The following is a 56,393-nucleotide window of genomic DNA, read 5'->3' on the forward strand; positions in this document are numbered from 1 at the left end:
GCGGGAGCGTAGCGACCAGAGCGGGGGAAGGTGGCGGCATATGGCGACCGAGCCCGCCTCACTGAGTGAGGGTGCATGAACGCGGTGCAGGGTCAGCTTCCGCTGGAGGGGATGCCGCGGCGGCTCTATTCGTGTACGCCGTCGCGGTTGAACACCTGGCTCGACTGCCGTCGCCGCTACCGGTTCACCTACCTGGACCGGCCGCAGCCGTCCAAGGGGCCCGGCTGGGCGCACAACAGCGTCGGGGCGAGCGTGCACAACGCGCTGGCGGCCTGGTGGCGGGAGCCGTATGAGCGCAGGACCCCGCTGACGGCCTCCATCCTGGTCACCAACGGGTGGATCACCGAGGGGTTCATGGACGAGGAGCAGTCGGGGCGCTGGCTGGGCCGCGCCCGTGACCTCGTGTCCGGATATGTCACCACCTTGGATCCGTCCGACGACCCGGTCGGGGTGGAGCGCACGGTCGCCACCCGTACCAAGGTCATCGCCATGTCCGGCCGCATCGACCGGCTCGACCGGCGCGGCGACGAGCTGGTCGTGGTCGACTACAAGACCGGCCGCCGCCCGCTCACCCAGGACGACGCCCGCTCCTCACTCGCCCTGGCCGTGTACGCCATCGCCGCCTCGACGATGATGCGCACCCCGTGCCGTACGGTCGAGCTCCACCACCTGCCCACCGGCGAGATCATCGAGTGGCGGCACACCGAGGAGTCCCTGGCCCGTCACCTGGGCCGCGCCGAGGAGCTGGCCACGGAGGCGGCGCAGGCCGACGACCGCTACCGGGAGGCCGTTCCCACGTCGGGAGGCAGGCGCCGCGAACCAGGCGAGCGGCAGACGGTCGGGCCCGCGGCGGTGCCTGACGACGTCGACAAGCTGTTCGCGCCCAGCCCCGGCCCCATCTGCTCCTGGTGCGACTTCCGCCGGCACTGCCCGGAGGGCCAGGCGGCGGGCCCTGAGCGTCGCCCTTGGGATGGTCTGGCGGAATAGACGTCAGTCAATGCGCGCCGTACGTGGCGGGGCGCTCCTGTCGCCGGTCGGTCGTGCGCGCCGTGCCGCCCGTCAGGCGGCCCGTGGCCAGCGACGGGGGTCGGTCAGGCCCTTGAGCCCCCTGCCCACGTCGTAGCCCGCGGCGCCGAGGCGTTCCCTGGAGGCCCGCAACATCTGCCGGGTGGCCGGCATGAAGGCGTGGTCGTGCACGGACTCGGGCACCGAGTTCAGGCCCAGCCTGAACGCCTTCAGCGCCGCCGTCACGGTCGCCCTGGGGACCTCGGGCAGCGCGCCGTACATCCGCCTGGCCCAGTCGGGCAGCGTGTAGTAGCAGAGTGCGCCGAAGGGGAAGTAGGCGGGCTTGCCGGGGGACAACATCCGCAAGTCGTGGGGCAGCCGGGGCCACAACAGGAACCGCACGGTGGCCGCCGCCTCCGGGGTCACCCGCAGACGGGCGCGGGCCTGCTTGAAGTAGGCGTCCATCTCCGCGCACGAGCCGGGCACGTCGTCCAGGTGCAGGCCGACGTAGGTGGCGCTCTTGCGCTGCTCGTGCAGGTAGCGGTCGGCCTGCCGCTCGGTGAGCCCCAGCCCGCCGCGCCTGGCCACCTCCAGGTACGACGACACCTCCGCGCAGTGCACCCACAGCAGCAACTCGGGATCGTCCACCCGATGCGTCCTGCCGGTCTCCGGATCGTGGATGCGCAGCGCCTTGTGGATGCCGCGCACCCGCCTGCCGATCTCGTCGGCCTCCTCAGGACTCCCGAACGTCACCCGCCCCACGAAGTCCGCGGTCCTGCGCAGCCGCCCGAACGGGTCCTCCTGGAAGTTGGAGTTCTGCCAGACGCCCAGCATGGCGAGGGGGTGCAGTGCCTGGAGCATGAGGCCGCGCACGCCGCCCAGCCACATCGAGCGGTCGAGGTGCACCTGCCAGGTCGCGCTCTGCGGCGGCTGGGCGACGAGGTCATCGACGGCCGTCATTGCCGCGTGTCCAGATAGTGCTTCTCCGCGGTGTTCCAGAACCGGACCAGGGCCGCCGCGGTCGTCTCCGGCGCCTCGACGGCGGGGGAGTGCGCGGCGCCAGGCACGACGACGCACTCCGCGCCGAGGCCGGCGGCCATCTCCGACTGCGCGTCGGGCGGCCAGCCGTCGTCGTGCTCGCCGTACAGCACCAGCGTGGGCACCTCGATCTCGCGCAGCTCCTCGGTGCGGTCGTGCATGGTCAGCACCTGCCCGGCCATGCACGACAGGGCGGTCGGCGAGTTGGTGAGCAGGCGCTTGTGCAGGAACTCCACGATCTCGTCCGGCACGTCGTTGGCCAGCGCCTCGGGCTCGAACCTGCTGTGCCACACGTGCTCGAGACCGAGCACGGGCACCTCTTCCATGATCTTCCTGCCGTTGCCGGCCCGCCTGCCCTCGATCGCGCCGGGGCCCGAGCTCATCAGCGTGAACGAGGCGAACTTCGTCAGCCCGTCGATCACCGCCTCCCTGGACACCAGCCCGCCGAAGGAGTGGCCCACCAGGTGGACGGGGTCGCCGTCGCCGACGACCTGGGAGAGGGCGTCGACGTCCGCGCCCAGGGCCGGGCACGTGTAGGCGTCGGGGTCGTCGGGGCCGGGGGTCTCGTACTGGCCGCGCAGATCGATCGCCACGACCCGGCGCCCCGACTGGGCCAGGGTCATCAGGACCGCGATGAAGTCCTCTTTGCTGCCCGTCAGGCCGGGGACCAGGAGTGCGGGCCATCGCTCGACCACACCACTGACCGGAAGCGCCTCCAGGGCCGCGAACGTGCCCAGTGGCGTCTCGATCTTCTGGGGTGCAACGCCAGGAGGCAGGTCGAGGAATCGCGGCGTACTCACGTGGGGCAACAATACCCAGAGGTCAGCGCCTCGACACCGGCATGCCGATTACGGTGGTGCGAGTTCTGGGGAGACGCACGGTATGCGCGATCTCCTCGTTCACGTCCCGGACGCCGTACGGAGGGTGCCTCAGAACCTCGTGCGGGGCTCTGAGCCCGCGTCTGAGGTGCCTGGGGCGGCTGGGTGGCCTCCTGGGTGGGGCGGCGCATCGCGGGGCCCCTGGGGGGCGTACACGGCCGCGCCGGCTCGGGCGTGCGAAACGATGAAGGCGCGCACCCTTGTTCGGGTGCGCGCCTCTCGATCTACCTGTGCGGCGTCGTCAGCCGGTGCGACGGCGGTTGCCGCCGCCGCCTCGGGGCTGGCGTCGCTGCTGCTTGCGCTCGGTCGCGGCGGACGGGGCGATGTCGTCGTCGTCCGTGGCCAGGTCCGGCGACTGGAAGATCACCGAGAACGGGCTGGCCGGGATGATCCGCTCCTGCTCCTGGCGCACCGGTGGCGGCGGCGTCGTGAAGCTCGGAGCGGGCACGGACTGCGCGGCGGGCTGAACGACGGGCGGAGCCTGAACTACGGGCGGAGCCTGACGTTCGGTCACCGGCGCCGCCTGGCGCTCCGTCACCGGCGCGGACGCCGGCTCGATGAGCGTCTCGGCACGCTCCGGTTCGGGCGCGGCGGCCCGGCGGGTGCGCGTGCGCTTGACCGGAGCCTCCTCGACCTGCTCGGCAGCGGTCCGGGACTCCATCGGCGACTCCTCGGCGGCCCGGCGCGAGCGGGTGCTCTTCACCGGCGACTCGGGAGCCTCGGCGAGCGCCTGCTCGATGGCCGTGGACGCCGCGCCTCTGCGCGTACGGGTGCGCTTCGGCTCGGCGGCCTCCTGGATCTCGTCCGCCGTGAAGATCGCCGGAGTCTCCTCCGTCTTGGTGCTCACGACTTCGACCTCCGGCTTCTCGGCGGGTGCGTTGTCCGCCAGTTCTCTGCCGCCGCGGGTGCGGCGGCGCTGGCGTGGCGTACGGGTGGGGCGCTCCTCGCGCTCCTCACGGCGCCGTCCGTTCCCGCTCCGTGTGCGGGTCCGGCCGGTCTCACCGAGGTCCTCGATGCGCTCCGCGGACAGCCCCACACGCGACCGGTTGGCGTGCGGCAGGACTCCCTTGGTGCCTTCGGGGATGCTCAGCTCCGAGTAGACGTGCGGCGAGGTGGAGTAGGTCTCCACGGGCTCGGCGAAGTCAAGCCCGAGCATCTGGTTGATCATCTTCCAGCGGGTCAGCTCCTCCCACTCCACGAACGTGACCGAGATGCCCGTGCGCCCGGCCCGGCCGGTACGGCCGATGCGGTGCACGTAGGTCTTGTCGTCGGTGGGGCAGTCGTAGTTGACCACGTGGGTGACGTCGTCGATGTCGATGCCGCGGGCCGCCACGTCGGTGGCCACGAGCACGTCGATCTTGCCGTTGCGGAACGCCCGCAGTGCCTGCTCACGCTGGCCCTGGCCGAGGTCGCCGTGGACGGCCGCGACCGCGAACCCGCGGGTGTCGAGCTGTTCCGCGACCATGTCGCAGGCCCGCTTGGTCTCACAGAAGACCATGGTGAGCCCGCGGCCGTCGGCCTGGAGCAGGCGCCCGACGATCTCGATCTTGTCCATGCGGTGGGTGCGCCAGACGATCTGGCGTACCTGGGGCGGCATGGTCTCGCCGCCCTCACCGGTCTCGTGCTCGGCGCGTACGTGCGTCGGGCGGTTGAGGTATTTGCGCGACAGCGAGACGATCTCGCCCGGCATGGTCGCCGAGAACAACATCGTCTGCCGCTCCGCCGGGATCAGTTTGAAGATCCGCTCGATGTCGGGCAGGAAGCCCAGGTCGAGCATCCGGTCGGCCTCGTCGAGCACGAGGGAGGTGACCTGGCTCAGGTCGAGGTGCTTCTGCTTGACCAGGTCGAGCAGGCGGCCGGGGGTGCCGACGATGACGTCGACCCCGGCCTTGAGCGCCTCGATCTGCGGCTCGTACGCGCGGCCGCCGTACACGGTCAGAACTCGGGAACCGAGTTTGCCCGCGGCGGTCACGAGGTCTTCGCTGACCTGCACGGCCAGCTCACGGGTCGGTACGACGACCAGCCCGCGGGGCTTCTTGCGGTTTTTGCGCGGCTTGCCGATGCTCTGGAGCATCGCGATGCCGAACGCGAGGGTTTTTCCCGTGCCCGTGCGTGCCTGGCCGATAAGGTCCTGGCCGCTCAGTGCGAGCGGGAGTGCCATCTCCTGGATGGGGAACGGTGTCACGATGCCCTCGGTCTCGAGGGCATCGGCGATCTCTGGTGTGACTCCGAGGTCTCGGAAAGTCGTCAGCGTGGCCTGCCTCAGTCTCAAATGAAGGCGGGCCTGCCGGGACCGACGGGCGGAAAACAGCCCCGTGTCGTGGGTCCTCGCGGTAGAGCCAGCCCTCTCGCGTCATCAGCGACCGCGCACCCGGGGAATCGGGGGTATTCGGGGGAATCCCCCGAATTAACACAGTGCGGTCGCACTTTCACAGAGCAGTGTACTCGATAGCACAACGCTGACCGAGCTTGCGTATGTTCCCGAAGTTTCTCCGAAGTACGCTGCCTTTCATGAAGGAGTCTCCTGGAGTCGTCGACCTGCTCGGTGTGCTGGCCTACGCGGAGCTCAGCGCGTACGCGCGCATGACCGAGGACGCGGCCACGCTGGCGCCCTCTCTGGGCGATCGGGCGGCGCTGAGTGAGCTGGCCGTGACCGAGTACGCCCACTTCCGCCTCCTCCGCGACCGGCTGACCGAGCTGGGAGCCGATCCGGACGCGGCGATGTCGCCGTTCGTGGACGCGCTGGAGGCCTGGCACGCCCAGACGCCGCCGGGCGACTGGCTGCAGGCGCTCGTCAAGACGTATGTGGGGGACGGCATCGCGCTCGACTTCTACCGCGAGGCCGCCAGGCACCTCGATCCGTCGATCGCCAAGCTGGTGGACGAGGTGATGGTGGACGAGGGACGCTCGCAGTTCACGGTCGACCGGGTCAGGGCGGGCATCGAGGCCGAGCCGTCGGCGGCCGGGCGGCTGGCGCTGTGGGCGCGGCGGCTCGTCGGGGAGGCGCTGAGCCAGGGCCAGCAGGTGGCCTCGGCGCGTCCCGGCCTGGCGCTGCTGCTGATGGAGTCGCTGGGGGAGGGCCAGACTGATATTTCACGACTTTTCGCCAGGCTGACCGAGGCCCACAACAAGCGCATGGCGGCGATGGGCCTCTGACGGCTCACTGCCGGTTCCGGTCATCGAGCGGCGCGAGGGTACGAAACGGTTGTACCGTGCGAGGCATGAGGGCCTCGCGCCGCTATGGCAGTTCCTTGACGAGATGTGGGCCGAACCGCTGGACTACGCGCGCCGTGCTGCGGAGGGGGAGCGCGGACTGCCCGGCCACCGAGCAGAAGCGGGACGACGTCTCCCGCCGCCGCCGGCCTCCCGGCTGCCAGATGGGCGAACCACCAGCCCGACCCTGACCTCTCACCGGCCCCGCCGATCCGACGGGTGGCGGCGGTGCGCGGCGCGATCGGGCGCACGGGCCCGACGCGCGTGCGCTCCCGACGACCTGCCCTGAGCACCGCGTGAAGGATGCGCGAAGGACGGAGGGGCACGGCGGGTGGAGAGCCGTGCCCCTTGGAGCCCTTAGAGCGTGCCGCCGAACCCCACCGGACGGGACTCATCCTCGCCGAGCTCGATGAACCCGAGCGCGGCCACCGGCACCACGACCCGCCTGCCCTTCACGTCGGTGATCGCGAACACACCGCCGCGATCCGCCGCCAGGGCGTTTCTGATCTCCTCTTCGACCTGCTCTGCGGAGAGGTCGGTCTCGACAACGAGTTCGCGGTGTACAGAGCGTACGCCGATCTTGACTTCCATCAGTGGCTCCCTAGTCGACGGGTTGGCTCACTCCCATCGTGGCGGCTCGGACCCGCGAAAACGCGAATGATCGCGACCAGCGAACGGGGTTATGCCGTACGCGGAACTTATGCCGTGCGCGGGAAGCCGCTGATGCCCCGCCACGCCAGCCGCGCCATGAGCTGTTCTGCCGCGTCCTTGGGGATCGAGCCGTGTGTCGTGACCCAGTAGCGGGCGCTCACCTCGGCCATCCCCACCAGGCCGACCCCGAGCAGGTGCGCCTCGTCGCTGGTGCAGCCCGTGTCCTCCTGGATGAGCTCGCTGACCATCTCCGCGCACTCCTGCAGCGACCGCTCCACCCGCTGCCGCACCGGCGCCACGTTCCGCAGGTCGGACTCGAAGACCAGGCGGAACGCCTCGCCCTGCGTGGAGACGAAGTCGAAGAACGCGCTGAAGGTGGCCTGCACGCGCAACTTGTTCTCGGGCGTGGCGGCCAGCGCCTCCCTGCAGCGGTTGACCATGTCGTCCACGTGCAGGTCGAGCAGCGCCAGGTAGAGCTCCAGCTTGCCGGGGAAGTGCTGGTAGAGCACCGGCTTGCTGACCCCGGCCCGGTCGGCGATCTCGTCCATGGCGGCCGCGTGATAGCCGTTCTCCACGAACACTTCCTGCGCGGCGCTCAGGAGTTGCCTGCGGCGGGCCAGTCGGGGCAGCCGGGTGCCCCGGGGCTTCGCGTCCGGGGTTGCGGTCACGCGGGTCTCCATTTGCTCTCTCAGCGGAACTGTGCGGACATCCTACGTGCGGGTGGCCGCGCCACGGCTGTGGCCGCCCGCGACGGGGGCCCTTTCGCGCAGGTCAGCGATAGTCGTCATCGTCGAGCTCCACGACCCGGTCCTGGTCGGCCGCGTCCGCGGGATCGACGTCCAGAGGCAGCTCACGGCGTAGCCGCCCCACGCTCTGGAGCATCTCGCGGTGCTGCTCGACGGCGTCGGCCTCGGGTGTCTCGATCGACAGCTCCCCCTCTTCCTCGTCGTAGGTGATCTCGTCCCCGCGTATGTCCATCTCCGACATCATGGGTCCCCCTCTAGGTCCGGACGGAACCAGCCTACGCCCGGCCGAAAAGGTCGCCGCGCTTCTCCACTCTGGCGAGTACGTCGGGCGCGGTGAAGACCAGGTCATCAGGGCGTTCGCAGTCCTCGACCTCCTTCCACGTCAAAGGAGTCGAGACCGTCGGCCGCTCCCTGGCCCGCAGCGAGTAAGGGGCGACCGTGGTCTTGGCCGGGTTGTTCTGGCTCCAGTCGATGAACACCTTGCCCGGCCGCGCCTTCTTCGTCATCACGCTGACGACCTGGTCGCGGTGCTCCTTCTCCAGGAGCTGGGCCAGCCTCTTGGCGTACACGGAGGGCTCCTCGCGGCAGTCCCAGTCCGCGTACAGCTGCATGCCCTTGCCCCCGCTGGTCTTCGGCCGGGCGGTCAGCCCGTCGTTCTTCAGCACCTCGCGGAGCAGGAGGGCCACCCTGGTGCACTCGACGATGTTCGCGGGCGCCCCCGGGTCGAGGTCGAACACCAGCGTGTCGGGCGGCAGCGCCTGGCCGTCCTCGTCCACGCGCCACTGGGGCACGTGCAGCTCCAGCGCGGCCAGGTTGGCGTAGTAGACGAGCGTGGGCAGGTCCTCCACGACGGCGAAGTCGATGGTCTCGCGGTTCTTGGTGCTGCCAGGGGCGGGCAGGTTGACGCGCCTGATCCAGTCGGGGGTGTGCTCGGGGGCGTTCTTCTCGAAGAAGGACTGGCCGGTGACCCCGTTCGGGTAACGCTTGACGGTCAGGGGCCGGCCCTGGAGATGGGGCAGCAGTACGGGGGCGATGCGGCTGTAGTAGTCGATGATCTCGGCCTTGGTGAAGCCGTAGTCCGGGTAGAGGACCTTGTCCAGGTTGCTCAGCGTCAGCTCGCGCCCGCCCACCTTGACCGGAACTTTCACAGGATCACCTCCGAGGGGAGCTTGTCGGGGCGCAGCCCACGCCACACCGGGTGCCGCAGTCGCTGGTCGTAGGTCAACATCGTGTAGGCCACCTCCCCGACCAGATCCGGCCTAACCCATCGATTTTTCCAGGGAACCTCATTGCAGAACGGGCTGCGCGAGATCTCCAGGGGACGCAACATCCGGTACAGATCGTCCAGGACGGCGTCGGTGAACCCCGTACCGACATGTCCGACGTATGTCAGCCCCGCGTCCGTGAACATCCCCATGATCAACGACCCGATCCCGCCCGCGCGGCGGCCCTTGCCTGGTTTCCAGCCGCCGATCACGACCTCGCAGGTGGCCAGGTTCTTGACCTTGATCCACGACGGGGAGCGGGTGCCGGCCCGGTAGGGGGAGTCGAGGCGCTTGGCGACCACGCCTTCGAGGCCCTGTTCGTGGGTGGCGGTGAGCAGGTCGGAGTCGCCGGGGAAGTACGGGGGCGCGCCGATGTCCAGCTCGTCGAGCAGCGCGCGGCGGTCGCTGTAGGGCAGGTCGAACAGCGGCGTGCCGCCGAGGTAGAGCAGATCGAAGGGCATGTACGTGATGGGGTACAGCTCCAGCATGGCCGGGTCGGGGTCGGTCAGGTGCATGCGGTGTTGCAGGCGGATGAAGTTGGGCAGGCCACGGGAGTCCAGCGCCACGACCTCGCCGTCGATGATCGCGTTCTTTATCCCAAAGTGCGGAATTTCCGGATAACGACGGGTGTATTCGGCTCCATGCCTCCCCGACACCCGCATGCCCCCGTCAAGATGGATGATGGCGCGGATGCCGTCCCACTTGACCTCCAGTCCGTACCGGTCGCGATCTGAGGGTAGCTCCCCAGGTACGGCCAGCATTGGTTCGATTGGGTATGGCATTGGTTGCCCCATGACGGGTATGTCCCCATTGGTGTGCCGTTGAGATCTTGAGGAGTTGCCCCATGCGCAGCATCTGGAAGGGTGCGATCTCCTTTGGGCTGGTCACGATCCCGGTGAAGCTCTACTCCGCGACCGAGCAGAAGGACGTCTCGTTCCATCAGGTGCACCGCAAGGACGGTGGCAGGATCCGCTATAAGCGGGTCTGTACGCAAGATGGCGAAGAAGTCCCTTACTCCGACATCGCCAAGGGCTACGAACTTCCCAGCGGCGAGATGGTCGTGCTCACCGACGAGGACTTCGAGGACCTGCCGCTGACCACGTCGCGCAGGATCGACGTCCTGCAGTTCACGCCCGCTGAGCAGATCGACCCCATCTACTTCGCCAAGTCGTACTTCCTGGAGCCCGACGCCCAGGGCGCGAAGCCGTACGTGCTGCTGCGCAACGCCCTGGAGAGCTCCGGCCAGGTGGCGGTGGTCAAGGTGGCGCTGCGCCAGCGCGAGTCGCTGGCGACGCTGCGGGTGCGCGACGGCGTCTTCGTCCTGGAGACGATGCTCTGGCCGGACGAGGTCCGCACGCCGGACTTCGGCTTCCTCGAAGAGGACATCGACGTACGCGCCCAAGAGCTCAAGATGGCCGAATCCCTGATCACCACCATGGAGTCGGACTTCGACCCCAGCGAATACCACGACACCTACCGCGAGGCGCTGCAGCAGGTGATCGAGGCCAAGGTGGCGGGCAAGGAGGTCATCGCCGCCCCGGAGGAGGAAGAGGCCGGGCCCGCGGTGGACCTCATGGCGGCGCTGAGGGCGAGCGTGGAGGCGGCCAAGCGGGAGCGCGAGGGCGGCGAGCCCGCCAAGCCGAAGAAGGCGGCCGGCAAGGCCTCCTCCAAGGAAGAGGAGAAGGCCCCGCCCAAGCGCAAGACGCGCAAGTCCGCTTAAAGCGCCACAGAACCTGGGACCGGGCCCCTGCGGCCCGGGCCTGGGGCGGGGAACCAAGCCTGTGACCGGCCCCTGTGACTGGGCCCTGTGACCCGGACCCCCGTGACCCGGACCCCCGTGACCTGGGCCTGGGGCGGGGAGCCGAGCCTGTGACCGGGCCTCTGGGACCCAGCATGTGTGTCCGGGGCCCTGGACCGAGCCTCGGGTCGAGTTGTGGGACGGGTCTTGGAATGAGCCGCTGCGGGCCGGTCGCATCGTCCGTGATCGCGTCCGTGATCGCGTCCGCGGTCGTGAGCGGGATCGGTGTGGACGGGTCAGTTCACGCGAGCGCGCCGGTCTGTCGTAGGAGGCTCACCGCGTCGGCGACGGCCCAGTGTTCGGCCATCTGCCCCTCCCGGTAGCGGACCAGGTCCATCACCCGGAACTCGACCTGGTTGCCCGACGGGGGAACGCCGAACCACGGACCGGTGTGCCTGGCGCGGAACATCTTGTGGGTGGCCACGAGATCGCCGTCACCGACACAGTGCAGGATTTGTACGGTGAGGTCGGAGAAGGCCGCGCGCACGGCCGCCATGGTCGCCCGGACGCCTTCCCGATCGTGGCCCTGCCCCGGTCCGACCGTGTGATCGTGGTAGTCGGCATGAACGAGCTCGTCGATCAGCTCGAACCGCCCGCTCTGTTGCACAGCGTTCGGCTCAGCGCGCCGGGCGGGTGAAGCCGCTGCTGACGGTGGTGACGAAACCAGGCGGGGACGCCGGCCTGCTCGAATCGCTGCTGCCTCGTTTCGCCGCCCACCCCGACGCGGTGGACGTCGAGGTGCTGATCTGTGGCATCGGCGAGGAGAAGGCCTTGCCGCGCGACGGAACCGCGGACGTCGCGCTGATTCGCCTGCCGCAGGACGACCTGGCGGCCTGGCCACCGAGGAACTGCTGACCGAGCGCGAGCCGGTGCTGCCGCCTACCCACCGGACGGCCGGGCGCGCATCCGTGCGCATGGCCGACCTGGCCGGCGAGATCCTTCCCCGCTGGACCGCGGAGTCGCCGGGCGGTGGACCGATCATCAGGGACACCGGACAGGTGGCCGAACTGATCGCTCTCGGCCGCATGGTCGCCGTGCTGCCCGAGTCGGTCGGCTGTCACCTCGGCCGCGACTTGGTCGCCATCCCCGTCGAGGGTCGCCGGACGACCCTGCTCGCGGCCTGGTCCGAGGATCGCCGCGACCGCGCGCTCGCCGGGTTCATCCGTTCGGCGGCCGAGACCGCCGCGATGCGCTCCGCGCACCGGCGACCAGCCTCGTGATCAAGGAGAACAGAACCACCACCCTGCCCTCGGCTGCGCCCTTCTCGCCGCCGCGCGGGGAGCCGTCCGGCGGTGGCCAGCAACGATCATTAAATAGGACATATCGGGATAATTCGTGTTATTTCATTGGATAAATCTTTAATGCAAGCAATAACATTGTTAATGCAGAGCAAAATGGAGTCATAGCTGTTTGTCCGTCCCTCTGTCGGAAATGACACCTTCTGGATGACTCTTCAGCAGCCGTCCAAGACCTGTTTCCGGGACATTCGGAAACGTCGAGAACGGGGCAATCGATCCTTTAGGGGGAAACTCAATGCCCAAGCTCAAGAGTGTTATCGCGGGTCTCGCCATCAGCACCGCGCTGACCGGCGGCGTGGTGAGCGCGGGGGCGGCGACGACCGCCGCCAGCGCCGACGCCGCCACTCAGATCAGCACCGGCACGTCCGTCCTGACCGGGTGCGGTTGGGGCTGGCGCCGCAGTCGCTGCGGCGGCTGGGGCGGTGGCTGGGGCTGGCGCCGTCACCGCCACCAGAGGACTCATGTCAGGGTCAACATCCGCAACCATAACGTCAATCGCAACCACCACCACGACCAGGACCATCACCATCACCCGAGGAATGTGACAACTCGTTGATGGCGGCCGTGTGTTGATAGTGCGGGGATGAGCGCCCGTTCCTTAGTGGGCGGGTTCTCGGGAGCGGTCCGCATTTCTCTCGCGGTTCGTCCTGAGGTTTCATTTTCTCCTCGTCTCCACGGCAACTTGGTGAGGGCTCTCCCGGCTTGGCCGGGGGGCCCTCACTGCGTGTTCTCCGGACAATGTTTGTATTTGGGTAAAAACAGACAATTCCTGTTAGTTGGTCTTTCGGCGGGAAATATGGATGATGCGGATGATTTGCTAGTTGTCATCCGAGGGGGCAATCGATCCTTTAGGGGGAAACGCAATGCCCAAGCTCAAGAGTGTCATCGCAGGTCTCGCCATCAGCACCGCGCTGACCGGCGGCGTGGTCAGCATGGGGGCGGCCACGACCGCTTCCGCCGCCGACGCCGCCACTCAGATCAGCACCGGCACGTCCGTCCTGACCGGGTGCGGTTGGGGCTGGCGCCGCAGCCGTTGCGGCGGCTGGGGCGGGGGCTGGGGGTGGAACCGCGGCAACCGCTGGGGCCGCCGCCACCACGGCCACGGACGCATCCGGATCGTCATCGTCAACCGCAACCACAACCACAACGACAACCACCACCGCGACCACGACCGTGACCGCGGCAGGTGGTAGAAACCCCCGGGCTGAAGAGTTCGCCAAGGAGATGAACTCCGGCCCCACCTAATTAAGTGCCCGTATTCGCCGTGAGTCGAATACGGGCACTTACGCGTTTCCGGGGCGTGCGGAAATGCGGTGATGGCTGGACGCCTGGCGCATTGCGGGGTCGGCGGCCGGCCGGGCAGGCGGACGGCACGAACGGGGCTGGGACACGACATGCGGGCTCGGCCTGGATCGCTCGCGTGACGGGGTGGCGAGCGCCGTCAAGCCTCGCGGTGAGACGTCGCGCGTCCTGGCGTGGCGACAGGGGTGCCGGATGGTGTGCGTGGCGGGTTGGCATGTGTCGGCCGCACGGACCGCAACCGCAGTGCCGCTTACATGTAGCCGCGTACATGTATGCGTGCGGCGGTCGCTGATGCCGGCCCGGCCCTGGTAGGCGCCGGTGAGCAGGGCGGCCGACCTGCTTTCCGCGATGCCGCAGGAACGAGGATCCACGGCCCGGTTCGCCATCCTCGACCGTGCGCGCCGTCGCCGCGCAGTAGGAGGACTGCTGATCACGTGCCAAGGTGGGACGGCGGGATCGTCGGCGACGATGTACGAGGCGGGGCCGCGGAGGACCGCGACGTCGCCGGGGCCGATCGCCACCGCCTCACCGTCGGGCGGGATGATCCAGGCCTGCCCCTCCAGCATGGACAGGAGGGGTCAGTGGTGCGCCACTGGCGAAACGTAGGGACCACGGTGAGGCCATGATCGACCGATGGATGGGGACCGGCGGATCGTGTCCCACCTTCGGCGCGGGAACGCGGCTGGACGATCACCTGTCCGACGGAGTGCAGCGCGCCTTGGGCCGTCCGCCACGCGACTTCGCCCGTTTCGTGAAGGACGCGGCCGCCGCCGGCGCATGGCTGGACCGATGACAGCGTCTGGGCTTCGTGGGGCTGGGCGCGCGGGCTTACCGGGGGAGGGATTCAGCCTTAGGTGGGCAACATGGGCCCGCGTGACGGCGGCTCGCCACTGACGTGTCAGAGGGCGTTTCCTGGAGGGTCGTCGGCCGGAGTGCGGCGGGTGGCGGGCCACGGCAGCGCGTAAAGGATGGTCGGATACCTGAAGTGCCCGTATTCGTCGGAGAATACGGGCCACTCATCTGGTGTCGCCTGAGCTCGTCGCCAGGGACGGACGTGTCAGCCGTGGCGGGCCGCGGGCTCAGGTTGTAACGGGGCTTCTACCACCTGCCGCGGTCACTGTCGCGGCGGTCATCGTCGTGGTTGCGGTTGTGATTGCGGTTGTGGTTGATGATGACGATCCGGATGCGCCCGTAGCCTTGGTGGTGGCCCCAGCGGTTGCCGCCGTTCCACCCCCAGCCTCCGCCGCCGCAGCGGCTACGGCGCCAGCCGCAGCCATACCCAGTGAGGGTGGACGTGCCGGTGCTGATCTGGGTGGCGGCGTCGGCGGCGGAAGCGGTCGTGGCCGCCCCCATGCTGACCACGCCGCCGGTCAGCGCGGTGCTGATGGCGAGACCTGCGATGACACTCTTGAGCTTGGGCATTGCGTTTCCCCCTAAAGGATCGATTGCCCCCTCGGATGACAACTAGTAAATCATCCGCATCATCCATATTTCCCGCCGAAAAGCCAATAAACAGGAATTGTCCACTTTTAGTCAAACATAAAGCATCGTACAGAAAAGACGCAGCGAGGGCCTCCCGGCCAAGCCGGGAGAGCCCTCACCAAGTTGCCGTGGAGACGAGGAGAAATGAAACCTCAGGACGAACCGCGAGAGAAATGCGGACCGCTCCCAAGAACCCGTCTAATAGAAGAACGGGCGCTCATCCCTGCACCATCAACGCACGGTCGTGTCACCAGTTCCCGTTGTTGTCGTTGTTGTTCCTGTGGTGGTGCTCCTGCTCACGGTCCCAGTTGTCGTTGCGGTTGTCGTTGTGGATGACGATGCAGATCTCGCCGCCACCGTGGTGGCGCCGGCCGCCCCAGCCGCCCCAGCCGCCGCCGCCCCAGCCACCGTTGTGACGGTTCCTGCAGCGCTGGTGGTGGCGGTTGTGGTGGTGGTGGTGGCGACGTCCCCAGCCAAAGTCGTCGCCGAAGTCGTCCGACGCGAGGACGGACGTGCCGGTGCTGACCTGCGTGGCGGCGTTGGCCGCGGTGGTCGTCGCGCCCGCGCTGACCATGCCGCCGGTCAGTGCGGTGCTGAAGGCGAGGCCTGCGATAACAGTCTTGAGCTTGGGCATTGCGTGTTCCCCCTAAAGGATCGATTGCCCCGTTCTCGGCGTTTCCGAATTGCCAGGAAACTGATCTTGGACGGCTGCTGAAGGCGCATCCATGGAATGTCATTTCCGGGCCGGTGGACGGGCAAACAGATACGACCCTATTTTGCTCTACATTAACAATCTTATTGCTCGCATTAAACATTTATCAAATGAAAAGAGATGATATGTCCGATTGTTCCGCGAATGGCGTGGCGAGCGCGCGAGGCAATGGACTACTCACCGGCCGCCGGCCGATTCCGGGCGTTCCAGTGGCGATGCGATGCGCAGGCGGTGGCCGCCCGAGGACGCGAAAGTCCGCGGGCTGACAAACCGGCTGCAAGGTACGCGCTTATGCCGCCGGCCGCATTCGCAAAAATGGTGATGCGTACCCGACTGGAATGCGCGTGATTCTCCCTGTGGACTTCCGGACCGCCTCGAAGTTAACGGTGAGTAGGTCAGTCGTCACTCTGGGTATCGTCATGGTTTCCGGCCGTGGGGCACATAAACGGCATGCGGCAGCTTTTGCCACACCTTTGGGGTGCCATGAGATCGATTAGACATGTATGCAGTCAAATATCCCTACATGTCCGAATCCCGGAATCCGGACCCCACCCGCGGACGATGGTTATCGTTGAAGGAACGGGAAGCGAGGAACAAGGAGGGGGAGCCATGCTCGCGGAGCCGACCCCACACTGGCCGGGACGCATGATCGGTTCGGTGCACGTCCGATCCACCCCGGAGGGCCCCGGCGACCAGGCGGTGTTCGTCCACGGGCTGGCCGGGGCGGCCACCAACTGGACCGACCTCATGGACGAGCTCAAGGACACCGTCACCGGCCACGCCATCGACCTGCCCGGCGCCGGCTTCTCGCCCGCGCCGGAGGACGGCGACTACACGGTGGCGGGTCACGCCAACGCCGTGATCGGCCTGCTGGAGCACACCGGCCCGGCCCACCTGTTCGGCAACTCGCTCGGCGGCGCGATCTCCGTCAGGGTCGCCGCCGTCCGTCCCGACCTGGTCCGCTCGCTCACGCTCATCTCGCCCGCCCTGCCCGACCTGCTGCCCCGATACGGTCCCGTCCGCGTGGCCGCCGCCGCGGTGCCCAGAGTGGGAGAACTGGTGGCGTCCTGGATACGCCTGCTCCCGGCCGAGCAGCGCATCACCGCCTCCATGGCCATGGTGTGGGCCGACGCCGACGCCGTGCATCCCGTACGCCTGCGCGACGCCATCGAGGAGCAGCGCAGGCGCGACGACCTGCCCTACGCCGGAGACGCCATGATCGGCTCGGCCCGGGGCATCGTGGCCGAATACTTCCGCCTCGGCAAGGACACTCTTTGGAGCCAGGCGGCTCAGGTCAAGGCCCGGACGCTGATCATTCACGGCCGGCACGACCGGCTGGTGCGACCGGCCATGGCCAGGAAGGCTTACCGTACGTTCCGGCAGGTCAGGCTCGTCCTGCTGCCGACGGCGGGGCATGTGGCGATGATGGAGATGCCGCAGGTGGTGGCGGCGGAGGCACGCCGTCTGATCGGTGAGACGCGATTGGGGAATGCCCCACTGCCCGGCTAGGTTTCACAAGGAGATAAGACCCCTGGAAGCGGGAGTGTAGAAAGTGTCGTTGCCACCGCTGGTCGAGCCGGCCACAGAGCTGACCGTCGACGAAGTGCGCCGCTACTCGCGCCACCTGATCATCCCCGATGTGGGCATGGCGGGGCAGAAGCGGCTGAAGAATGCCAAGGTGCTGTGTGTGGGCGCCGGGGGCCTGGGCTCGCCCGCGCTGATGTACCTCGCGGCGGCGGGCGTCGGCACCCTCGGCGTCATCGACTTCGACGTGGTCGATGAGTCCAACCTGCAGCGCCAGATCATCCACGGCCAGTCCGACGTCGGCAGGCTGAAGGCCGAGAGCGCCGCGGCGTCGGTCCGCGAGATCAATCCGCTGGTCGAGGTCGTGATCCACAACACGGCCCTGACCACCGAGAACGTCATGGAGATCTTCTCCGGCTACGACCTCATCGTCGACGGCACCGACAACTTCGCCACGCGTTACATGGTGAACGACGCGGCGGTGCTGCTCGGCAAGCCGTATGTCTGGGGCTCGATCTACCGCTTCGACGGCCAGGCCAGCGTGTTCTGGGCCGAGCATGGCCCCTGCTACCGCTGCCTCTACCCGGAGCCCCCGCCTCCCGGCATGGTGCCGTCGTGCGCCGAGGGCGGCGTGCTCGGCGTGTTGTGCGCGTCGATCGGCTCCATCCAGGTCAACGAGGCCATCAAGCTCCTCACCGGCATCGGCGACCCGCTGGTCGGGCGGCTGATGATCTATGACGCCCTGGAGATGAAGTACCGCGACGTCAAGGTCCGCAAGGACCCCGAGTGCGTGCTGTGCGGCAAGAACCCGACGGTCACCGAGCTGCTCGAGGACTACGAGGCGTTCTGCGGCGCGATCTCCGACGAGGCCGCCGAGGCCGCGACCGGCTCCACGATCACCGCGCAGGAGCTCAAGGCCATGCAGGACAACGGCGAGAACATCTTCCTCGTCGACGTCCGCGAGATCAACGAGTACGAGATCGTCTCCATCCCCGGCGCCACGCTGATCCCGAAGGGCGAGTTCCTCAACGGCTCGGCCCTGGAGAAGCTGCCGCAGGACAAGAAGATCGTGCTCCACTGCAAGTCGGGCGCCCGCTCCGCCGAGGCTCTCGCGATCGTCAAGAGCGCCGGCTTCTCTGACGCCGTGCACGTCGGCGGCGGCGTGCTGAGCTGGGTCAAGACCGTCGACCCGAGCCTGCCCAGCTACTAGGGGTTTTTGGGGATGTTCACAAGGACGCCCCTATTAAGGTCGATGGAGTGAACTCCGCCCGCCCATGGCCCACTCTCGTGGTGGCCTCCGCGCTGACTCTGATCTGCGCGGTGGCCGCCGGGGTGGCGGGCAGCGCGGCGGGCACGGAGCTCACCCGCGGTCCCAGCACGGCCGAGTTGCACGCGGCGGCGAAACGTGAGGTCGCCGAGCGCTGGCACGCGTGGCCCACAGGCCGCATCTTCCCCGCCACCCTGCCCTACGCGGCCGAGCAGGGCGGGCAGGAACGTGCCAGCAGGATCGGCATCTCCCCGCGGATCGCGTGCGGCGACGCCTCGGTGGACGCCAAGGCGGTCAAGGCCCTGCGCAAGGCGGGCTGCAAGGGTGTGTTGCGGGCCACCTACATCGACGCGCTGCGCGGTGTGCTCGTCACGATCGGCGTGGTGGCGCTGCGCGACGAGCCGGGCGCCGTACGCGCCAAGTCCGCCTTCGCCGACACCGGCAAGCCCTCTCCGGGCCTTCAGCCGCTGGCTTTCCGCGGGACGGTGTCCGACCGGTTCACGTCCGCGGTCCGGCAGACCGGATCGGTACGTCAGGCGGGGCCCTATCTGGTGCTGACCACCGCCGGCCAGGTGGACGGCAGGCCCGCGAAAGCGGCGGGCGAGCCGCGGCCGGCGATCTTCGCCTTCGCCGCCGAGATCTCCGAGCACGTGCTGACCGATCTGAGCACGCCCAAGATGCCCGACTGCGCCGCGAGCGAGTGGCAGTGCTGAGGCGCGCCGCGGTGGCCGCGGTGGCCGGGGCGCTGCTGTTCGCGGGGCCGCCCGCGATGGCCGACGACGTACGCGGCGGGCAGCAGGCGGTGATCAAGACGTTGCGCCTCACCGAGGCGTGGCGGACCAGCAAGGGCGCCGGGGTGCTGGTGGCCGTGCTGGACTCCGGCGTCGATCCGCACCATCGTGACCTGGCCGAGTCCGTACGCGTGGGCAAGGATTTCACCGCGGGAGCGAATCCGCCGGGGGTGAGTCCCAGCAGGTTGCACGGCACGTACATGGCCTCACTGATCGCCGGTCATGGCCATGGGCCCCAGGGAAAACGGGGGATCATCGGCGTCGCGCCAGAAGCGGACGTACTGTCGGTAAGGGTCATCCTTGAGGATGAGGAGCCGGGTTTCCGCGAGTTCAATTCGGCCGAGCGCTTCGAGAACGTGGTGGCCCGTGGCATCCGCTACGCGGTGGACGAGGGGGCGGACGTGATCAACATGTCGATCTCCAAGGAGCTGGCGACCCGGGAGGAGCGCGCGGCCATCCGCTACGCCATCTCCAAGGGCGTCGTGCTCGTCGCCGCCGCGGGCAACGAAGGCGACAGGAAGATCGACGGCGACTTCGCCCCTTACTCCTACCCGGCCGCCTTCCCCGGCGTCGTCTCGGTCGGAGCGACCGATCGCAGGTTGCGGCGGGCCACGTTCTCCAACTGGAACTCCTCGGTGCTGGTGGCAGCCCCCGGCGTGGACATCATGGGCGCGGGCCCCGGCGACGAGTACTGGGTCGGCCGCGGCACCTCACAGGCCACCGCGCTGGTGTCGGGCGTCGCCGCCCTCCTTAAAGCCAAATATCCGGATATGTCGCCGCTGCTGGTCGCCCGCGCCCTCGCCGACAGCGCCGACGACCGGCCCCCGGGCGGCTACGACACCGCGACCGGCTTCGGCGTCGTCAACGCCGCCAACGCCCTGGCGCAGGCGGCCAGGCTGGCCGGGCACACCGAGAGCGCCACGGGCGCCGAGGCCCAGGATCCCGCCGTGCCGCTGGCCGGCGGCCAGGCCGGTCCTGTCAAGGTCATTGTCAGGGACGAACGACGCGTCACGGTGTACACAGCCATCGCCGCCGCGGCCGCCGTCGGAGCACTGGCATCGTTGGCTGTCATATTCATCCTGGTCAGACGCGTACGCCGGGAGCACATCTCACAAGACGCATGATCCGCCCACCAAGGGGGACGAAATAGACAGGAGCGAGAGCGGGAACGAGGCGGTGGTGAAGGCACGTAGGTCAACCTCAGGGCTGCCGCGCGCCGGGGGAGAAGCCACGCAGGGGCAGAGGAACCCGCTTGGCGCCACCACCGGCCGCCGATCACGTGTGCGCGCGTGGCCCGCGGCGGACTCGCGCAGGCGGACGGCCGCCAAGGAACGGGCCGACCTGGCCACGCTCCAATTGGGCGTCCGTTACCGCCGGGTCTTCGTGTTGCTGCTCGGCGTCATCATCTCCGTGTCGGCGGTCGTCGTCCTGATGGGCACGATCGGCCTGTTCGCCGAGACACGTTCGCGCCCGCTGACGCCCTCCGAGCAGAACCAGTACAAGCAGGAGGAGATCGCCCGGCGCTGGCAGGCATGGCCGGCCACGGGCGTCTTTCCCGACGAGGTGAAATACCTCGGGCTCGACCGCGCCCAGCAGTACGCCAAGCGCGTCGGCATCGCCCCCGAGACCGAGTGCGCCAAGGGCGTGGACGCCTCCGTCGCCGGAGTGCTCCAGAACCACGGCTGCGTCACGATGTTGCGGGCCACGTACATGGACCAGACGGCCTCCTTCGTCATCACGGTCGGCGTGGCCGTGCTGAAGGACGAGGAGGCCAGGGTCTCGGCCGGCGAGGAGCTCACCCAGGACGACCGCGTGGGCGTGCTGCCGGTCGCCTTCCCCGGCACCGTGAGCGAACGCTTCGGGCCCGACCAGCGACAGCGCACGAGCTGGGTGGGGGCGGGGCCGTACCTCGTGTTCTCCACGGCGGGCTACACCGACGGGCGCACCAGGGCCGCGATCCCGCCCGAGGAGATCCTGCACAGCGAGCTCTGGCCGGCCGCCAAGTCGGTCGGCAACCAGATCGCCTACTTCCTGGCGGACCCGCCCAAGGTGCCGCCCTGTACCCAGGGGAACGTGTGCTGAGCGCCGTACGCGTCGTCACCGCCGCCCTGCTCGTCTTCACGGGCCCGGCCGCCGATCCGGTCAGGGACCAGCAGCAGTGGGTGCTCGACGCGCTCAACATCGAGCAGGCCTGGTCGGTCACCAAGGGCGAGGGCGTCACCGTCGCCGTCGTGGACAGCGCCGTGGACAGAGAGGTCAAGGAACTGAAGGGCCGCGTCAACGCCGGCCCCGACATGACCACCGGCACGGTCGAACGCGAGCTGCCGGCCGGCAAGCACGGCACCGCCATGGCGGCCCTGATCGCCGGCTCCGGCGAGGGCGACGGCCTCATCGGCGTCGCCCCCGGCGCGCGCATCCTGTCGCTGCCCATGATCATCGACGATGAGCCCGGCTTCGCCGTCCCGCCTCAGGCGAGCGACGACATGGTCGCGGAGAGCCCGCTGGCCCGCGCCCTCCGGTACGCCGCCAACCACGGCGCCCAGGTCGTCAGCATGTCGATCGGCTCCTACGGCCCCCTCAGGTCCGAACGCGAGGCCGTCTCGTACGCGCTCGGCAAGGGCGTCGTCCTGGTCGCCGCCGTGGGCAACGACGGCCTGACCGAGTACGCCAAGGAGAAGGGCACCTCCTACTGGAGCTTCCCGGCCGGCTACCCGGGGGTCATCGGCGTGGCGGCCACCGACAAGCAGGGCAAACGGGCCACGTTCAGCAGCGACAACCTGTCCGTGCTCGTCTCCGCGCCCGGCGTGGACGTGCCGGTGGTCAAACGTAAGAGCGGCTACGAGTTGTCCGAGGGCACCAGCTCGGCCGCCGCCCTGGTCGCCGGCGTGGCCGCGCTCATCAAGTCGCGCTACCCGGCCCTGCGGCCCGAGCAGGTCGCCCAGGCCCTGTCCTCCAGCGCTCGCGGACGGCCCGCCGCCGGATACGACGACCAGACCGGCTTCGGCGTGGTGGACGCCGCTGCCGCGCTGAACGCCGCGGAGCGGCTCACGGGCGCGCAACGCAGCGTGGCGCCCGGGATGGAGCATTTCGGCCAGGGTGAGGACTCGCCCGTGCCGGAGCGGCCGGGGCCCGATCCGCTGCGGCTGTGGTTGTACGGGGGAGGGGTGCTGGTGGCGCTGATCATGTTCTGCGGCGCGATCGTCGTACTCAACCAGCGCAAGGAAGAATGACCCGATCAGGCGTTTCTGGTTGGCCGGAAGATCCGCTATGGTCGCGCGTCATGGGATACGAGCTGCGGGTGGTGCGCGATTCGCCACTCGCCTTCGCGGAGCTCGCGAAGGCCATCGCGCCGGCCGGTTTCGAGCTGCGCGGATCTGACGAGATCGTGGCCGGCCACGGGGGTGGCACGCATCCGGTGGCGAGCTGGCAGGGCCAGCTCGTCGGCGAGCCCGGCTCCGACTGGCAGGTGGCCCAGCTCCTGAGGCTGGCGACCGCGCTCGGCGCCCGCCTCGTGGGCGAGGACGGCGAGATCTACGGGCTGCGCGACGGCGTCATCGAGGTCGCCGCGGCCGGCAGCGTCGTGGAGATCGGCAAGTTCGAGCAGATCATCGACGCGGGCCCGGCCGCATGGAGTCCGTGAACCCCTTCGCCGAGCGGGTGCTCGACCTCGTCGAACGCATCCCGCCCGGCAAGGTCATGGCCTACGGCGACATCGCCGAATACCTCGGCGAGGGCGGCCCCCGTCAGGTCGGCAAGGTGATGTCCACCTGGGGAGGCGGCGTGCCCTGGTGGCGCGTCGTCCATTCCGACGGCACCGCCGCCGCCCCTGACCACCTGCGACGCTGCCTGACCCACTGGCGCGAGGAGGGCACACCCCTGCGCGGCGAACGCGTGGACATGCGCCTGGGCCGCTGGGACGGGCGTTCAGCGGATTTTCAGTAACCCATCTGACCTGCGGCTTCGCTAATCGAGCGATCCGGTGACATGTGACTCCCATTACCATGGGCAAAACACTCATGGCGGCCCGAAAGGCGGTGCCACCCCTATGGCCACCGGCGTCACAGCCCAAAGCCAGGGCGGCGATTCGCTCGCCGACCGCCTGAAGGCTGTCCAGGATCTCTGTGACCGTGGAGAACCCCTCGAAGCGGTCATGCGAGCGGTCGGCCCCGGCGGTCGCGACGCGGCGTTCGACACCGAGGTGCTCAGCGGTCCCCTCGGGGCCCGCATCGACCTGGCGGTCAAACGTGGCGCCCCGCGACGGCGCGAAATGCTCGACCTCCTGCGCCCCTACCTCGCGGGCGTGGACGCCGGCGTCAAACGTGACCTGCCGGTCGCGCGACGCGTCATCTGCCACCTGATCGAGCATCGGCCCGACGACGAACTCGTCGAGGGCGAGACGCTCACCAAGGTCGTGGCCGCGGCGGCCGAGCCGTCCAAGCGCATCCGCAAGGGCCTGCGCTGGTACGCCGACCTGCCCTTCCGCGACGAACTGCCGCCCGACCTCTACCGCCTGCGGCGCGCCGACCTGGTGCCGGTGACCCACATCGACGACATCGTCTGGGTCGACGGCAAGCTCCGCGTGAGCGGCTTCGCCTACCTGGCCGGGCTCTCCGTCCGCAGCCGCAGGTTCAACTGGGCGACCGTGGTGCTGCGCGGGCCGCGCTGGCTGCCGCCCATCCGCATGCGCACCCGCCGCCTCCTGGCCCCCGAGGCCACCCACGGTGCGCGCGAGCCCGGCTGCAACTACGACTGGTCCGGCTTCACCGCCGACCTGAGCCCGTGGCCGCTGCGCTGGCGTGGCGCCGTGCGCGCCCTGGTCCACGGCGTACGCCGGCGCATGCGCAACCGTCCCTCCGTGCCCGACGCCACGACGTGGCGGGCCGAGATCGTGTTCTGGAGCCGGGGCGCGCGGGCGACCGGCCTGCTGCGCGGCTCCTCGATCGGCCGCCCCGAGCGCCCCGCGGGGCTCAAGCTCAGGCCCGGCTGGTGGGTCAGGCCCGTCTGGACCTCCGACCGCGCGCTGCAGGTCGTGCTCCAGCCCAACAGGGCCGAGCTGACCGGCGTGTCCGTCGACGGCGAACGCCTCGAACTGAAGATCTTCCTGCCCGGGCGGCAGGTCACCAAGGGCCACGCCAGGCTCGGCGGTCACCGCATCGCCGCCGACTTCACGCCGTCGGGCGACGGCACGCAGGTGCTGGTCGGGCTGGTCGTATCCACTCTGCTGCAGGAGAAGGACGGGCGGCGGCTCTGGGTCGAGCCCAAGGGCGACCCCGCTGCCTCCGTCATGCTGGCCGACCTGGCCGACACCCGCACGCCCGTCGGCGACCGCGAGATCACCGTGCTCGGCGACCGCCGCGACCGGGTCGTCGTCTCCGCCCACCGCATCCGCCCGGTGATCACCTCGGCGGTCTGGGAGGGCCCGGCGCTCGTCCTGAGCGGCCACTACCCCGACGCTCCCGGCTCCCGCACGCTCACGCTGCGGCACCGCTCAGGGCTGTCCTACTGGGTGCCGATGGAGCGCTCCGGCGACGACTTCTCCGTACGCGTGGAGCCCGCCACCATGGACCGCTTCGGCGAGCCCGTGCCGCTGGCCTCCGGCACCTGGAACATGTCGCTGCGCCACCCGTCCGGCGAGATCGTCCCGCTGCGCATGGACCACGCGGCCCTGGGCGGCCTGGACGAGGAGCCGCGCACGCTCGGCGGCCACGTCTACCGCATGATCTCGACCCGCTTCGACGTGCCGGTGATCACGGTGGAGGAGGACCGGCCCGCCCAGGAACGCGGCGTCGCCGGCACCCACGTCCTGCGCCGCGTCTTCTACCCGGCCCAGCGCACCGAGTCGCTGCGCGACACGACCGTCTACGTCGTCAACGACGGCCGCCTCTACGCCGACAGCGTCCGCGCCATCTACGAGGAGCGGCTGCGCAGGGGCGACGACCGCGACCACATCTGGATCGTCAAGGACGGCGCCTTCGTGCCGCCGGGCGGCGCCACCGTCGTCCGCGCGGGCAGCCGCGAACACCACGAGGCCCTGGCCAGATCCCGCCACATCATCACCAACTCGTTCCTGCCCGCCTGGTTCCGGGCCCGCGAGGACCAGGTGGTGGTGCAGACCTGGCACGGCACGCCCTCCAAGCTCATCGGCAACGACCAGCCCCACATGAACCGCGACCCCAAGCCCCCGATCTGGCACCGCCAGGCGGCGGAGGTGCGCGGCTGGGACCTGCTCCTGTCGCAGTCGCCGTGGGCCACGCCGGTGCTGCGCAAGGCGTTCGGCTACAAGGGCGAGATCCTGGAGAGCGGCCTGCCCCGCAACGACGTGCTCAACTCGCCCGATCGCGACGCCCTGGCGGCTGCGGTGCGCGAGCGGCTGGGCCTGGCCGAGGGCAAGCGCGTGATCCTGTACGCGCCGACGTGGCGCGACTACGACCGCAAGAACGCCATGGTCAAGCTCGACCTCGCCAAGGCGCGCGAGGCGCTCGGGGCCGACCACGAGATCCTCGTACGCGCCCACCCGATGCAGGCCCCGCCGGCCGTCCCCGACATCGCCCGCGACGTCACCACCTACCCCGACGTCGCCGACCTCCTCCTGGTCGCCGACGTCCTGGTGACCGACTACTCCTCGGTCATGTTCGACTTCGCCTGCACCGGCAAGCCGATCGTCCTGTACGGCTACGACCTGGCGAAATACTCCTCGAAGCGCGGCCTCCACATCGACCTGCCCGACCAGGCGCCCGGCCCGCTGCTGTCGACGTCGGCCGATGTGGTCGACGCCCTGCGATCCATCGACGAGGTGGCGGCCGCGCACGCGGACCGCTACGACGCCTTCCGCGCCACCTTCGCCCCCCGCGACGACGGCAAGGCCACGGCCCGCGTAGTGGACCACCTCTTCTCCTGACCCGCCACCGACGCCCCCTGGCCTGCTACCGGCCCAGGGGAGCGCTGGTGCGGACCGGGCTCAACCCCGGGTGACGGGGGTCGGCGGGGTGGCGGACATGGCGTAGAGGACGTCGCGTAGGGCGGATCCGCGGCTGCGCAGCCAGACGAGCCGCAGCGCCAACCCAGGCGGATCGTCCGATACCCGTACCAAAGCCCCCGTGTCCAGATCCGACCCCAGGGCGAAGTCCGGCAGCAACGCCCGCCCCAGCCCCTGCCGGGTCCACTCGCGGGCGGTGGCGAGGCTGGTCAGTTCCCTGCGCGAAACCTCAGCCCCGAAGAGCCGATCGGCGGCCAGCCGGATCGAACAGCCCAGCGGGCTCACCAGGAGCGGGTCGGGATCCCCGCCGGGAGCCGAGACGAGGGACAGCCCGACCTCACCCACGTCGGCGAACTCCAGGTCGGGCGGCGGCGTGAAGCCCAGCCCGCCGATCTGCGGCCCCGAGTCGAGCAGCAGCGCCGCGTCCAGTTCGCCGCGCGACACCTCGGCCAGCAGCGCCTGCCTGGTCAAGGAGCACACGTCCACGTCCAGGTCGGGCCGCCGCTGCGAGAGGTGACGGATCACGGCGGGCAGCTTGGCGGCGGCGAGCATCTCCAGAGCGCCTATCCGAACGCGCCTGCGCCCGCCCGTGACGGCGCGCCGTACCTCGTCGGCGTGGTCGAGCAGGTCACGAGCGCGTGCCAGCAGCGTCGCGCCGGGCCCGGTCAGCCGCATGCCGTGCGGAGTGCGCTCGAAGAGGGTCACACCGAGGCCGCTCTCCAGCCTGCGCACCTGCTCCGACACCGACGCGGGCGCCAGACCGAGGCTGTTGGCCGCCGCGGTGACGGTGCCCCCTTCCGCGACCGCAACGAACCCCCGCAAATGCCTCAGTTCCATACCTTGCAGCATACGGTTTTCCCGAATGCCCCTTGCGGTTCCCCCTGTTGAGCGTGGGTGCCGGGTTTCAGCAGGCTGAGGCGCATGAAGATGTTCGGTTTCTCCCTTGCCTACTTCCTGGTGATCCTCGACACGACCGTGCTGACGATCGCGCTCCCGGACCTGCGTGCCTCCCTCGGCGGCTCGCTGGCCGGGCAGCAGTGGGCGGTCAACGCGTACACGGTGGCCTTCGCCGCGTCGCTGCTGGTCGGGGGAGCGGTGGCCGACAGGTACGGCGCGGCCAGGATCTTCAAGGTCGGTGTGCTCGCCTTCGGCGTGATCTCCCTGGTCAGTGCCGCCGCACCGGACCTGGGAGTGCTGATCGCGCTGCGCGCTCTGCTCGGGGTGGCGGGCGCGCTGTGCACGGGCGGCTCGCTCGGCCTGCTCGCCCAGCTCTTCCCCGACCAGAAGGCCCGCGCCCGCGCCACCGGGCTGTGGGCCGCCATCACCGGCAGCGCGCTCGCGGCAGGACCACTGCTCGGCGGCCTGCTCGTGGACGTGTACGGCTGGCGCGCTGTTTTCCTGCTCAACCCGCCCATCGCCCTGATCAGCCTGCTGGCCATGCGCGCGGTCCGCTCCCCGGGCGGCCACCGGCGCATCGACTGGCGGGTACAGCTCCTGGCCTGCGTGTTCCTGGGCCTGCTCGCCCAGTCCCTGATCGGCCCCTCCCTCGTCGCCGGCCTCCTCGCCCTGGCCACCCTGGCCGCGCTCGTCCTGGCGGAACGCCGCAGCACCGCCCCCGCCCTGCCCGGCGGCCTGCTCACCGCGACCTGGCCCGAACTGCTCGCCGGCACGGTGGCCAACTTCGCCTTCTCCGGCGCCCTGTTCGTGCTCACGCTCCTCCTGCAGGACACCCGCCACCTGACGCCGCTGCAGGCCGGCCTGGCCTTCCTCCCGCTCACGCTCCCCATGACCGTCAACCCGCTGCTCACCGGCCGCCTCGTGGCCCGCTACGGTCCTCGCCCGCCGATTCTCGGCGGCCTCGCCCTGATCACCGCGGGACTGACCGGCGTCGCCCTCACCGACACTCTGGCGCCATGGCTGGTGGTGATGGGCTTCGGGCTGTCGTTCGTGCTGCCCGCGCTGATGGCCGGCATGGTCAACAGCGCTCCGCCCGGCACCGCGGGAACGGCCGGCGGCGTGCTCAACGCCTTCCGCCAGGTCGGCGCGACCCTGGGCGTGGCCGTCATGGGCGTCATCGCCCACCCTCTGCCGACCGCGGCCGTCCTGACCGCCGTGACCTTCGCCTGCTACGGCCTGACGCTCCGCCGCACCCGCGCCGCCGTGCCCGCCTGACGGGGAGGCAGGGGTCAGAAGAGCTCGGGGAGGTCGTCCGGGAGCGGGTAGATCCTCTTGGGGTCGTAGTCCGTGGTGAACGTCAGATCCGCCGCGGTCGCCGGCATGGCGTTGTTCGGCAGGTTCTCGATGAGCAGGTAGAGCAGGGCCGCCATGGTGGTGCCGCAGACGATCTCCCCGGACTCGACGAGCTTGCGGATCTCCGCCATGCGTACCCACTCCACCCGCTCCGCCTCCCAGGGATCGGACGGCGGCCCGATGTGGGTGGCCGAGTCGGCCCGGTAGATGTGGTGGAGGTTGTCGGAGATGCCGTTGCTCGGCTGGATCGACAGCAGCGGCCGCAGGGGGCCGGGACGCCAGCCGGTCTCCTCCTCGACCTCGCGGGCGGCCGCGGCTCCGGGCAGCTCGCCCTCGTCGACCTGCCCGAGCGGGATCTCCCAGCCCCAGCTGTCGGTGATGAAGCGGTGCCGCCAGATGAGCAGCACATGGTCCTTGTCGTCGGTGACGACGGCGCCCGCCGCCGGCGCCGAGCGTATGAGGCGGTGGTCGAGACGGCGCCCGTCGGGCAACTCCACATCCGCCACCCGGACGTCCAGCCATCGGTCGTGGTAGAGCGACTTCTCGGAGTGGACCTGCCAGCGCATGCACGGTACGTTACAAGGCCGCACGCTCCGTATGCGGTCAAAACGCAGAAGTCACGCCCGAAACTCCACCTCCAGGGTCAGCGGCGACTGCCTGATGTCGTACGAGGTGCAGCCCGCGCTCGCGAGCAACCCCTCGAATTGGGCTTTCGTGTACGCCCGCCGCGGCAGGAACGACCGCAGCGCGAACCTGGTGAACGCCCTGGACACCGTCCCGAGCCCCATCCGCGCCACGTCCGCGTCCACGGCCTGCTTGGAGGGGTCCCTGCGCAGGTCCAGGATGAACCCGTGCCCGCCGGGCCGCAGCACCCGGCGCATCTCCCGCAGCGCCCCGGCCGGGTCGGAGAAGTTCTTGAAGGCGGCGCAGCAGATGAGGAAGTCGAAGCTGCCGTCGTCGAACGGCATCGCGGAGGCGTTCCCGATCCTGAAGTCCACCTCCACCCCGGCCTCGGCGGCCTTGGCCCGCGCGATCTCGACGAACGTCTCGCTGATGTCGAGCCCGGTGACCGTGTAGTCGCCGGTCCTGGCCAGGGCGATCGACAGGTACCCGGGTCCCGGGGCCACCTCCAGGATCTCGGCCCCCGGCCGTGCGTACTCCCGCACCTTGACGACCTGATCGTCGTATCTGTCGGGGGCCCTGCCGTTGCTGGCGGCGTACCAGCGGGCGATGGGGCCCTCCATGCCGATGCCCTTGTATCCCTTTGCCATCATGCAAAAGACGATATATCGCGTCTGGTCAAAGTCAAGACATATCGTGTATGCGCGCTTCCGCCAAGCATGGGACCTGCCCGGATGCCCGGCCTCGTAACGCTCGCGGCGAACACGCGCTCCGGCGTGTCGCCAGAGATGGGCACTTTTCCCTCGATACCGTAGGCGGATCGCGAGGGGAGACCGGGCAAGTCGGCACGATCTACCCCTGTGGTCTGGTGGAATCTAGTGCTGTGAGTGCTCAGACCTGGCGGTTGGTGCGTAGAGGTGGCGGGGGGCCAAATGTGCCCCCTGAGCTGGATGAGCACCAGCGTGCCGTGGTGGAGCACCGGAGCGGCCCCCTCCTCGTGCTCGCGGGCCCGGGCAGCGGCAAGACGACCACGATCGTCGAGAGCGTGGTCGACAGGATCGAGCGGCGCGGGGTCGACCCCGAGCGCGTGCTCATCCTCACCTTCAGCCGCAAGGCCGCCGAGGAGCTGCGCCAGCGCGTCACCGGCCGCCTGCGCCGCACCACCCGCACCCCGCTGGCCCTGACCTTCCACTCCTACGCCTACGCGCTGCTGCGCCGCGAGTCCATCCTTGAGGGCAAGCCCCCGCCACGCCTGCTCACCGGCCCCGAGCAGCTCCTGGAGATCCGGCGGCTGCTCCACGGCGAGCTGGAGAAGGGCGCGCCCGACTGGCCCGCGTCGCTGCGCGAGGCGCTCAAGACGCGCGGCTTCGCCGAGGAGCTGCGCGACTTCCTGTCCAGGGCCAACGAGCGCGGCCTCGACGGCGAGCGGCTGGTGGCGCTCGGGCGCTTGCACGGGCGCGGCGACTGGGCGGCGGCGGGGCGCTTCTCCGAGCGCTACCAGGACCGGTTCGACCTCGCGCCGGAGGAGACCTACGACTACGCCGAGCTGATCGGGGCCGCCTCCGCGCTGCTGGACAGGCCGGAGATCCGCGAGCGGGAGCGGGCGGCGCACGACGTGGTGTTCGTGGACGAATACCAGGACACCGACCCGGCCCAGGAGCTCATGCTGGCCCAGCTCGCCGGCGACGGTCGTGACCTGGTCGCGGTCGGCGACCCCGACCAGTCGATCTACGGGTTCAGGGGCGCCGACGTCCAGGGCATCATGAAGTTCCCCGAGCGATTCAAGGCCCTCGACGGGAGCGAGGCGCCCGTGCTGGCGCTGCGGGTGTGCCGCAGGAGCGGGGCCGACCTGCTGGAGGCCTCCCGCCGGGTGGCGGCCAAGCTGCCGGTCGCCCCGGCGCCGGAGCACGACCAGCGGCACGGCCACCGCGACCTGGTGCCCCTGCTGGAGGCCGACCCCGGCGACGTACGCGTCCTGCTGGCCGACAGCACCAGCCAGGAGGCCGCGATCGTGGCCGACACGCTGCGCCGCGCCCACCTGATCGACGGGGTTCCCTGGTCTCGGATGGCGGTGCTGGTCCGCTCGGCCAGGCGGCAGGTGCCGCTGCTGCGGCGGGCGCTGGTCAACGCCGGGGTGCCGACGATGATCGCGGGCGACGAGGTGCCGATCGCGCAGGAGCCCGGCGTGCGGCCGCTGCTCACGATGTTGCGCGTGGCGATGGATTCGTCCCTGCTCGACGAGGGGGTGGCCGAGGAACTGCTGACGGGGCCGCTCGGGGGCACGGACATGATCGGGGTACGCCGCCTCCGCCGCGCACTCAAGATCGCCGAGAACGAGGCCATGAACGCCCAGTCCCCCGGCGAGGAGGCCGTGAGCGCCGAGCCCTCCGGGGAGGAGCTCAAGGCACGTTCGTCCGGTGAGTTGCTCGTCGCCGCCATCAAGGACGCCCGCGAGCTGACCCGGGTGGAGCCCCACGTGGCCCTCCCGGCCGAGCGCGTGGCCAAGCTGCTGACCGCCGCCCGCGAGGCGGCCCGCCAGGAGGGCACGGCGGAAGACCTCCTGTGGGCCGTCTGGCAGGGCAGCGGCCTGTCCGAGCGCTGGAGCGGGCTGAGCCTGTCGGGCGGCCCCAGGGGCGCGCAGGCCGACCGAGACCTCGACGCGGTGGTGGCCCTGTTCGACCACGCGGCCAGGTTCGTGGACCGGATGCCCATGGCGGGGCCCGAGGTGTTCATCGACGACCTGGCCGCCCAGGAGATCCCCGGCGACACGCTGGCCGACCGGGCGCCCGACGGAGACGCCGTACGCGTGCTGACGGCCCACCGCTCCAAGGGCCTCGAATGGGACGTCGTGGTCGTGGCGGGCGTACAGGAGGGGGTCTGGCCCGACCTGCGCCTGCGGGGATCGATGCTGGGCGTGGAGGACCTGGTGGAGGTGGTCGAGGGCGCCAAGCCGAGCGCCGCCTCGCTGACCTCCAAGCTGCTGGCCGAGGAGCGCAGGCTGTTCTACGTGGCCGCCACCAGGGCCAGGCGCAGGCTCGTGGTCACCGCCGTGGGTGGCGAGGACACCGACGAGCGCCCGTCCAGGTTCCTGTCGGAGCTGATGCCGGGCGCGGTGGAGTCGGCCACGGTGGACGACCGGGCCCGCTGGCTGAACATGTCCGCCCTCGTGGCCGACCTGCGGAGCGCGGTCACCGATCCCACCAAACCGCGCAAGATGCGGCAGAACGCGGCGCAGCAGCTCGCCCGCCTCGCCGCCGCAGGAGTCCAGGGCGCCCACCCCAACGACTGGTACGCCCTGACGCCCATCTCCGACGACCGCCCCCTGAGCTGGCCCGGCGACATCGTGAACATCTCCCCGTCGGCGGTCGAGAGCTTCACCAAGTGCGGCCTGCGCTGGCTCCTGGAGACGGCGGTCGGCGCGGCGGGCACCAGCACCGCCCAGGGCCTGGGCAACATCATCCACGCCCTGGCCGTCCTGGCGGCCACCGACCTGCCCAGCGAGGACCTCCTGGGCGAGCGCCTCGACCAGATCTGGAACGACCTCGACTTCGGCGGCGTCTGGTACAACCGCAAGCAGCGCCAGGTCGCCGAGCAGATGATCGGCAAGTTCCTGCGCTGGCACAAGGAGAACCCGCGCGAGCTGGTGGCCCTGGAGGAGGCGTTCACGGCGATGGTGTCGGAGGGCGTGCAGATCAAGGGCCGCGTCGACCGCGTCGAGCGCGACTCGGACAACCGGGCGGTGATCATCGACCTCAAGACAGGCGGCTCCAAGCCCAAGGCGGGCGACCTCGACCGCCACCCGCAACTCGGCGTCTACCAGCTCGCCGCGCTGCTGGGCGCGTTCTCCAGGCACGGCATGACCGAGCCAGGCGGGGCGGCGCTGGTGCAGGTCGGCAAGGCGGCGGGCAAGAACGACGCCCTGGAGCAGGCGCAGCAACCACTGGCCGAGGACAAGGACCCTGGCTGGGCCAAGGACCTGGTGGACACGGTGGCGATCGGCATGTCGGGCCCGTTCTTCCAGGCCAAGGTCAACGACGGCTGCCGCACGTGCGCGGCCAGGGCGAGCTGCCCGGTCAACGACAACGGGGGCCAGGTGTGCTGAACCCCGTCGAACTGGCCGGCAAGCTCGGCATCCTGCCCCCCACCGACGAGCAGGCCTCGGTCATCGAGTCGCCGCTGGAGCCGATGGTCGTCATGGCCGGCGCGGGTTCGGGCAAGAGCGAGACGATGGCGGGCCGCGTGGTCTGGCTGGTCGCCAACGGCCTGGTCAAACCGGAGAACGTGCTGGGCCTGACCTTCACCCGCAAGGCCGCCGCCGAGCTGGCCACCAGGGTCAGGGAGCGGCTGAACGGCCTGGCGGAGGCCGGTCTCGTCGAGCCGGGCGCGCTGGACAACGAGCCGACCGTGTCCACCTACCACGCCTACGCCGCCCGCCTGGTCACCGACCACGCGCTGCGCGAGGGCCTTGAGCCCACCATGCGCCTGGTCACCCCGGCCGTGTCGTGGCAACTCGCCTCGCGGGTGGTGGCGATGTACGACGGGCCGATGGACAAGATCGAGCTGGGCCCGCCCTCGGTCACGGCCGCCCTGCTGGAGCTGGCCGGCGAGCTGTCGGAGCACCTGCGGGCCTCCGCCGACATCCGGCGGGTGGGGGAGTGGCTGAACGACAGGCTCGCGCTGCTCCCCGGCAGGACGACGCTGGCCCAGCGCAAGCCGCTCACCGTCCAGGCGGCCAGGGAGCAGTTGCTGCCGCTGGTGGAGGCGTACGAACGGCTCAAAAGGGGTCGTGAGGTCATCGACTACGGCGACCAGATGTCGCTGGCCGCCAGGATCGCCTCCGGCCACAAGGAGGTCGGCGAGATCGAGCGCTCGCGCTACTCCGTGGTCCTGCTCGACGAGTACCAGGACACCAGCCATGCCCAGCTGGTCCTGCTGCGAAGCCTTTACGGTGGCGGCCATCCGGTCACGGCCGTGGGTGACCCGTGCCAGTCGATCTACGGCTGGCGCGGCGCCTCGGCGGGCAACCTGCGGCGTTTCCCGCGCGACTTCCGCACCGGCACAGGGGACCTCGCGCCGGTCCGGCAGCTCAGCGTCAGCTTCCGCAACGGCGACCGTGTCCTCGACGTGGCCGCACGCGTGCAACTCCCGCTGCGCATGGAGGCCCGTGAGGTTCCCGTGCTGGTCCCCGGCCCGAACCGGGTCGAAAGAGGCCGCGTCAGCTGCGCCTTCCACGAGACCGCCGAGGACGAGGCGAAGTGGATCGCCGACGGCATCCACAGGATCCTCGGGCAGGAGGTCGCGCCCGACGGCCTGCCGTGGGGCGAGAAGGAGCGCAAGAAGACGCTCGCCGTGCAGCCCCAGGACGTCGCCATCCTGGCCCGCAAGCGCTCGCAGTTCCCCGCGCTGCGCAGGGCGCTGGAGGAGCGCGACATCCCGGTCGAGGTGGTGGGCCTGGGCGGCCTGCTGACCGTGCCCGAGGTGAACGACATCGTCGCCACCCTCCGCGTCCTGTACGACCCCACGGCCGGCGACGCGCTGGCCCGGTTGCTGGCGGGCCCCCGCTGGCGGATCGGCCCGGCCGACCTGCGGGTGCTGGGGGAGCGCGCCAGGGAGCTGGCCCGCGAGCTGAGCGAGAGCCACCGCGAGGTCGACCCGCTCGACCAGGTGGTGGCCGACCTGGCCGAGGAGCGCGGCAGCCTGGTGGACGCGCTGGACGAGCTGCCCGACAGGGAGGCGTGGCTGGAGTCGTTCTCGCCGCTGGCCCGCACGCGGATGGTCGCGCTCGCGCAGGAGCTGCGCCAGTTGCGCGCGCACACCGCGCAGCCGCTGCCCGACCTGATCATGGAGGTGGAGCGCAGGCTCGGGCTGGACATCGAGGTGGCCGCGCGCAGCGGCACCGTAGGGGCGTTCGCGGCGCGGGCCGACCTCGACGCCTTCCTCGACGCGGCCTCCAGGTTCGCGGGCGACGCGGAGGACCCGACGCTGGGGGCGTTCCTGGCCTACCTGCAGGCGGCGGAGAGCGAGGAGTTCGGGCTGGAGGCGGGCCGGGTCGGCGAGAGCAACAGCGTCAAGCTGATGACCGTGCACGCCTCGAAGGGCCTGGAGTGGCCGATCGTGGTGGTGCCCGGCCTGTCGCAGCTCGTCAGCTCGAAGGGGACGATCGCGACGGGCAGCATGTTCCCGGCCACGCCGGTCATGAACAGCCGCTGGACGGAGAACCCGCGCAAGATCCCGTACGCGCTGCGCGGCGACGCCGCCGACCTGCCGAGGCTGGGCGGGCTGAGCAAGGAGGAGCTGGCCGCGTTCGACGAGCAATGCCGCGAGCGGGACCTGATGGAGGAGCGCAGGCTCGCTTACGTGGCCGTGACCCGCGCCCATTACCACCTGATCGCCTCCGGCTACCGCTGGGGCACCGCCACCAAGCCCCTGCTGCCGTCGGACTTCCTGCTGGAGATCCGCGACACCGCCGACCGGGTCTCGTTCTGGGCCGACGACCTCGAAGAGGGTGCCGGCAACCCGCTGCTCGCCGAGCCCGCCGAGGCCGTCTGGCCGGTCACGCCCGAGGGACTGCGGTACGAGTCCGTGCTCGACGGCGCGCAACTGGTCGAGGACGCGCTGGCGGGCACGCTGGGGCAGGAGGAGGAAGAGCAGCTCAAAGCGTACGAGGAGGAGCGGTTGCGGGCCTGGCAGCGTGACACGGACCTGCTGCTGCGTGAGCGGGACCTGCACCGGCGCAGGCCCGCCACCACGGTCGAGCTGCCCATGAAGCTGACCGTGTCGTCGCTGGTCACGCTGGCCGCCGATCCGCGCGAGCTGGCCCGCAGGATCCGCCGTCCCGTGCCGGTCAAGCCCGCGCCGCTGGCCCGCCGGGGGACCTCGTTCCACAAGTGGCTGGAGACGCGGTGGGACCAGCAGCGGCTGATCGACGACTTCGAGCTCTACGACGAGGAGCTCGAAGAGGCCGACGTGCGGCTGGCGGAGCTGCAGGAGCGGTTCGAGGAGAGCGAGTGGTCCGATCGGCGGCCGGTCGATCTGGAGGTGCCGTTCGAGACCATGATCGCCGATCGGCTGGTGCGGGGGCGGATGGACGCCGTCTTCGAGCGGCCCGGCGGCGGTTACGAGGTCGTCGACTGGAAGACGGGGCAGCCGCCCAGGGGCAAGAAGGCCGCGCGGGCCGCGACGGTGCAGCTCGCGGCCTACCGGCTGGCCTGGTCCCACCTGGCGGGGGTGCCGTTGGAGGAGGTGGGGGCGGCCTTCCACTACGTCCGCGTCAACCGCACCGAGCGGCCCGTGGACCTGCTCGACGCCGCCGGGCTGGTCGCGCTGATCGAGGGGGTCAGGCTCCTAGATGGTGGAAAGCCGGCTTCGGGTGCATGAGGAAGTCGTGGTGGGAGATGTTCCAGGCGTACGCCCCGGCCATCTCGAACACCACGGTGTCCCCCACATGAACCGAAGTCTCGATATTTCGGGCGAAAACGTCTTTTGGGGTGCATAGCTGGCCGACGAACGTGATCTCGCCCGCCACGCCCGCCCCCTTGCCCGTCGGCAGGATCGTGAACGGCTGGTCGTGGCCCTTGGTCACCGGGGTGCGCAGGTGGTGGGTGCCGCCCAGCAGGATCGCGTACGCCTCGCCGCGCACCCGCTTCACGTCCACGACCCGGGTCACGTAGTGGCCGCAGTACGCAGTCAGCGCCCGCCCCGGCTCGACCCGCAACCGCCTGCCTCCGCGCAGCTCGCCGAGCCCGGCCCCATAGGCGGCCCAGTCGAACCTGGCCTCCGGCTCCGCGTACGACACCGCCATCCCGCCCCCCAGGTTGACCTCCTCGTAGGAGTGGTCGAGCAACGCCTCCGCGAGTTCCAGGAGCTGGGGCGCCTCCAGCCCGCTGGCCAGGTGGGTGTGCAGGCCGCGCAGCCGTACCCGGTCGCCGAACAGCGGCAGGCACTCGGCCACCCCGTCCCCGTCCATCCCGAACGGCCCGCTCATCGTCAGCGCCGCGCCCCGCACCGGCAGGTCCGGGTTGAGCCTGAGCAGCACGTCCGCCTCCAGCCCCGTGGCGAGCAGGCGGCGCAGCTCGTTCGGGGACTCGACGTGCAGGCGGTGGTGCGGCAGCCGCAGCTCGGCGTCGGTCTTGCCCGGCCCGCCCAGCGCCACCGGCGTGCCCGGGAACAGGCCCGTGACGTGCGCGTGCTCGCCCGCCGACGACACCTCGAACCCGTCCACGTGCCGCGCCAGCACCCGCAGCAACTCGGCGTCGGGGTTGGCCTTGACGGCGTAGTACAGCTCCGTGGGGCCCAGCGCCCGCCGTACGGACGCGACGTGCTCGTCCAGCGCGGGCAGGTCATAGAGATAGGCCGGGGCCTCGGCGAGGCTCAGAGCGGCCTCCTGGACGCGCGGGCCGATCATGCGAGAGGGTTCGCGATCGGGACGTACCCGGCGGCGCGGTCGGCCGCCCTGGCCCAGCGCACGCCCAGGTTCGCCTTGGCGGGCAGCGGCGCCCCCGCCAGCAGGTCCGACATCGGCAGCGGCCGGCCCAGGTCGGCGCTCTGGCGGGCGAGCACGTCCCCGGCGATCGGCCAGAGCTCCCGCAGCAGGTCGTCGTCCGTTCCCGCGAGCGCGGCGGCGATCTCGGTGAGGTGGTTGACGAGCAGGCAGTAGACCACGCGGGCCCAGCCGCGCTCGGCGTCGTAGGTCAGGGCGCGGGCCACCTCGGGGTGCAGGCCGCCCAGGTCGTGGCGGCCCTCGACGAGCTTGGCGCCCTCCAGGTCGCGGAAGATCGCCTGTACGGGGTCCCCGGAGGCGTCCAGGCCGACCAGGACGTTCTGGAGATGGGGCTCCAGTACGACGCCGTGCGTGAAATACAACTCCAGGACCGGCGGCGCGACCACCGTCACGTATGCCCGCCACCACGCGAGGGGGTCGTGGGCCTTCACCTCCAGGGCGAGGGCGGCCGACAGGATCGGGACGACGCCGGGGGAGCAGGCCGTCCAGGGGCTCTGCCTGACGATCACGCCGAGCCCTTCGTGGAGCCTGGTGCCGAGGGCGGCGGAGCGGTAGCCGGGTTCGGGGAGCCAGCGGGTGGTGGGGTGCTTGGCGGAAATTTCGTCAAATATGGGCTTTAGTCGTTCGGTCAGTTCGACGGCCCCGGCCAGCTCGTACCAGGCGTTCTTCCGTACGCAGTTCGTGATCCGTACATCCAGGGAGAACTTCAGGCAGACCTCCGCCTCCGGGACGTACACGGTCCGCACCGACGAGGTCGGCGCCACCACCGGCCCCGGCCCCAGATCGATCAGCTCATCCCCGAACGCCGGCCGCAGCAGTTCGAGCTGCCAGGGATGCGCAGGCAACACCCGATACCCCTCCGGCGCCCGCCCCATCGCGTCGAGCACGCCGGTGTCGCCGTCCTCCGCCAGCACCTCCTCCCGCACGCCCAGCAGCCTGACGGGGAACTCGGCGTGCGCCTCGGGCGCGTACCGCAGCCAGCCCTCCCCGCCGCGCGCCTTGGGGCTGGGATGGAACGGATGCCCGTACACCAGCGCCTGCTCCGAGGCCAGCCAGGGATCGGCGGGCGGCACCGCCTCGGCCCTGGCCGCGAGGATCGCCGCCACCGCGTGCCTGCTGGCCGTCACCTGCCCGGCGAACTCGCCGTTGTGCGCCTGCGACCCGGACTCCGCGAACTCGGCCTCCACCAGCCGGACCAGCTCGTCGGTTGACAACGGCCGCCAGGCCCCGGCCTCCAGCCGCTCGGGCGGGCCGTCGAAGCGCAGCGCCGCGCCGCCGTGCGTGCGGGCCCGCAGCAGCGTGCCCGCCACCCGCAGCAGCAGGTACGGCGGCGCCGGCCACACCAGGCCGCGCGGCCCGGCCACCTCCCGCACGCTACAGCGCAGCAGGGCCGCCAGCGTCGCCTCCTCGGCCAGGCCGGAGGGCGCCTCGATCTCGGCGGCGTCTGGGGCCAGTCCTCGCATTCAAGCTCTCCTCAGGTAGTTGGGCCCGCTGGTGCCGTAGAACTTGTTGACGTCGCGTGCGCCGGAACGTTCCTTCGACAGGAGGGTCCCGGCTGTGATCATGGACTTGCCGGTGAGCCTGACCGCGTCGAGCGTCCTGGCGCGCAGGATCCTGGCCATGGGGTCGTCGCCGTACCCGTCGAGCTCCTCGGCCAGGGTGTCCCGCAGCAGCGCCGCCGCCCGGTCGTGCGGCAGCGCCCCGAACGCCACCGCCGCGGCGGCCAGGTGCAGCGTGATGGTCACGAACACGTCGGCCAGCGCGTGGGGGTCGTCGTTCACCATGCGCTCGTCGCCGAACTCCGGCACCTCGACCCCGGCGGCCCGCAACCTCGACGGCGACGCCATCAGGCCGTCGTTGTCCTTGACCAGCAGCCGCATGCGCCCACCCTGGAACAGCAGGCCCAGGTTCTGCTGATGCGCTTCGAGCGCGACGCCGTACCGCACGAAGAGCCGCACGTTCCAGCGCAGCAACAACCGCAGATACGCCGGCAGCACATCACCCAGCTCATCGAGCACCCCCGGAGAGCTCAGCGCCGCGACCGGCACGATCTTCCCCTCGGGCAGCCGCCTGACCATCCACGCGAGGTACTCGTGCCCGGCATGCGCGTAGGTCTGCTCGTCGGCCACCACCACGTCAGGATCGGCCAGCTCCCGCAACAACAGTTCGGCCCTGGCCCCGTCGCCCAGCGTCCCCGGCTTGATCGACCGCCGGTTCCTGGCCCCCAGCGTGCTGATGGGCAGCGGCACCTTGAGATGAACCCGCGGGCTGATCTCCACGGTCCGCATCGACAGGGTGGGCCGCACGGTCACGGCCGCCTCGCCGAGCAGCCGCACCCCGTCGATCTTCCGCACCTCGGCCACGGCCAGCGGATGCACGGGGAACAACACCTCGTCGTCCATGAGGTTCCGGCCGGCCGGCGCCACGTCGGCGGGGAGGCGTACGGCGGAGCCCGGCGCGAGCGCGCGGCGCGGCACCACCGCCCACCGCAGCTCGAACGAGCCCCCGAACTCCGGCGCGTAGGCCATCAGCTCACGCTCGGACAACCCCACCCGCGCCCGGGAAGTCGGATAGACCGGATGGTCGGCAAAGGCGGCCAACGTCTCATAAGAGGGCTGCCCGAGCAGCACCGACTCCGCATGACCATCGTGAAGTTCCAGCGCGGACAGCGCGGCGAGGCACTCCTCGAAGAAGGCCGCCACCCCTTCCGAGTCCGCCGGGTCTGACACCTCCACCAGCGTCTCCAGCACCTGCTCCAGCCCCAGCCGCTCATCCCCGGCGACCACGAAGTCCTGGAACAACCCCCCGGGAGAAAGCCGCGCCCACCGCCCGTCGGCCAGCAGCAGCCCGACCCCGTCCTTGGTCCTGGCGACACGGGACCCCAGCCCCCCGTAGTTCTCCCGCAGCAGGGCGTCCAGCACTCGAGCGGCCAGGTACGCCTCCCGAGCCGTCATTCGACCACCCAGGGCCGCGCCGCCCGATACTCGGAGATGGCCGTGTCCACCCGCTCCCGCGAGGGCCCCACGGCGCGCAACACGCCCAGGTAGTCCCGGTTCGTATGGGTGAGCGAGACCACGTCCCCCACGTCCCGCAACGGCCGATGCCACAACCGCACGTCACCGCTGACCACGCTCTCGTGCCCGGGTGCCTGCTTGACCGTGCCCGCCCGATCCGCGACGAGGCTGACCGCGCTCCCGAACCCCCCGGACGGCACGGAAGGCACCCCCCGCCCAAGGTGCACCCCCAGAATCCACTCGAACACCGGCACGCCGAGCACATCCCCCAGCAGGAAGTCGCAGTGGTCCCCGATCGCCCGATAGTTCACCTCGACGAGACGGGGCCCCGAGGACGTGACCACGTACTCGGTGTGACAGGCCCCGAACCCCACCTCGAGCGCCCGCAACGCCTCCAGCACATGCGCATGGGACCCATCCGGCGGCGCCCAGTCCAGCCGCTCCTCCACGAAGTACGGCAAAGCCCCCAAAGTCGTCTCGAATCCCCCGAGCACCCGCAGCCCGCTCTCGTCCCCCAAGGTTTCGAGCGTCCGCAACGGCCCTTCGAGGTACTCCTCCACGACCAGCGCCTCACCGTCCCGCCGCTTCCTGACCTCGGCCACCGCTCCAGGAAGGTCGCGCTCGACCAGCATGACGTCCTCGCTGGCCACCCCCTCACGGGGTTTCAGGACGACCGGATAGGGCACGTGCGTGGGCGCCGGTTCGCCGGGGGCGATCCGGATGGAGAACACCTGCTCGATTCCCGCTTCCAGGAGCCTCCGACGCATCAGGAACTTGTTCTTGGCCGAGGCGCACGCCCGCCAGTCCTTGCCCGGCAGCCCGAAATACGCCGCCGCGAGCGCCGTCTCCGTCTGCAGATGGTCGGAGTTGGTGAAGATCGCGTCCGGCCTGCCGAGGTGTTCGACGGCGTCGATCAGGGCCCGTGGGTCCCGTACGTCACACGCCACCGCGTCTGGATGTCGCTCCGGGCGATCGGTCAGGATCGTCACCTCGCAACCGAGCGCCCGAGCCGCCGGCAGGAAGCCGTCCGTCACGGAATCGGTTGGTTTGAGCGCGGTCAGGTAGAGCCGCAACGCGAAGGCACCCCCGAAGAATCAGGTAAGGCTAACCTAACTCGTCGATCTTAGCCCCAGCGAGATCACCCCGGGGCCCGGATACCGTAATCGCCGCCTAACTGCGAGGTCATAGGATGACATGGGATTGGGGAGGGGACGGCAAGTGGAGACAGCCGCGGAAGAACAACTCATCGGACCGCTGCTGCTGGCGCGCGGAACCATCGATCGGTCCTCGGCGTTGCGTGCCGACGAGCGGTGGCTGGAGCGGGCTTGGTCCGACGCCACGACCAGGGTGCTGGTGATCGACAACGGCTACACCCTGGTGCGGCGGGCGGGCGATGAAGTGCAGGCGGTGCTGTATACGCCGGAGCAGGCGCCACAGGGGGAGCGCTATCTGCTGGGCGTCGAAGAGGGGGTCGCCTACTTCGCGGTGTCCGCACCGCTGCCGGGCATTCCCCATGGCGATGTCAACGGCCGCGTGACGATCCCGATGGCCCTGCGCGAAACGCCCGAGGGCAAACCTGTGGCGGCCGGGCTGCGCCAGGTCGGCGGGCTGCTCGGCGACCGCGACGCGGGCCTGCTGGTCTACGCCGTGGCGCTGGAGGCCTGGCACTCGACGCACGAGTTCTGCCCGCGCTGCGGCTCCCGCACGACCGTGCAGGCCGGAGGCCACATCCGGGTCTGCCCGCAGGACTCCAGCCAGCACTTCCCGCGCGTCGACCCGGCCGTGATCATGCTCGTCCGCGACGAGGCCGACCGCTGCCTGCTGGCCCGCGGGCCGCATTGGCCGGAGGGGCGGCTGTCGATCCTGGCGGGGTTCGTGGAGCCGGGGGAGTCGCTGGAGGCGGCCGTCGCGCGCGAGGTGGCGGAGGAGGTCGGCGTCAGCGTCACCAACGCGCGCTACCTGGGCAGCCAGCCCTGGCCGTTCCCGCGCAGCCTCATGCTCGGCTTCTTCGCCGAGGCCACGACGACCACGCTCACACCTGACGCGGAGGAGATCGCCGAGGCGCACTGGTTCTCCAGGGAGGAGCTCACGCGCGCGCTGAAGTCGGGCGAGCTGCGCCTGCCGCCCCCCGTGTCGATAGCCCGCCGCCTCATCGAGACCTGGTACGGCGGCGAGCTCGTCGGCGACTGGTGACCTGTCAGGCCGCTTCGAGCAGGCGCTTGACCTCGGAAGCCGAGGGATTCGTCCGCACGACGCGGCCCTTGGGGGTGTCGATCACGACGGTCGGCACCACCTGATTGCCGTTGTTGACGCTCATCACGAACTCGGCGGCGGCCGGGTCGCGCTCGATGTCGACCTCGTCGAAGACGATGCCCTCGCGCGCGAGCTGAGACTTGAGCCGCTTGCAGGGGCCGCACCAGGTGGTGCTGTAAACCGTGAGCGCCATGTTGGGAAATCCCTCCGGGGTCAGGCAGGGTCAGGAAATCAGGCGATCCGTGCAACAACCCGCAGCGTCCGCTTAATCCCCGATTCCTACCCGATGCGCGCCTCGATCCATGCCTGCACCTTCTCGGCAACCCCCGGCTCCCGGTAGATCGCCGTGGCGTGGCTGATCCCGGGCGCCGTGAGCACCGTCACCGGCACGCCCACCTGCCCGAGCGTCTGCTTGACCAACTGGCTCTGGGCCGGCGGCACGAACTCGTTCTGCGAGTGGACGGTCAGCATCGGCGCGTCCTTGCGGCTGGCGTGCCAGGCCACCTCCATGCTGGCCCAGATGCGCGAGCACTTGCCCTTGGGCGCGCAGCCGCCGGCCAGCTTGATCGCGGCGGTGCGGAGCCTGCGCTTGTTCGGGTCGGCGGAGTTCTCGCCGTCGGTGTAGGCGCGCAGCGGCGAGATGATCGGCGACAGCCCGACCACGCCCTTGAGCCCGCTGATGCCGTTTCCGTACGTGCCCACGGCCGCCGCGATGTGCCCGCCGGCGGAGAATCCGACCACCACGTAGTTACCCGGATCGAACGCCCACCGGTCGGCGTGCCTGCGCGCGGTGGCGATCGCGGCGAGCGCGTCGGAGCGCTGCGCGGGCCAGACGGCGTCGCTGGACAGCCGGTAGTTGAGGTTGAAGACCGTGTATCCCAGCTCGGCGTAGCCGCGGGTGATCTCCTTCATGTACTTCTTGTCGCCGCTGGACCACCAGCCGCCGTGGATGAGGAAGATCCCCGGACGCTGCTGCCCGTCGGGCGTCCACCAGACGTCCATGCTCTCCCGCACGTGGGAGCCGTATTTGACCGTCTCCGCCGATAGCCCGCCGAGCCCGTCAGCGTCTACCTGCTGGTCCACCGTGGGGGACGGAACGGGCTCCTTGGCCGCACCGGCGGCGACTGGTGTGAGCACAACGGCAGCGAGCGCGAGAACGCTCGCGGAAACCGCAGTTCGCACGGCCTTCCTTTCCCCCATGCACATGGTCGGCCCCATTGTGGGGGAGGAGACCAGTTCTTTGCATCCTGATGACTACAAACATACGCCGGGGCGCATGTTGCCAGAATAAGGCGCTTCACCGCCAGCGGCTGGGAGGATACACGGGTGAACCATGCGGACGACGTACTGATCGGACTCGACCCTGAGCAGCGTGCGGTGGCCGAGGCCGTGCGCGGGCCGGTATGTGTGCTGGCAGGTGCGGGGACGGGTAAGACCAGGGCGATCACCCATCGCATCGCGTACGCGGTCCGCAGCGGTGTCGTCGACGCCCAGAGCGTGCTGGCTGTGACGTTCACCACTCGCGCGGCCGGCGAGTTGCGCCAGCGCCTGCGCGCGCTCGGCGCGCCCGGCGTCCAGGCGCGCACGTTCCACGCCGCGGCGCTGCGCCAGCTCACCTACTTCTGGCCGCGCGTGATCGGCGGCTCGGCCCCGTCGATCATCGAGTCCAAGCTCCCCGTCCTGAGCGAGGCCTGCCGCCTGGTCCGCAGGAACGCCGACCGCTCGGAGCTGCGCGACATCGCCTCCGAGGTCGAGTGGGCCAAGGTCACCCAGGTCGGCCCCGAGGACTACGTGGCGGGCGCGGCCAAATACCACCGCACGCCGCCGATCCCGGTGGAGGAGCTGGCGCGCGTCTACGAGGCGTACGAGCAGATCAGGCGCGAACGCCACCTGCTGGACTTCGAGACCATCCTCGAACTGACCGCGGCCGTGATGACCGAGCACCAGGAGGTGGCGGGGCAGATCAGGCAGCAGTACCGCTATTTCGTGGTGGACGAGTACCAGGACGTCAACCCGCTGCAGAAGCTCCTGCTCGACACCTGGCTCGGCGGTCGCGACGACGTCTGCGTGGTCGGCGACCCCAACCAGACGATCTACTCCTTCACCGGCGCCAGCCCGCGTTACCTGACGGGGTTCGCGGTGGAGCACCCCGACGCGGCCGTGATCAAACTGGTACGCGACTACCGCTCGACCCCCCAGGTGGTCGACCTGGCCAACCTCGTCATCGCCAAGGGCAAGTCCCCGCACCGCGTGGAGCTGGTCGCGCAGCGTCCCGACGGCCCCAAACCGGTCTTCAGCGACTACGACGACGAGCCCGCCGAGGCCGCCGGCGTGGCCAGGGCCATCAGGAAGCTGCTCGACAAGGGGGTGCATTCGCGGGAGATCGCGGTGCTGTTCCGCGTCAACTCGCAGTCGGCGTCATACGAGGAGGCCCTGGGCAAGGCCGAGATCCCCTACGTGCTGCGCGGCGCGGAGCGTTTCTTCGAACGCCCTGAAGTACGCCAGGCGGTCGTCCTGCTGCGCGGCGCCGCCCGCTCCGCGGCCGAGGAGCCGCTGGCCACGGAGGTCCACCACATCCTGGCCGGCGTCGGCCTGAGCCCGTCGCCCCCCGGCGGGGGCAAGGCCAGGGAGAAGTGGGAGTCGCTCAAGGCCCTGGCCGACCTGGCCGAGGACATGGCGGCTGAGGGGGCCGGCCTGCCCGCGTTCGTGGCCGAGCTGGAACGCCGCGCCTCCGAGCAGCACGCGCCCCCCGTGGAGGGCGTCACCCTGGCCTCGCTGCACGCCGCCAAGGGCCTGGAATGGGACGCGGTCTTCCTCGTCGGCGTCACCGACGGCATGCTCCCGATCATCTACGCGGAGAGCCCCGACCAGATCGAGGAGGAGCGCCGCCTCCTGTACGTGGGCGTCACGCGCGCCAGGGAACACCTGTCGATCTCGTGGGCCCTGGCCCGCGCCCCCGGAGGCCGCAAGAGCCGCCGCCCGTCCCGCTTCCTCGACGGCCTCACCGGCCGCGCCTCCGCCCCGCCGCGCGTCGCGTCCGCCACGCGCGAACGCCGCCAGGTGGCCGCGCCGGTGAGCTGCAGGGTGTGCGCGAAGACGCTGGTGGCCGCCGCCGAGCAGAAGCTGGGCCGCTGCTCGACCTGCCCCGCCGACTACGACGAGGCCCTGCTCGAAAGCCTCAAGTCCTGGCGTACGGCCACCGCCAAGGAGACGAAGGTGCCCGCGTACGTCATCTTCACCGACGTGACCCTGCAGGCGATCGCCGAACGGGCTCCGGTCACGGAGCAGGAACTGCGCTCGATCCCCGGGGTCACCAAGGTCAAGTGCGACCGGTACGGCGAGGCCGTGCTCGATCTCTGCCGTTCGTAACCACCCCGAAATCCAAGCAGGGAATCCTGGGCCCAGCTATGGGTGGGAACGGGTAGCACGTCAGACTTGTCCCACGACGGGATCACAAGGGGGCCGGACACGTGAACGAGGCGCTGAAGGAGTTGCTGGATCTGCTCGACCTGGAGCAGATCGAGCTCGACATCTTCCGTGGCAGAAGCCCGGAAGAGCGCATCCAGCGTGTCTTCGGCGGGCAGGTGGCGGCCCAGGCCCTGGTGGCGGCCGGCCGCACGGTCCCCGAGGACCGTCACGTGCACTCCCTGCACGCGTACTTCATCCGGCCGGGTGACCCGACCATCCCGATCGTCTACAACGTCGAACGCCTGCGCGACGGACGTTCGTTCACCACCCGCCGCATCCAGGCCATCCAGCACGGCAAGGCGATCTTCACCATGTCGGCGTCGTTCCACGTCTTCGAGGAGGGCGTGACGCACCAGGCGTCGGTGATGCCGGCGGTGCCCGAGCCGGAGACGCTGGCGAGCTTCCAGGACCGCATGTACAACCTCGTCGGCGACAATCCCGACCTGCGCGACTGGCTCTCCAGGCCCCGGCCCGTGGACAGCAGATACGCCTCGCCGCTGACCTGGGAGGCCTACCAGAACCCCGAGCTGCGCAGCGCCCAGACCAACGTGTGGTTCCGCTACCAGGCCGACCTGCCGGACGACCCGCTCCTGCACGTGGTGCTGGCCGCGTACGCCTCCGACTTCACGCTCGTCGACACGATCCTGCTGGCGCACGGCATGGCCTGGGGCGCCTCGAACGTCATGGGCGCCTCCCTCGACCACGCCATGTGGTTCCACCGCCCCTTCAGGGCCGACGACTGGCTGCTCTATGCTCAGGAGTCCCCGTGGTCGGGCGGAGCCCGAGGGCTTGCGCGGGGTGAGATGTTCACCGCGTCGGGTGACCTCGTGGTCTCGGTCGTACAAGAGGCCATGATTCGCCTGACGAAGTGACACGAAATCGCAGGTAGAAAATATGTTGCCCCTTCCCGGCTTCCCGGTTTAGGGTCATGGTCAAGCGAGTCGGACAGTCCTGTTCCGACGATCCAGAGAGTGGAGGTGAGTCCCTGTGATCAGCATCGAGATGACGGCCACGAAGTGGCTCGCCTCCGCATGCCGTGACGCGGTGAGACTCAGTGATGGTCCCACCAAGCTCCGGCAGGAGAAGTCTGCTCGTAGTCAGGCCGCCGCCTTCTATGCGCGCGCCCACTCCGGTGCCGGTGCCGCCAAGCAAGGGGCTTCTGTCTACACCGCACGTATCGAACTGCCGGCCAACCAGCTCACCAAGGGTGGACTGCGCGGTCCGCATCCCTGGAGGGATGAACCGGTCATAACCTGACCGGCAACAAGCCTCCAGGGCCGCGGATCCGCAGACAGGATCCGCGGCCTTCTTGTTTGTCCGTGATCCCCGACCACCGATGAGGTGCCCGACCCAGATCAAAAAGATCGATCGAAGGAGAAAGCAGATGGGGGCGAAGACGATCATGGACCTGATCGACGAAGCCAAGATCCCCTGTCGTACCGACCCTGACCTGTGGTTCGCCGAGTCGCCGGAGGACGTCGAGTTCGCCAAGGCACTCTGCGGCGGCTGCCCGATCCAGAAGGCCTGCCTGGCCCGCGCGCTCGAGCGCGAGGAGCCGTGGGGCGTCTGGGGCGGCGAGCTGGTCCTCAGGGGGACCGTCGTTCCCCGTAAGCGTCCGCGCGGGCGTCCGCGCAAGCACCCGGTCGCTGCCTGACCATCACGCACCTACACACCAGAAAGCGAACAAGCCAATGAACACTGGACCGACGAGGGGCCTCGCAGTGCCGAATATGTTTCATGAATTGGTAAATGACCGAATACAAACCCTCCACCGTGAGGCGGCCGAACAGCGCCTCATCCTGCGCGTCAGTCGCGTGCAGCGGGCGCGGCGCGAGGTCAAGCGGGCGAACGACCGCCTTCGCATGGCCTTGAGCCGCCAGGTCTGATCGCGGAGATCCTGCCGCCGGCGCAGGATCTCCCGTTCGGATTCTCCATAAGAGCCGGGCGCCGGTTGGCGCCCGGCTCTTTCACGTCGCGCTTCGCACCACGGGCCGCGCCTGCGGCTTCTCCTCCACGGACCAGAGCCGCGACGCCATCCACGCGATCCCGATGCCCGCCACCACCAGCCCGATCAGATAGACGGGCTGCGGCACCGCGCTCCGCAGCGCCCCGGGCACCATGCCCACGGCGTAGAGCAGCACACCGGCCACGGGCATGACCCCGCTCCTGATCGCCGCCGCGCTGAACATCAGCACCCCCGCCAGCAGGATGACCGACGTGACCAGGAACGCCCGCCCGGTGCTCCCGGCCAGCAGCCCGGTCACGGTGCCGCCGCCGAGGTAGGGGAAGACGAAGTGCAACGTGTACTCGATGGCGAACGCCCCGGCGAGCCCGGCCGAGTTGAGCACGTACCCGACGAGCCCGAGAGCCCCGGCCGTCGGACGTATGAGCAGGTAGATGCCGGTGATCGCGAGTAAGCCCGCCAGGGCCGCGAACGGTGCGACGGCATGGGTGAACGCCGTCTCCGGCAGGAATCCGGCGCGGCGGGCGGAGTTGAAGACGAGCAACAAGGCACACACGAACCCCGCCGCCCCAGCGACCCGATGAATGCTCATGTCGGGCAGTCCCTTCTCTCGGTTCTCTCGGTTCTCTCGGTGATAACGCTCGTTATGATGCTCGTTATCAACCGATATGGTGAGAGCGTGCCGAGAGCCGTAAGCACCCCGAAAGAACTCGGCGCGCTGCGCCAGGACCTGCTCGACGCGGCCATGCGCGTCCTGCGCGAGCGCGGCGCGCTCTTCCTGACCCTCCGCCGCGTGGCCGACGCCGCCGCCACCTCCACGATGGGCATCTACACCTGCTTCGGCGGTCGCGCCGCCCTGCTGGAGGCGATCTACGAACACGGCTTCGGCCTCCTCCACGAGGCGATGACCCGATCGCTGGACGGCCACACGGACCCGCTCGCCCGCATCATGGCCGTGGCGTACGGCTACCGCCGGTTCGCCCTGTCCGACCCGGCCCTGTACGCGCTGATGTTCGAACGCCCGCTCCCCGACTTCGACCCCTCGCCCCAGCAGCGCGACGACGCCCTCCGCCTGTGCTTCGACCCCCTGGCCGAAGCCACCTCGGCCGCCGCCGACGCGGGACTCATCCAGCCGGCGGATCCGCAGCGCGCGGCGTACCTGGTGTGGACCACGATCCACGGCCTGGTGAGCATCGAACTGACCTGCTCAAACCGCAGCCCGCTGCCCGGCTGGTTCCTCAACTCGGATGAGGAGGGCGAACGCATCCTCACCGACGGCCTCCAAGCCCTCCTCGCCGGCCTGACCTGACCGCGCCTCCCATGAAACCTTTCAGCCTGGCCTGATCGTGCTGTCCGCGCTGTCCCGTGATGGCTTCACGCTGACGTGACCTTGCTCACCGTGCCGTCTCGTGAAGGCTTCGCCCTGGCCTGATCGTGCTGTCCGCGCCGTCTCGTGATGGCGTCACGCTGACGTGACCTTGCTCACCGTGCCGTCTCGTAAAGGCCTCACTCCGGCCTTACCTTGCCCCACCGCGCTGTTTCGTGAAGGCCTTCACCTCAACCTCGGCGCGAGCCACAACACGTCGCCATCGCCGCATCCGAGGTCCAGCGTTGCCCCTCCGCCCACGCTGACACGACGCCTGGTACTTCCTGCCGCCTGGCACTTCCCACTGCCTGGTACTTCCCGCCGCCCGGTACTTCCCGGCCGCCGTGCGGATCACCGACGGGAAATGACGCTGGCTGGTAGAGCACTGTGCTCCACCAGCCAGCCTGAGGGCTGCCTGCCACCGCCTCCCGTAAGGCCCGTGCGGAAGATCGAAGACCCGCCGGGGACGGTACGAACGGGCAGCCCTGTCAATCCACCGACCCCGTGGCCGCCCAGCTCACGATGAACCAGTGAGGGTTCGGGGCGCTCCACGATGGTGTGGTGCGTTCAAGGGGCGAGGCAGTGCACGGCAGGAACTTCAGCAGGTAGGCCGGGGGCCGTCGGGTCGACGAGCGTGGTGACATCGCCCGCACTGGCGGCCAGGCATTCGGCGATGACGGCCGGATCGACGACGGCGTGCGCAGCCGGAGCGACAGCAAGCAGCCCAACGGTCGTCAGCGCGGCAGCACCCAAGAGGCGCGCAGATCGGTGCATGGGTATCCTCCCAAGAGAGAGTAACGGATTGCACTCGTATAATTACACAGAGTAGCCATAGTTCAACAGCGCTTCCCCAAAATCCCACCCCTTCGCCAACGGTGGGGCGGCAACGGTGGTGGCTTCGTCAACGGTGGGGCTTCGTCAACGGTGGGGCTTCGTCAACGGTGGGGCTTCGTCAACTCCGCCGAGATCGCTGCCGGGTTACTCGCCCGCCCCCAGTGGGCAGGCGAGCGGGCAGGGTGGGCTCTGGTCCGACTAACCGATCGCCAGCGGCTGGCCGTCAGGATCGGGGTCGGTGCCGGGGTCGTCGGCGAAGCCGGGCACCCAGCGGATGACCTCGTCCCGGAAACGGGCCGTGGCGCCCAGCTGGCAGAGGACGCCGATGCCGGCCGCGTGGACGCGGTGGATGAGGACGTAGGTGGTGGGCAGATTGAGCTGGCGGATCACGTTGGTCGGCCGGAGGTCCGTGACGCTGGCCGCCTGTGCCTGCAGCCACTCCCGGCTGAAGGTGAACTCCTCCACCGCCGTCGGCTCCACGTACGGCGCCAGGAAGGCACGCAGCGCGTCGGGATCGATCTCCACGTCCTGACGGATGAAGCCCTCTTTACGCAGGCCCGTCATGACGGTTTCCATATCGCCCTGATTGAAGATGCGCGTCAGCTGCCCGAACGCCTTGGGGTACCCCTCGGGCAGCCGGTTGACCGCGCCGAAGTCGAGGACGCCGAGCTTGCCGTTGGCCAGCATGCGGAAGTTGCCGGGGTGCGGGTCGGCGTGCAACATTCCGACGCGTGCGGGGGAGCAGAACAGGAAGCGTACGAAGAGCAGGCCCGCCTGATCGCGCTGCTCCTTGGTGCCCTCGAAGATGATGCGTGACAGCGGCGTGCCGTCCATCCACTCCGAGACCAGCACCATCTCGTTCGCCGCCACCACATCGGGGACGTGAAAGTCGGGATCTCCGTTGAACTCCAGCGCGAAGGCGTGCTGCGCCTCGGCCTCCCGCAGGTAGTCGAGCTCCTCGGCGATCCGTTCGCGCAGCTCGTTCAGCACGGCCTTCATGTCGAGACCCGGCAGCAGCACCCCGAACAGCTTGCCCAGGCGCGAGAGCTGCGCGAAGTCGCCGAGCAGGGCCTTGCCCGCGCCCGGATACTGGATCTTGACGGCCACCTCCCTGCCGTCGTGCCACACCGCCTTGTGCACCTGTCCGATCGAGGCGGCCGCCGTCGGCTGGTCGTCGAACGACAGGAAATGCTCCCGCCAGTCGTCACCGAGCTGCTCTCTCAGAACCTTGTGGACCGTGGACGCGGGAAGCGGCGGCGCGGCCTCCTGCAGCTTGGTCAGCGCGGCGCGGTAGGGCCCGACGATCTCCTGCGGCAGTGCCGCCTCGAAGATCGACAGGGCCTGGCCCAGCTTCATCGCGCCGCCCTTGAGCTCGCCGAGAACCTTGAAGACCTGCTCGGCCGTACGCTGCTGTACTTCCTGGGCCACGAGTTCCGCCGACTTGCCTCCGATGCGCTTGCCGAGCCCCAGCGCGGCTCGGCCCGCATAACTGAGTGGAAGGGTGGCCAGTTTGGCCGAACGCGTGACAGCACGGCGCGGAAGATCGCTCACACTGATGCGCGGAACCTCTGCGAGATACCGCTTCCCCCCTTCGTGGCGTCCTCTGAGCACGTCAGTCGCGGTTAGATACCATGACCATTCTTAGCGAATAAGGATTGTTTCGCATACAACGACATTGCGGATGTACCTTCCACGACCGCCTCTTCCAGCGCCAATCAGGGGTTACCTCCATTGTGCCGTTGGTCACAGCAGGCTCTCTGCCGTCGATATGAGCAAGCGCATGGCCGACCGCCGCCCCCGCCACCACGCTGGCGAGAGCCGCATCACACGCGATCTCGCCCGGCGGATAGCCGCCCAGCCGGGCCGTGACCATCGGCCAGAGGGGGTCACGGTCACGCCGCGTCAGGTCGAGGCAGTGCAGGCATGCCGAATCACCCGGCAGGACCAGCGGTCCGATGGTCCCATGCCCCTCGAAGGCCGACACGAGCAGGTGCGGGATCTTCAGAGAGCTCAACTCGTTGACCAGCACCATGTCCATAGGGGTGACCGGCGCCAGGATGACAAGATCGGGCCGATCCGACTTGTCACCAAGAAACGACCCACCCGCCAGCACATTCACAGTCGGCCTCACTCCGTCCGCAGGCATGCCACCGTGCGAATCAGCGGCACCTCCACCACGTGCGGAGGTGCCAGGCGAACTGGGCGGAGAACCGGAAGAGGCGCTACGCGGCGAGGCCGCAGCGGGGCCTGGCGAGGTGGCGCGCCCACGCGGAGATGCGGCAGACGGGCTTTGCGGTGAGGTGGCCGGCCCGCGCGTAGATGCGGCAGAGGGGCTTTGCGGTGAGACTGCACGCCCGCGCGCAGATGTGGCGGAGGAGTTTGGCGGTGAGGTGGCCGGCCCGCGCGCAGATGCGGCAGAGGGGCTTTGCGGTGAGACTGCACGCCCGCGCGCAGATGTGGCGGAGGAGTTTGGCGGTGAGGTGGCCGGCCCGCGCGTAGATGCGGTAGAGGGGCTTTGCGGTGAGGCTGCACGCCCGCGCGCAGATGTGGCGGAGGAGTTTGGCGGTGAGGTGGCCGGCCCGCGCGCAGATGCGGCAGAGGGGCTTTGCGGTGAGACTGCACGCCCGCGCGCAGATGTGGCGGAGGAGTTTGGCGGTGAGGTGGCCGGCCCGCGCGCAGATGCGGTAGAGGGGCTTTGCGGTGAGGCTGCACGCCCGCGCGCAGATGTGGCGGGAGAGCTGGGCTGGGCAGCAGGCGAAGCACCGCGTGGGGCGACAAGCCCATCCCGTGAAGCGGCTCCGGGAGGGCTGGCAGAGGAGTTGCGCGGCGGGGCGTGAGAGATGCCACCTGGGGAGGCGGGAGAGGCTCCGCGTGAGGGGGGCGGAGTAGCTCCGCGCGAAGGAGCAGGGGAGACGGCACGTGAGGGGGTGCCGCGTGGAGTGGCGGGGGAGGTGCCGCGTGAGGGAGTGGGAGAGGCAGCACGTGAAGTGGCAGGAGGGGTGTCACGTTGGGCTGCGGGGGAGATGCCGCGTGAGGGAGTCGGAGAGGTGCCGCGTGGAGTGGCGGGAGAGGTGCCGCGTTGGGCTGCGGGGGAGGTGCCGCGTTGGGATGTGGGGGAAGTGTTGCGTGGGGTGGTGAGTCGAGGGCTTTCGGTGGGGTACGGAGGTATGGCGGCTTCTGGGGGATCGGTGGGGTCGTCCATCTCCATGCCGGGGACACCGCCCGATGTGAGTCTTCTGGCGATCGCCACGGCGCCCACCTCACGAGGTAGGCCCACTTCCGCCCATGTCAGGCCCCCGGGTGTGACGTCCGCAGGCTGGGCCGTGCCTGGATCGAGCACCCGGATGTTGCCCACTCCGGCGGCGGCGAGCAGGGCGACCACCTGTGATCCGACCCGGCCGGCCCCGTAGACGCGCACGCGCGACCTCCGGCGGCGCTCGAAGAGAGTGATCATGCCGTCTGGGGCGGTGGAAGCGAGGTCGAGGGCGTCGAGCTCTGGTTTCAGGCGGTCGCGTTCGGCCAGCGGGAGGTCGCGGAGGGACCCGGGGCCGATGGCGGCGTCGTGGAGGGCGCCCTGGACGGCGAGCTGGTTGAGCAGGGACCGCGCGCGGATCTCATCGAGACCCGCGAGGGCCGCGTCGTGCAGAACGGCATCCAGGTCGCGGGTGCCGTCGAGGCTCTCGATCCACTGCCGGACGGGCTTGGTCAGGCCGCTCAGCATGACCGCACGGAGAGGGTGGACGCCGTATTGCAGCGTCTGCTCGTCGCGGAGGATGCGTCGGAGGGTGGGCTTCACACGTGGCCTCATGGCGGGAAAGGTTTCCATGCCGGAACAAGATCCCGAGTGGGTTCGGCGGGGACTGTGGATAACTCGGCCGCATGTGCGTCACCTGTGGATAGGGCCATGATCGGCGGAAGTGGATCAGCCCGTTCATAGCGCGGCGCGATCGCGATAAGGGGGCAAACCGGTTTTCCGTGGACGGGCCTCACCGCGCCCACCTCCCACCGCGCCGACCGGGCCCAGCGCACCGACCGGGCCCACCGCACCGACCGTTCCCCCGGGCGCTCTGGGTCCCACCGGGCCGACCGGGCCGACCGGGCCCACCGCGCCGACCGGGCCCACCGCACCGGACGGTCCCACCGGGCTGGCCGGGCCGACCGGTCCCACCGGGCGGTCTGGTCCCACATGTCCCAGAGGTCCCACCGGTCCCACCGGTCCCACCGGGCCGACTGGGCCACCGCACCCACCGGTCCCACCGGGTCCCACCGCACCGAGAGCAAATGGAGCAAGTGGAGCAAGTGGAGCAAGTTGAGCGGTCAGGCGGCAAGTAGCCGAGGCGCTTCGGACGGGCGAGCGCCCGGTCCCGCAGTCATGGCCCGCGTTACGCTTCCCCGCATGGACGAGCTCTTGGTTGATCGCAAAGACGACGGAGTCGTACACATCACCCTCAACCGCCCCGACCTCCGCAACGCCATGACCGACACCATGACCGCCCAATGGCGACAAACGATGTCCGCCCTGGCCACGGACACAATGGCCCGTTGCGTAGTGGTCACGGGCGCGGGGACAGCTTTCTCCTCGGGCGGCGACCTGTCGTGGCTCGGCGAACGCGGTACGGAGACCGTCCCCCACCTGCGCGACCGAATGCTGACCTTCTACCGCGCCTGGCTGACGATCACAGAGCTCGAGATCCCCACGATCGCCGCCGTCAACGGCCCAGCCGTAGGGGCAGGACTGTGCGTGGCGCTGGCCTGCGACCTCGTCTACGCGGCCGACGACGCCAAGCTGCTGGCCCCGTTCACCTCGCTGGGGTTGCACCCGGGCATGGCGGCCACGTACCTGTTCCCACGGAGGGCTGGCGCGGGGCTGGCGCGCGAGATGCTTCTGACGGGCCGCAGCCTGTCCGGAACGGAAGCAGCGGACAAAGGTCTGGTAAATCAATCTTTCCCGAAAAATGACCTAATGTCGGAAGTGGGGGACATCGCCGGGAAGATCGCACAGAACGCGCCCATTGCCACAAGGCTCACCAAAGTGGCCCTGAACCAAGACCATCAAGACCTGGAAGCGGCTCTGAGGTGGGAATCCTTGGCTCAGCCCGTGACCATGGCCTCAGCGGACATGATCGAGGGCCTGGCAGCACATCGGGAAAGGCGCATGCCCAAATTCACCGGCTCTTAATCATCTGACCAGCAGAAACAACGTCCACCCTCTGTGGAATTTCGCCAGTCTCGGCTACCGTGCATATGTGCCCCCCGAGACAGTCGAGGTTCGTCGCAGTTCTCGTCGCCGGCGAACGGTCTCCGCCTACCGCGACGGCGACAAGACGATCGTGCTCCTCCCCGCCTGGCTGAGCGGCGAAGACGCGGATGAATGGGTCAGCCGGATGCTGGACCGGTTGGCCGCCAAGGAACGACGGCGAAGGCCGACCGACGAGGCTCTGCTGGAGCGGGCCAAGGAGTTGTCGGCCAAATATCTGGACGGCGAGCCCGACCCCGTGAGCGTGCGCTGGGTCGACAACCAGCAGCACCGCTGGGGCTCCTGCACCCCGGAGACCGGCACGATCCGGATCTCCACCAGGCTCAAGGGCCTGCCCGAGTGGGTCATCAACTATGTGATCATCCACGAGCTCGTGCACCTGCTGGTGCCCAGCCATGGGGCCAAGTTCTGGGCGCTGGTAGAACAGTATCCGAAGGCGGAGCGGGCCCGCGGGTTCCTGGAGGGATTCTCCGCCGCGGCCCACATGGCACCGGAGGAGTGTTGACGCGCATCGCCGCGGTCCTGGTACGACAGAACATGGCGCAGGCAGCGCCACCGGGCGTCGATCCCAGGGAGTTCCTGGAGGCGATGGCGGAGGACACGTACGAGATCGTCGCGGGGCTCGAACTCGTCACCCCGGTCCTGATCACCAGCGTCCCCGGCCTCGACGACATCGTCTGGCCCGGCACCGAGGTGATCACGATCGCCGAGGGCGAACCGCTGAAGACCACACTGCGGGGCATCCAAGCCGACCAGATCGCGGTGATCAGCGCCGACGCCCCCGACCTGCCGCCGCTGCTGATCGGCAAGCTGTTCAGGGAGCTGGGCCGGGCCGAGATCACGGTCTGCCCGTCGGAGGACGGCGGAGCGGTGGCCCTGGCCTGCGGACTCCCCGCGCCCGCCTGGGCGGATCCCGACCTC

The 56,393-nt window shown here is 69.8% G+C and carries 53 protein-coding genes and 1 pseudogene (1 of these 54 running past the window's edge); 29 read left to right on the forward strand and 25 right to left on the reverse strand.

The genetic code is table 11. The features are described 5' to 3' along the window. Positions 1-75 precede the first annotated feature (75 nt). Positions 76-987, forward strand: a complete 912-nt coding sequence (locus ACFPZ3_RS39370) for a RecB family exonuclease (RefSeq protein WP_379519452.1) — start codon at positions 76-78, stop codon at positions 985-987. A 72-nt stretch (positions 988-1,059) separates the two neighbouring features. Here the strand turns inward: ACFPZ3_RS39370 and ACFPZ3_RS39375 are convergent, their stop codons facing one another. From ACFPZ3_RS39375 to ACFPZ3_RS39385, 3 genes are all read right to left on the reverse strand, one after another. After that, on the reverse strand, positions 1,060-1,965 hold the full coding sequence (locus tag ACFPZ3_RS39375) for an oxygenase MpaB family protein (protein ID WP_379519453.1): 906 nt from the start codon (positions 1,963-1,965) through the stop codon (positions 1,060-1,062). Further along, positions 1,962-2,843, reverse strand: a complete 882-nt coding sequence (locus ACFPZ3_RS39380; RefSeq protein ID WP_379519454.1) for an alpha/beta fold hydrolase — start codon at positions 2,841-2,843, stop codon at positions 1,962-1,964. The genes ACFPZ3_RS39375 and ACFPZ3_RS39380 overlap by 4 nt, the downstream gene beginning before the upstream one ends. Before the next feature lie 319 nt (positions 2,844-3,162). Further along, positions 3,163-5,106, reverse strand: coding sequence for a DEAD/DEAH box helicase (locus ACFPZ3_RS39385; RefSeq protein ID WP_379519455.1), 1,944 nt, complete (start codon positions 5,104-5,106; stop codon positions 3,163-3,165). Positions 5,107-5,432: 326 nt separating this feature from the next. On the opposite strand from ACFPZ3_RS39385, the gene ACFPZ3_RS39390 reads away from it, so the two are divergent. Further along, positions 5,433-6,077, forward strand: coding sequence for a ferritin-like fold-containing protein (locus ACFPZ3_RS39390; protein WP_379519456.1), 645 nt, complete (start codon positions 5,433-5,435; stop codon positions 6,075-6,077). A gap of 414 nt (positions 6,078-6,491) precedes the next feature. Here the strand turns inward: ACFPZ3_RS39390 and ACFPZ3_RS39395 are convergent, their stop codons facing one another. The 5 genes from ACFPZ3_RS39395 to ligD (ACFPZ3_RS39415) form a co-directional block, all read right to left on the reverse strand. Further along, on the reverse strand, positions 6,492-6,725 hold the full coding sequence (locus ACFPZ3_RS39395) for a DUF3107 domain-containing protein (protein ID WP_379519457.1): 234 nt from the start codon (positions 6,723-6,725) through the stop codon (positions 6,492-6,494). Between the two features lie 107 nt (positions 6,726-6,832). Then, positions 6,833-7,453, reverse strand: coding sequence for a TetR/AcrR family transcriptional regulator (locus tag ACFPZ3_RS39400; protein ID WP_379519458.1), 621 nt, complete (start codon positions 7,451-7,453; stop codon positions 6,833-6,835). 103 nt (positions 7,454-7,556) lie between these two features. After that, a complete protein-coding gene (locus tag ACFPZ3_RS39405) occupies positions 7,557-7,763 on the reverse strand; it encodes a hypothetical protein (RefSeq protein WP_379519459.1) in 207 nt (68 codons plus the stop codon). A 43-nt stretch (positions 7,764-7,806) separates the two neighbouring features. Continuing rightward, positions 7,807-8,679, reverse strand: a complete 873-nt coding sequence (gene ligD, locus ACFPZ3_RS39410) for a non-homologous end-joining DNA ligase (RefSeq protein WP_379519460.1) — start codon at positions 8,677-8,679, stop codon at positions 7,807-7,809. After that, a complete protein-coding gene (gene ligD / locus ACFPZ3_RS39415; RefSeq protein ID WP_379519461.1) occupies positions 8,676-9,557 on the reverse strand; it encodes a non-homologous end-joining DNA ligase in 882 nt (293 codons plus the stop codon). The genes ligD (ACFPZ3_RS39410) and ligD (ACFPZ3_RS39415) overlap by 4 nt, the downstream gene beginning before the upstream one ends. 83 nt (positions 9,558-9,640) lie before the next feature. Between ligD (ACFPZ3_RS39415) and ku the strand changes: the two genes are divergently transcribed. Beyond that, positions 9,641-10,516, forward strand: coding sequence for a non-homologous end joining protein Ku (ku, locus tag ACFPZ3_RS39420; protein WP_379519462.1), 876 nt, complete (start codon positions 9,641-9,643; stop codon positions 10,514-10,516). Between the two features lie 319 nt (positions 10,517-10,835). Here the strand turns inward: ku and ACFPZ3_RS39425 are convergent, their stop codons facing one another. Beyond that, the gene (locus tag ACFPZ3_RS39425) at positions 10,836-11,201 is read right to left on the reverse strand and encodes an ester cyclase (RefSeq protein WP_379519463.1); all 366 of its coding nucleotides are present in this window, start codon (positions 11,199-11,201) and stop codon (positions 10,836-10,838) included. A 26-nt stretch (positions 11,202-11,227) separates the two neighbouring features. Between ACFPZ3_RS39425 and ACFPZ3_RS39430 the strand changes: the two genes are divergently transcribed. The 4 genes from ACFPZ3_RS39430 to ACFPZ3_RS39445 all read left to right on the forward strand — a co-directional run bounded on the left by ACFPZ3_RS39430 (position 11,228) and on the right by ACFPZ3_RS39445 (position 13,085). Continuing rightward, positions 11,228-11,449, forward strand: coding sequence for a hypothetical protein (locus ACFPZ3_RS39430; RefSeq protein WP_379519464.1), 222 nt, complete (start codon positions 11,228-11,230; stop codon positions 11,447-11,449). A 53-nt stretch (positions 11,450-11,502) separates the two neighbouring features. Then, complete coding sequence (locus tag ACFPZ3_RS39435; protein ID WP_379519465.1) at positions 11,503-11,814, forward strand: type 2 periplasmic-binding domain-containing protein; 312 nt, start codon at positions 11,503-11,505, stop codon at positions 11,812-11,814. A gap of 313 nt (positions 11,815-12,127) precedes the next feature. Then, the gene (locus tag ACFPZ3_RS39440; RefSeq protein ID WP_379519466.1) at positions 12,128-12,448 is read left to right on the forward strand and encodes a hypothetical protein; all 321 of its coding nucleotides are present in this window, start codon (positions 12,128-12,130) and stop codon (positions 12,446-12,448) included. A 307-nt stretch (positions 12,449-12,755) separates the two neighbouring features. After that, on the forward strand, positions 12,756-13,085 hold the full coding sequence (locus tag ACFPZ3_RS39445; RefSeq protein WP_379519467.1) for a hypothetical protein: 330 nt from the start codon (positions 12,756-12,758) through the stop codon (positions 13,083-13,085). Positions 13,086-13,175: 90 nt separating this feature from the next. Here ACFPZ3_RS39445 and ACFPZ3_RS39450 read toward each other — a convergent pair whose 3' ends face one another. Then, a complete protein-coding gene (locus ACFPZ3_RS39450; protein WP_379519468.1) occupies positions 13,176-13,760 on the reverse strand; it encodes a cupin domain-containing protein in 585 nt (194 codons plus the stop codon). 56 nt (positions 13,761-13,816) lie between these two features. On the opposite strand from ACFPZ3_RS39450, the gene ACFPZ3_RS39455 reads away from it, so the two are divergent. Continuing rightward, entirely contained in the window at positions 13,817-13,987 is a 171-nt protein-coding gene (locus ACFPZ3_RS39455; RefSeq protein WP_379519469.1) for a hypothetical protein, read from the forward strand. 305 nt (positions 13,988-14,292) lie between these two features. Here ACFPZ3_RS39455 and ACFPZ3_RS39460 read toward each other — a convergent pair whose 3' ends face one another. Continuing rightward, the gene (locus tag ACFPZ3_RS39460) at positions 14,293-14,616 is read right to left on the reverse strand and encodes a hypothetical protein (protein WP_379519470.1); all 324 of its coding nucleotides are present in this window, start codon (positions 14,614-14,616) and stop codon (positions 14,293-14,295) included. A gap of 307 nt (positions 14,617-14,923) precedes the next feature. Next, a complete protein-coding gene (locus tag ACFPZ3_RS39465) occupies positions 14,924-15,310 on the reverse strand; it encodes a hypothetical protein (protein ID WP_379519471.1) in 387 nt (128 codons plus the stop codon). Between the two features lie 687 nt (positions 15,311-15,997). Between ACFPZ3_RS39465 and ACFPZ3_RS39470 the strand changes: the two genes are divergently transcribed. The 9 genes from ACFPZ3_RS39470 (at position 15,998) to ACFPZ3_RS39510 (ending at position 25,868) form a co-directional block, all read left to right on the forward strand. After that, a complete protein-coding gene (locus ACFPZ3_RS39470) occupies positions 15,998-16,897 on the forward strand; it encodes an alpha/beta fold hydrolase (RefSeq protein ID WP_379519472.1) in 900 nt (299 codons plus the stop codon). Between the two features lie 43 nt (positions 16,898-16,940). Next, positions 16,941-18,122, forward strand: a complete 1,182-nt coding sequence (gene moeZ, locus ACFPZ3_RS39475) for an adenylyltransferase/sulfurtransferase MoeZ (protein ID WP_379519473.1) — start codon at positions 16,941-16,943, stop codon at positions 18,120-18,122. Positions 18,123-18,169: 47 nt separating this feature from the next. After that, a complete protein-coding gene (locus ACFPZ3_RS39480; protein WP_379519474.1) occupies positions 18,170-18,892 on the forward strand; it encodes a hypothetical protein in 723 nt (240 codons plus the stop codon). Beyond that, positions 18,886-20,094: a S8 family serine peptidase gene (locus ACFPZ3_RS39485; RefSeq protein ID WP_379519475.1), complete on the forward strand. Its 1,209-nt coding sequence runs from the start codon at positions 18,886-18,888 to the stop codon at positions 20,092-20,094. Before ACFPZ3_RS39480 ends, ACFPZ3_RS39485 begins: the two co-directional genes overlap by 7 nt. A gap of 157 nt (positions 20,095-20,251) precedes the next feature. Further along, positions 20,252-21,052, forward strand: a complete 801-nt coding sequence (locus ACFPZ3_RS39490) for a hypothetical protein (RefSeq protein ID WP_379519476.1) — start codon at positions 20,252-20,254, stop codon at positions 21,050-21,052. Further along, a complete protein-coding gene (locus ACFPZ3_RS39495) occupies positions 21,046-22,200 on the forward strand; it encodes a S8 family serine peptidase (RefSeq protein WP_379519477.1) in 1,155 nt (384 codons plus the stop codon). The genes ACFPZ3_RS39490 and ACFPZ3_RS39495 overlap by 7 nt, the downstream gene beginning before the upstream one ends. A 50-nt stretch (positions 22,201-22,250) precedes the next feature. Then, positions 22,251-22,610 (forward strand): hypothetical protein, encoded by a 360-nt coding sequence (locus ACFPZ3_RS39500; RefSeq protein ID WP_379519478.1) that lies wholly within the window; start codon positions 22,251-22,253, stop codon positions 22,608-22,610. Then, the gene (locus tag ACFPZ3_RS39505; protein WP_379519479.1) at positions 22,598-22,912 is read left to right on the forward strand and encodes an MGMT family protein; all 315 of its coding nucleotides are present in this window, start codon (positions 22,598-22,600) and stop codon (positions 22,910-22,912) included. Before ACFPZ3_RS39500 ends, ACFPZ3_RS39505 begins: the two co-directional genes overlap by 13 nt. Before the next feature lie 208 nt (positions 22,913-23,120). Beyond that, positions 23,121-25,868: a CDP-glycerol glycerophosphotransferase family protein gene (locus ACFPZ3_RS39510; RefSeq protein WP_379519480.1), complete on the forward strand. Its 2,748-nt coding sequence runs from the start codon at positions 23,121-23,123 to the stop codon at positions 25,866-25,868. 60 nt (positions 25,869-25,928) lie between these two features. Here ACFPZ3_RS39510 and ACFPZ3_RS39515 read toward each other — a convergent pair whose 3' ends face one another. Further along, positions 25,929-26,783, reverse strand: coding sequence for a LysR family transcriptional regulator (locus tag ACFPZ3_RS39515; RefSeq protein ID WP_379519481.1), 855 nt, complete (start codon positions 26,781-26,783; stop codon positions 25,929-25,931). 84 nt (positions 26,784-26,867) lie between these two features. Here ACFPZ3_RS39515 and ACFPZ3_RS39520 point away from each other — a divergent pair, with 84 nt between their 5' ends. Beyond that, complete coding sequence (locus ACFPZ3_RS39520) at positions 26,868-28,118, forward strand: MFS transporter (protein WP_379519482.1); 1,251 nt, start codon at positions 26,868-26,870, stop codon at positions 28,116-28,118. A gap of 14 nt (positions 28,119-28,132) precedes the next feature. Here the strand turns inward: ACFPZ3_RS39520 and ACFPZ3_RS39525 are convergent, their stop codons facing one another. Together ACFPZ3_RS39525 and ACFPZ3_RS39530 are read right to left on the reverse strand one after the other, a co-directional pair. Then, positions 28,133-28,762, reverse strand: a complete 630-nt coding sequence (locus ACFPZ3_RS39525; RefSeq protein ID WP_379519483.1) for an NUDIX hydrolase — start codon at positions 28,760-28,762, stop codon at positions 28,133-28,135. A gap of 51 nt (positions 28,763-28,813) precedes the next feature. After that, a complete protein-coding gene (locus tag ACFPZ3_RS39530; protein WP_379519484.1) occupies positions 28,814-29,470 on the reverse strand; it encodes a class I SAM-dependent methyltransferase in 657 nt (218 codons plus the stop codon). Positions 29,471-29,751: 281 nt separating this feature from the next. Between ACFPZ3_RS39530 and ACFPZ3_RS39535 the strand changes: the two genes are divergently transcribed. Continuing rightward, entirely contained in the window at positions 29,752-32,919 is a 3,168-nt protein-coding gene (locus ACFPZ3_RS39535; protein ID WP_379519485.1) for an ATP-dependent helicase, read from the forward strand. After that, on the forward strand, positions 32,913-36,194 hold the full coding sequence (locus ACFPZ3_RS39540) for an ATP-dependent helicase (RefSeq protein WP_379519486.1): 3,282 nt from the start codon (positions 32,913-32,915) through the stop codon (positions 36,192-36,194). The genes ACFPZ3_RS39535 and ACFPZ3_RS39540 overlap by 7 nt, the downstream gene beginning before the upstream one ends. Here the strand turns inward: ACFPZ3_RS39540 and ACFPZ3_RS39545 are convergent. Genes ACFPZ3_RS39545 through ACFPZ3_RS39560 form a run of 4 tightly spaced genes read right to left on the reverse strand, consistent with a single transcriptional unit; the run spans position 36,154 to position 41,404 of the window. Next, positions 36,154-37,221 carry a type III PLP-dependent enzyme domain-containing protein gene (locus ACFPZ3_RS39545; protein WP_379519487.1) on the reverse strand — a complete coding sequence of 356 codons (1,068 nt, stop codon included), beginning with the start codon at positions 37,219-37,221 and terminating at the stop codon, positions 36,154-36,156. The two genes, ACFPZ3_RS39540 and ACFPZ3_RS39545, sit on opposite strands and share 41 nt — an antisense overlap. Further along, on the reverse strand, positions 37,218-38,780 hold the full coding sequence (locus ACFPZ3_RS39550) for an IucA/IucC family protein (RefSeq protein WP_379519488.1): 1,563 nt from the start codon (positions 38,778-38,780) through the stop codon (positions 37,218-37,220). The genes ACFPZ3_RS39545 and ACFPZ3_RS39550 overlap by 4 nt, the downstream gene beginning before the upstream one ends. Beyond that, complete coding sequence (locus ACFPZ3_RS39555; RefSeq protein WP_379519489.1) at positions 38,781-40,271, reverse strand: IucA/IucC family protein; 1,491 nt, start codon at positions 40,269-40,271, stop codon at positions 38,781-38,783. It lies immediately after the preceding gene. After that, positions 40,268-41,404: an ATP-grasp domain-containing protein gene (locus ACFPZ3_RS39560; protein WP_379519490.1), complete on the reverse strand. Its 1,137-nt coding sequence runs from the start codon at positions 41,402-41,404 to the stop codon at positions 40,268-40,270. Before ACFPZ3_RS39560 ends, ACFPZ3_RS39555 begins: the two co-directional genes overlap by 4 nt. A gap of 145 nt (positions 41,405-41,549) precedes the next feature. On the opposite strand from ACFPZ3_RS39560, the gene nudC reads away from it, so the two are divergent. Continuing rightward, positions 41,550-42,524, forward strand: a complete 975-nt coding sequence (gene nudC / locus ACFPZ3_RS39565) for an NAD(+) diphosphatase (protein WP_379519491.1) — start codon at positions 41,550-41,552, stop codon at positions 42,522-42,524. Between the two features lie 4 nt (positions 42,525-42,528). Here the strand turns inward: nudC and ACFPZ3_RS39570 are convergent, their stop codons facing one another. Further along, positions 42,529-42,777: a glutaredoxin family protein gene (locus tag ACFPZ3_RS39570; protein WP_379519492.1), complete on the reverse strand. Its 249-nt coding sequence runs from the start codon at positions 42,775-42,777 to the stop codon at positions 42,529-42,531. 86 nt (positions 42,778-42,863) lie between these two features. After that, the gene (locus ACFPZ3_RS39575) at positions 42,864-43,721 is read right to left on the reverse strand and encodes an alpha/beta hydrolase (protein ID WP_379519493.1); all 858 of its coding nucleotides are present in this window, start codon (positions 43,719-43,721) and stop codon (positions 42,864-42,866) included. A 189-nt stretch (positions 43,722-43,910) separates the two neighbouring features. On the opposite strand from ACFPZ3_RS39575, the gene ACFPZ3_RS39580 reads away from it, so the two are divergent. From ACFPZ3_RS39580 to ACFPZ3_RS39595, 4 genes are all read left to right on the forward strand, one after another. Continuing rightward, a complete protein-coding gene (locus tag ACFPZ3_RS39580; RefSeq protein WP_379519494.1) occupies positions 43,911-45,953 on the forward strand; it encodes an ATP-dependent DNA helicase UvrD2 in 2,043 nt (680 codons plus the stop codon). Positions 45,954-46,054: 101 nt separating this feature from the next. Continuing rightward, positions 46,055-46,924 (forward strand): acyl-CoA thioesterase II, encoded by an 870-nt coding sequence (gene tesB, locus ACFPZ3_RS39585; protein WP_379519495.1) that lies wholly within the window; start codon positions 46,055-46,057, stop codon positions 46,922-46,924. A 115-nt stretch (positions 46,925-47,039) separates the two neighbouring features. Next, complete coding sequence (locus tag ACFPZ3_RS39590) at positions 47,040-47,309, forward strand: hypothetical protein (protein WP_379519496.1); 270 nt, start codon at positions 47,040-47,042, stop codon at positions 47,307-47,309. 127 nt (positions 47,310-47,436) lie between these two features. Beyond that, positions 47,437-47,706: a WhiB family transcriptional regulator gene (locus tag ACFPZ3_RS39595; RefSeq protein ID WP_195902416.1), complete on the forward strand. Its 270-nt coding sequence runs from the start codon at positions 47,437-47,439 to the stop codon at positions 47,704-47,706. A 313-nt stretch (positions 47,707-48,019) separates the two neighbouring features. On the opposite strand, the gene ACFPZ3_RS39600 is transcribed toward ACFPZ3_RS39595, so the two are convergent. Next, a complete protein-coding gene (locus ACFPZ3_RS39600; protein WP_379519497.1) occupies positions 48,020-48,607 on the reverse strand; it encodes a hypothetical protein in 588 nt (195 codons plus the stop codon). Positions 48,608-48,694: 87 nt separating this feature from the next. On the opposite strand from ACFPZ3_RS39600, the gene ACFPZ3_RS39605 reads away from it, so the two are divergent. Continuing rightward, positions 48,695-49,324: a TetR/AcrR family transcriptional regulator gene (locus tag ACFPZ3_RS39605; protein ID WP_379519498.1), complete on the forward strand. Its 630-nt coding sequence runs from the start codon at positions 48,695-48,697 to the stop codon at positions 49,322-49,324. A gap of 1,089 nt (positions 49,325-50,413) precedes the next feature. Here the strand turns inward: ACFPZ3_RS39605 and ACFPZ3_RS39610 are convergent. The 3 genes and pseudogenes from ACFPZ3_RS39610 to ACFPZ3_RS39620 form a co-directional block, all read right to left on the reverse strand. Next, the gene (locus tag ACFPZ3_RS39610) at positions 50,414-51,766 is read right to left on the reverse strand and encodes an ABC1 kinase family protein (RefSeq protein WP_379519499.1); all 1,353 of its coding nucleotides are present in this window, start codon (positions 51,764-51,766) and stop codon (positions 50,414-50,416) included. A gap of 61 nt (positions 51,767-51,827) precedes the next feature. Beyond that, complete coding sequence (locus ACFPZ3_RS39615) at positions 51,828-52,334, reverse strand: hypothetical protein (RefSeq protein ID WP_379519515.1); 507 nt, start codon at positions 52,332-52,334, stop codon at positions 51,828-51,830. A gap of 1,131 nt (positions 52,335-53,465) precedes the next feature. Next, positions 53,466-54,041 (reverse strand): annotated as a pseudogene (locus ACFPZ3_RS39620) (ThiF family adenylyltransferase); the annotation flags it as partial. Positions 54,042-54,611: 570 nt separating this feature from the next. Between ACFPZ3_RS39620 and ACFPZ3_RS39625 the strand changes: the two are divergent. The 3 genes from ACFPZ3_RS39625 to ACFPZ3_RS39635 all read left to right on the forward strand — a co-directional run. Next, positions 54,612-55,394: an enoyl-CoA hydratase/isomerase family protein gene (locus ACFPZ3_RS39625; protein WP_379519500.1), complete on the forward strand. Its 783-nt coding sequence runs from the start codon at positions 54,612-54,614 to the stop codon at positions 55,392-55,394. Between the two features lie 67 nt (positions 55,395-55,461). After that, positions 55,462-55,977: a M48 metallopeptidase family protein gene (locus ACFPZ3_RS39630; protein ID WP_379519501.1), complete on the forward strand. Its 516-nt coding sequence runs from the start codon at positions 55,462-55,464 to the stop codon at positions 55,975-55,977. After that, positions 55,974-56,393, forward strand: partial view of a DUF2064 domain-containing protein gene (locus tag ACFPZ3_RS39635; protein WP_379519502.1) — the 5' portion only. The gene runs 165 nt beyond the window's last position; the window shows 420 of its 585 coding nt (coding positions 1-420); the start codon lies at positions 55,974-55,976; its stop codon lies beyond the right edge, outside the window. Before ACFPZ3_RS39630 ends, ACFPZ3_RS39635 begins: the two co-directional genes overlap by 4 nt.

Source organism: Nonomuraea insulae, from assembly GCF_042656245.1.

Excerpts from the sequence above, each read along its gene's own strand:
- ACFPZ3_RS39460 (WP_379519470.1), bottom strand. The coding sequence starts at position 14,616 with ATGCCCAAGCTCAAGAGTGTCATCGCAGGTCTCGCCATCAGCACCGCG.
- ACFPZ3_RS39500 (WP_379519478.1), top strand. The coding sequence starts at position 22,251 with ATGGGATACGAGCTGCGGGTGGTGCGCGATTCGCCACTCGCCTTCGCG.
- ACFPZ3_RS39395 (WP_379519457.1), bottom strand. The coding sequence starts at position 6,725 with ATGGAAGTCAAGATCGGCGTACGCTCTGTACACCGCGAACTCGTTGTC.
- ACFPZ3_RS39405 (WP_379519459.1), bottom strand. The coding sequence starts at position 7,763 with ATGGACATACGCGGGGACGAGATCACCTACGACGAGGAAGAGGGGGAG.
- ACFPZ3_RS39530 (WP_379519484.1), bottom strand. The coding sequence starts at position 29,470 with ATGATGGCAAAGGGATACAAGGGCATCGGCATGGAGGGCCCCATCGCC.
- ku (WP_379519462.1), top strand. The coding sequence starts at position 9,641 with ATGCGCAGCATCTGGAAGGGTGCGATCTCCTTTGGGCTGGTCACGATC.
- ACFPZ3_RS39455 (WP_379519469.1), top strand. The coding sequence starts at position 13,817 with ATGATCGACCGATGGATGGGGACCGGCGGATCGTGTCCCACCTTCGGC.
- ACFPZ3_RS39390 (WP_379519456.1), top strand. The coding sequence starts at position 5,433 with ATGAAGGAGTCTCCTGGAGTCGTCGACCTGCTCGGTGTGCTGGCCTAC.
- ACFPZ3_RS39515 (WP_379519481.1), bottom strand. The coding sequence starts at position 26,783 with ATGGAACTGAGGCATTTGCGGGGGTTCGTTGCGGTCGCGGAAGGGGGC.
- ACFPZ3_RS39555 (WP_379519489.1), bottom strand. The coding sequence starts at position 40,271 with ATGACGGCTCGGGAGGCGTACCTGGCCGCTCGAGTGCTGGACGCCCTG.
- ACFPZ3_RS39375 (WP_379519453.1), bottom strand. The coding sequence starts at position 1,965 with ATGACGGCCGTCGATGACCTCGTCGCCCAGCCGCCGCAGAGCGCGACC.
- ACFPZ3_RS39470 (WP_379519472.1), top strand. The coding sequence starts at position 15,998 with ATGCTCGCGGAGCCGACCCCACACTGGCCGGGACGCATGATCGGTTCG.
- ACFPZ3_RS39545 (WP_379519487.1), bottom strand. The coding sequence starts at position 37,221 with ATGATCGGCCCGCGCGTCCAGGAGGCCGCTCTGAGCCTCGCCGAGGCC.
- ACFPZ3_RS39520 (WP_379519482.1), top strand. The coding sequence starts at position 26,868 with ATGAAGATGTTCGGTTTCTCCCTTGCCTACTTCCTGGTGATCCTCGAC.
- ACFPZ3_RS39370 (WP_379519452.1), top strand. The coding sequence starts at position 76 with ATGAACGCGGTGCAGGGTCAGCTTCCGCTGGAGGGGATGCCGCGGCGG.
- ACFPZ3_RS39595 (WP_195902416.1), top strand. The coding sequence starts at position 47,437 with ATGGGGGCGAAGACGATCATGGACCTGATCGACGAAGCCAAGATCCCC.
- ACFPZ3_RS39445 (WP_379519467.1), top strand. The coding sequence starts at position 12,756 with ATGCCCAAGCTCAAGAGTGTCATCGCAGGTCTCGCCATCAGCACCGCG.
- ACFPZ3_RS39440 (WP_379519466.1), top strand. The coding sequence starts at position 12,128 with ATGCCCAAGCTCAAGAGTGTTATCGCGGGTCTCGCCATCAGCACCGCG.
- ACFPZ3_RS39600 (WP_379519497.1), bottom strand. The coding sequence starts at position 48,607 with ATGAGCATTCATCGGGTCGCTGGGGCGGCGGGGTTCGTGTGTGCCTTG.
- ACFPZ3_RS39625 (WP_379519500.1), top strand. The coding sequence starts at position 54,612 with ATGGACGAGCTCTTGGTTGATCGCAAAGACGACGGAGTCGTACACATC.
- ACFPZ3_RS39550 (WP_379519488.1), bottom strand. The coding sequence starts at position 38,780 with ATGCGAGGACTGGCCCCAGACGCCGCCGAGATCGAGGCGCCCTCCGGC.
- ligD (WP_379519461.1), bottom strand. The coding sequence starts at position 9,557 with ATGCTGGCCGTACCTGGGGAGCTACCCTCAGATCGCGACCGGTACGGA.
- ACFPZ3_RS39505 (WP_379519479.1), top strand. The coding sequence starts at position 22,598 with ATGGAGTCCGTGAACCCCTTCGCCGAGCGGGTGCTCGACCTCGTCGAA.
- ACFPZ3_RS39570 (WP_379519492.1), bottom strand. The coding sequence starts at position 42,777 with ATGGCGCTCACGGTTTACAGCACCACCTGGTGCGGCCCCTGCAAGCGG.
- ACFPZ3_RS39525 (WP_379519483.1), bottom strand. The coding sequence starts at position 28,762 with ATGCGCTGGCAGGTCCACTCCGAGAAGTCGCTCTACCACGACCGATGG.
- ACFPZ3_RS39450 (WP_379519468.1), bottom strand. The coding sequence starts at position 13,760 with ATGCTGGAGGGGCAGGCCTGGATCATCCCGCCCGACGGTGAGGCGGTG.
- ACFPZ3_RS39465 (WP_379519471.1), bottom strand. The coding sequence starts at position 15,310 with ATGCCCAAGCTCAAGACTGTTATCGCAGGCCTCGCCTTCAGCACCGCA.
- ACFPZ3_RS39510 (WP_379519480.1), top strand. The coding sequence starts at position 23,121 with ATGCGAGCGGTCGGCCCCGGCGGTCGCGACGCGGCGTTCGACACCGAG.